This is a genomic window from Legionella drancourtii LLAP12 (assembly GCF_000162755.2).
GTDB lineage: Bacteria > Pseudomonadota > Gammaproteobacteria > Legionellales > Legionellaceae > Legionella > Legionella drancourtii.
Genome location: NZ_JH413829.1, coordinates 1,536 through 59,206 on the forward strand (window position 1 = coordinate 1,536; position 57,671 = coordinate 59,206).

The window sequence follows — 57,671 nt, forward strand, 5'->3', positions numbered from 1 at the left end:
TTGGATTTCTCGTAAATACTTTACGACACTTGCTGGAGACAATTGGCGGTTTCATTGCACCATAAAAGACAAAGAAGGAAATAAGAAAACTCTTTATCTCAAACGTGCAACGGACACACACATAAGACGTCATATAAAAGTGAAAGCAGAGGCAAATCCATTTGACCCCGTTTCAAAGAGTACTTCAAGGAGCGGGAGAAGAAAATCAGAAAAGCAAATCTGCCAACACACGCTGCAACTGCTGGGCTGAACTCAATCAGCCTTATGAGGGCTTGAGCGATGTGCTGGGAAACTAGCCCGCATCGTTCTTAGAGGGCTGCTCCTCAGTAATGGGGAGTGGCTACTCGACAATTTCTAGAGTTAATGGTATAAAATAAACAAGTAGGGGGTCTCGCCTGGAATGCTGCTAAATTTTTAGGCCATACCCTCTATTTTAGTGAAAAAAAAAGCCCCAAAAGGGGCTTGATTAAGAGAACAATTAGCTTTTATTAGCAGATTTCCGTATAAAATCTCGTTTTATCATAGGACCAATACAGTTCCCGCATAGAACATGCATAACTAATTTATTTGATTCTTGATCCACCACCTTATCTTTAAAAAGAGGAAATCTTATCCCACAAGGGTTAATTAAATTGACTAACAAGATAACAGGGTATTCTCAGCAATCGTCCAAAGGTCACGGTTAATTTTAACGTTTTGATCGATTGATGTGATTTTTCGGCTTCTTGCTCTGCGCCACCGTCCGTGCTCATTCAGTCTGTAGCCTAGAACACCTCCTTTTATTAGGTTCTCCTGGACTACATTAAACACAGAAAACAAGTCGCGTTTCATGTCTTCACGTCTTCTGGGAACCAAAAGATTTTTTGGCTCAATCACAAGATTGGCATCCTCACTGAAGCGAAGTGCATGTGCTTGTGCTGAAAACTCTAAAAGCTTTTCATCTGGCAGTGCACAATCCCCCATCTGCTCCACAACCTGAAGCATTTTTTGTGATGATTCAATCACCCGATAGGTTCCTTCAATGACATTGCCAATTACGTCACCTTGGTGCTTGACTCGAACTTCATCATAGCTTTTCCCAGCCACCAGGCCATTGGTGCACACCTGACGATAAAGTCCTGCCATTAAGCGATATGATGACAGCCCGTCATGTGAATTAATCAATACCAGCTCAGGAAAGAGTCCATTGCCAGGATTGTGATAGTCTCGATGTCGAAAGCGAACCAGGTGTTTTGAAAATACTTTTTTTTCCTCTGATCTGCTAGCCGATTGCGTGGCTTTAGTCGGATAAAATCCTTCCTGAAGCAATCTATCGATGACATCCGATGTGGCTATGGGCTGATAACGCTCACTGGTGTGTACGGCAGCTCCTCTGGTAAATAAAGAAGGTGCTGCTTTATAAAGTTGTTCTATAGTTAGTACATTCATTGCTGGTTCTCCTGATTCAATAAGAAAAAGGAGCAAGTCCCCTATGGGAGTCTTGCTCCCATAGGGGTTATTAATGGTTACTTTTTTATATGAAACGTTTTGATTAATCGGTGATGCAATGTATCAATGCATTCCGCGATGAATCCACCGGAGTAGTATTCAAAGGGCTGCCAAAAATCTATTGCATCGTCATCAGTCCCTAATTCATCATTATTTAACCGATTGATAAGTGTTGAATACTCAATATCGTCGGGAAAATAACTGAGGAAAGTAGAAGCTGCTGTCAGTTCAAATGGATTCATTTTAAGTGGTCCTCCTTAAGTTTAAAAAAGGAGTTGTTCCCAAAGGGATAACTCCATTCGGGATTAATGAAACAATTAAAAAGGAACTTCTTCACATGCCAACATCGAGTGCATTTGATCTAAATACTCCTCTGCTGTTGGTTTATCAGTCTGTTCAGGTAGCTCTTTGGGTTTGGCGTTATCAAGCAACTGTATGGTTTGCACCACAATATTGATTGATTGCCGTTTAACACCTTCAGTATCAATCCAGTTATTTGAGCGCAGTTTGCCCTCAATATAAATCTGACTTCCTTTTTGCAAGCGTTCAACAGCTAAAGCCGCTAATTTCCCAAAAAATACCAGATGATGCCACTCAGTAATGGTTTCCCATTCACCATTACGGCGATAGGATTCATTTGTGGCAAGGGAGACTGATGCAACGGGATGATTTTCCTTTGTTTGGGTACTTCTGGGTGAATGACCAACATGTCCTATTAATTGGATCTTATTTAATACTGCCATTTTTGTTCTCCTTCAAGTGTCATTAATAATAAAATCGCACAATCGGAGAATTCCCGCACAAGGCAGAAGTTCTCCGATTGTGCGGATTAAAACGGGTAAAATAGCAACAGGTGTAATCCTACTGCCTAGACCAACTGGATAGAATGGGTCGTTGCTGCGTTTCTTGCGATTATTCCATTCAACGTTCGAGCGCCAATTTGAAGTTGCGCTATATCTTCTACTGATAACTCATGCTGATAGGCATGAAGTTCGGCAATAGAGCGCAATAAATCAAAAAAGGCTAAATCGGTTCGAGTGCATTGATTGGTCAATTCGGCAAATGATGGGTGTTGCATGGGTTCTCTCCTTGAATAAAGGGAAATACCCTTGCCCCATGAGGAAGTGTGATTTCCCCGATGGGTTACAAACCTTTAAATAGGCTTAGTGATTGAAATGAATTAATGCTGAAAGATAAGCGGCTAATGAAAGACCAACAGTGATGATTGTACCAATCATCCAGCGTCTTGATGCCAACAACTCACTCCTGTTTTCACGTAGTTGTTCATTGTAGACTTTCATTCGCTCATCGAACTCGCGACGTTGTTCAACAAGTTTTTTATCCTGTTCAACAAACACTTGTCTAACGGCTTCACTTAACATGTTATCCACCTCTTCGACACTATAAATGTTGTGGATTTCTATCTGAGTCAGTGTGGAAAAAAATCCCTCAGATAACTCTTTAGTAAACCCACTCTCTTTAAGAATCTTAGCATATTTTAAAGTATCTGTCTGAATACGCACAACCATTTCTCCTGTAAAAAACTGGAGAAATAGTCAGCACACGCTGAGTTATTCTCCAGCGTGTGCACCAACATTATTCACCCTAAAATAAAAGGCTCCTGACAGCACATGTCTGTCAGGGTAAGTTGGTAAATTAGGCCATTTCTGGCCTACATTAATTTAATAAACCAAGCAATTAGTACAGCGTGTTTTGCCTGACATATTGAGACTCATAGCCATTTGTAACGCACCAACATCAACACCACATTCATCACATGAATCCTTAAAAAACTCCATGTCTTCTGAATAGTCGCATCGATCTTTAATAAGAATCACTTCATCTTCGGAAAAACTCAGGCATTCAAAGAGGTCACGGAGTGTTTCTTGTTTCCTCTCTTCGTATAGTTCATATACCTGACCCGATCCGTATGAGTGTTGACCTATTTTATTGATGATTAACTCGATAAAATTAGTTCTTATTTCTTGATCCGTCACATCAGGAGATGAATGACATTTTTTGTTACTATACTCGTGTAATTCATGGGCGTTGACTTCTATCCAAGCCCCAATCCAGTAACTTTCATTTAACTGGGGATGAAGAAAGAATGTCGCTAGACAATCAGCATAGCGAGATATCCCATGATTACTAGAGGGTGATTTATTTATAGAGTACATATTATTTCTCCTTTTAAAAACAGGAAATAATATTGCCCCAAAGGGTATACTTTCCCTGTGGGCTCTATCACCTTCTTTTAAACAATGGTTGAATAACCCAAATTGTTAAAGAATACATTCTTAAAATGGGTTTGTCTGATAGGTATCAGGCAATGAATTCAAACGAGTTTAAAACAAGGTTAATTGCTTTAATGAAATAAAAACAAAGGCATAAACCTCTATTCTTTATAAAGGATTCAATACTTGTATATTGAATTAAGGTACATCAGGTTCCCGACTATACGTTCCGCTGCAGTGATTGGGGAATTAGGGTAGCAAATCACAAGACCATTTATTTCGGTTTCACCAGGCTTTCACTGGTTCATCAGTTGTGTTTTCTTATTTATCATTCTACTAAAAAAAGCTAAAAATTTCTACAAAAAATGGAGAATTAACCACAATAGGTTTTATGCAAAGCTTTCCATAAGATTTATTGTGGAAAGTAAGTGATTATGTAAAGTAACTCGAAAAAGAACAGTACTATCAATATATAGATGCCTAAATACTTTGCATAATATCTCCGATAATCCTTCTATGCGGCCATAAAAGACCGCCGCACTTAAAGGAGGATTATCTATGAATAAGGTTAAATCAAAAAAGTTATCACTAGATGAATTAGTTTTTGGTGCTTTAAGTCAATTACAAGTACTTAAATATAACGCTCGCTCAATTCGTCGTTATCAGTCCACTTGGACAAGGCTAATAACGTTTGCCAAAAAGTATGGCTTCAAAAATCAGCTTTGTGAAAAGCTTATTCTTGAATTTTTAGCACTTTATGATATTCGCTCTGATTTGCCAACTGCTGCATACAATGATTGGCGAAGACATGCAGAATTTAGCCTTAAAATACTGTGGAATTATGCCCGTTTTGGCTATTTCGAGCGTTGCAAAATTGTATTAGACAAACTCGAAATCCCATTTGCAATGCAGAAAAGTCTATATGAATATAAAAAATATTGCATAGAGAAACGTTACTTGAGTCCCAACACTGCAAGTGTATCTATTAGCCAAATAAGTTTATTTCTTGATTTCATGGGAAAACGAGATATTAAAACATTTCGCCAGATACAACCCAAAGACATATCCGATTTTATCTGTTCATTATCGCGTTACAGTAAAAAAACTATTTCAGGAATTGCTTCCTATCTACGTATGTACTTCAAATTCCTGATTTATCGAGGTGACTTGAAAAATGATTTGAGCCAGTCAGTACCTAGTGTTTCTGTTCCTTATCAGGCAAAAATACCATCCGTTTGGGACCGCGAATTGATAACTAAATTACTTGATACAGTCGATAGAAGCTCACCCAGAGGAAAACGTGATTACGCTATGTTGCTACTGGCCTGCCGATTAGGGTTAAGGTTAGGGGATATTCGTGAGCTTACATTAGATAATATTGACTGGGAAGCAGAAATGATCTCAATCACTCAAGGCAAAACTAAAGCTCCTTTATGTCTCCCTTTAACCAATGAAGTGGGTAATGCTCTGATCGATTATATTAAATTCGCTCGTCCCGAAACAAATTATAGGCAAGTATTTCTGAAGTTAACACAGCCTTTCACTCCCTATAGCAAAAATACTCATTTTTATAACATAGTTAGATACTGGCGCGATTTATCTGGTATTAAATTTAGAAGCCAACAACACCAAGGTCTGCATTCACTTCGACATAGTTTAGCCACTTATTTGCTAGAGGATAATATTCCATTTTCGCTGATTGCTGATATTTTAGGTCATGCCTCCATGAATACAACGATGATCTACGCTAAAGCGAGCGTTGAAACATTACGTCAAGTGGCATTGAGTATCAATGAGGTGAATCATGTCAACTAACAGCAAAGCTATTCAGTTTGAAAGCCCACTTGCACCAATGATGAATCAACTGATTCTGGAAAAACGAGCCAGTGGATATAAATATGAAAAACTAGACCGTATTTTAAAGTGCTTTGATCACTTCCTGTGCCATACGACAATAAAGCAAAATGAGTTACCTAAAGAACTTGTATTGCAATGGCTGGAGAAACAACCTGATGAGCAAGCTTCAACACAACAACGTCGAATTATTCTCGTTCGGCAACTTGCGCGATTAATGATACGATTGGGTTACCCAGCCTATGTACCTCCTTATCGCTTTGGCGCTCAACGGTCATATGCTTTCTCACCCTATATTTTTACACAAATTGAGATTCAAAAAATTCTTCATGCTGTAGATCAACTTAAGCCAGCAGCAAGTTCGCCCCTGCGACATCTTATTATTCCAGAGATATTTCGCTTATTGTATGGATGTGGATTTCGATTAAGTGAGGTATTGAATTTACGTGTTCGTGATGTTGATTTGAAACAAGGTGTTATCACTATTCGAGAAGGTAAGCATGGTAAAGACCGGCTGGTTCCACCTGCGTTGGACATGGTAGAACGCTTGCGAGTATATGCTGAAAGCATAGATACTAACTCTCTGGAAAAACGAACTGAAGACACTTTCTTTTTCCCCTCACCGTCAGGAAGTTGTTGGGGCAAAGGAACCATTTATACCTTATTCCGAAAGATGTTACTCCAATGTGGTATTCCTCATGGAGGCAGAGGGAAAGGACCAAGAGTCCATGATCTTCGCCACACTTTTGCGGTACACAGACTGGTTCAGTGGTATGAGGAAGGTTGTGATCTGAATGCGAAGCTACCTTTTCTTGTAGCCTATCTTGGCCATAAAAATTTTACAGGTACACAGAAATATCTTCATCTGACTGCTGAGTTATTTCCTAACCTGACTGAACGCATGAATGAACAGTTTGGCGGTGTAATACCAAAAGGGAGACAATCATGAAACCAACAGATTTTTCAATTTATTTAAGCCGCTTCTTGAGCAACTATCTGGCTGGCCAAAGGAACTTAAGCCCGAATACTATAAAAGCATACCGTGATGTCTTTATTCTACTATTGCGATTTTGTCGTGATGTAAAAAATATTCCGATTGAAAAACTACAACTTGAACAGGTTGATGTGGTTTTAATAGAGGCATTTCTCGATCATATTGAAAAAGATCGACACTGTACGCCACGCACATTAAATCATCGTCTAACCACACTGCATGCATTTTTTCGGTATATTCAAGTAGAAGATCCACTATATTTGCTGCAATGCCAGCGGATACTGGCCATTCCGTTGCGCCGGTTTGTCCGTCCTGAAGTGAGCTATCTCTCTAAAGATCATCTTGCTGCTCTTTTAGCACAACCAAATCTTGGAAAACCTGAGGGTAGGAGAGATGTTGTGCTATTAAGTACTCTTTACGATACTGGTGCGCGAGTTCAGGAATTAATTGACCTTACCGTGGGGGATGTACGATTAAAGACGCCAGCCCAAGTTCGTATTTTAGGCAAAGGAAGAAAAATACGTGTAGTTCCTCTTATGGATAATACAGCTAACCTTTTGCAGAGCTATTTGCATGAAAATAATTTATTGCTTCCTGAGACGTTTGATTATCCATTGTTCCGGAACAATCAAGGTAACAAATTAACACGTGTAGGGGTTAATTATATTCTACAAAAATATGAACGGTTAGTACGTGAAGCTTCTCCCCAGTATAAACAAAGAATCAGTCCGCATACGCTTCGACATACAAAAGGTATGCATTTGCTACAAGGTGGCGTCTCTTTAGATATTATTCGCGACTTCTTAGGCCACGTAGACATAAAAACCACAGAGATTTATGCCAGAGCTAATCTTGAAATGAAACGAGCAGCAATTGAAAAAGTCAGTACGGCACCAATACCAAAAATACCTTCATGGAAAGAAAATAAATCATTATTGCAGTGGCTGCAATCTTTATAGAGGACACATACATGCGCTATTTTAATCGAGAACCACCTGTAATTTTTTAGATATTATGTAATGTAATTTGGTGGATGAGCCATGAAATTATTAGATTTTATTGAACTACTTTACATAATCACTTACTTTCCACAATAAATTTTAGTAATATTTAACCTCGCATGGCCCAACTCCATAACAAGAATGTGCCTTGCTCGTCTGTCCCAGTCTTGCTCTTTTAAAGACAGTTCTTTAAAAGGTTTCCCACCACAAATTGGGGGTATAAGCCCCTGTTTGTTTTCATCGAACCAGCTCGTTAACTCCTGATAACGACGTTGTGCGTAGGCGTGACGAAGTCCATGTAAATTAGATAGACCCAACTTGGCCGTGAGTGTTTTATAATGGCCTAATTGCTCTTTGTATGACTTCTCAGGCGGTATCAACGATTGTCCAGGGCGCACTAGCTGGCTGACTCGATTAAGCCATTGTCGCTGCTCTTCGGTCCTTATTTTTATAATTCGACCTATACCACCCTTGGTCCAGCTGGGTTGGATATCAAGATACTTTTCTTTATACGCTTCGCTTAAGGTAAATTTAAGTGACTCTTCACGTCGAAATCCAAACAAGGCCTGACCTTCAAGGGATAGGCGTATATGCATGTCCTGGCATTTTGAAAAATCAATGTCAGTAATGGCTTTATTGATTGTAGATGCATAGGAGCGTCCTTCAATTTGATAGGCTGTATTATCTGGTTTGATCATCTCAGGATTGCCCAGTTGTATTGCCATTTTGCGTAGTTTGGCCATGTAGTTTTTAATGGTGGCTGGATTTTTACCCTGCTTTTTCCAATGCTCTATTAACGCATGGACATGCCTTTCTTTAATGCCTTTGATATGCCCTACCTTAAAGCCCAATTCATGTAAGTCTTTAATACAACGCACTAGCATGACACGCATATCAGCGCGAGTATTGAAGGAGGGGATTGTCATCTGTTTCACCAGATTATGAATGGAATAGGTAGCACTTCTTAGTTTTGTTTTACTCATGACAATAGTTCCAAATGGTGCTGGCAGCGGTAATGCTCATTTCTTCTTTAATCCTAAGAACCTTTTCTTTTGGAATTAAATGAGTCAATTCATTGAGTCGTCCCTGAGCATAGAGATAACGGTATTGAACTCTCGTTGAAAGACCAATTGCGGTGAGGCCGTATTGATAGGCCAATCTGATGTAGGATTCATCCATTTGTTTTAGCCAGGACTCAGAGGGTTTTAATAGTTGCATGATTAATAGGATGAGTTCTCTTTGAATTTGAGATTGAATTGGAACTATCCTGTCTTTACTATTGCTACTAATATCTCGGGTAACCCAAAGTTCATTCTCTGTAATATGAACATCTGGAGTAAGCTTTATGGCTTCACTGATGGTGAGCCCAAAATAGCTTTGTAGGCCAAATAAAATTTTGGCGATTGGATTTTGTAATTCGTTCAATATCTTGTCGCGATCTACTCGTGGTTTTGAGGTATTGTGTGATTTTGTTAAACCAAGTGATTTATTGTCTATGTGTTCGATGGGGTGATTTAACATATTAAAAAAAGAGCGTAGGCAAATGAGATAGTTCATTATGGTCGGACTTTTAAGCCCATTATCTTGCCAATGAATAACCAGTTGTCTCACATGATTGGCCGTAACGGCATACCAAGTTGGTGGTACACAGCGCAGACAATAAAAATCTTCAATGGTTTTTATCAAGACAAAACGCCGTAATTGACGTTGCTTGTAAGAGCCTTGATTGTTGTAATCCAAATACTGGTTAATGGATTTGATTAAGGTGTTTTTTCTGCTCATAGTCTTCAGTTGGTTAATTATCGTTACTACGTTTACCCTGGATTTTAGTTTAGTGTTATTCGAGCGGCTCATATAAATGATGCCTGGACAGACCACAAGGCTCGATTCGGGGGTAAACCCGTAGTTGTTTCTAAGGTCGGTACATCAGTTTTTTTAGTTAAGTCTCCTTTTGATTATCTATAATTGCAGTTCAATTTTTAAAATCACGACATTTGTTTGATCAATTGTTTCGTTAACGCATCCAACGATTCATCATTTACTAAGTTATTAATCAATTTTTTAAAAGTCGGTCTCATTTCGGTCGCCTGTTCTATAGTTCTTTGGACATTCATTAAGCGTTCGAAGTTCTCCTGACTTAATAAATAGTCTTTCTTATCCTGTACTTCATCAATGACATTCATCGATATCGGTTCATTTTTTTTGTAGATGGTATTACTCATTAATTGCTCCAGTTAAAAATTAAAAATAGAAAAATGAAGTGATTACAGTCCTCATTTCATGGCTCAAATCTTTAAAAAAATTAATTGCATTAAATAGATGTGCATAGTTCATTATTAAAAGATCACAAGTTACAGTTCAAAATCAAGAATAAAGGGTTCGAATGATCAATAAACGATTATTGACGGTTCAAGAGGTTTAACGTATTGCAGGGCAAAGCGTTAATTAAGAAAGGTCAACATGCAGGGCATGTTGTTATTGTTCAGTCACTAAAAGTGGCTGATTTATTGGTCCTGAAAATTCAGGTTAGTTTAAGGTTCCCGACTAAGCGTTCAGCTACAGTGATTGGGGAATTAGGGTAGCAATTCACAAGACCGAATGTTCTGGTTTCACCAGGATTGCACTGGTTCGTCAGTTGTGTTCAAAATCATACTAGCAAATTAAATGGCTATTCTCAATAATTCACGCATTAATTTTGATGATTTCATGATTTTGTTTAGGATTAATTTTGTTCAAATTAGTGCGCTTAAATTACCGTTTTTCTTTCGGGCAAATGGAGAGTGACCGAATTTACAATGTTTCCCATTGTAAATTCGGGCTTTAGATGCAGCGATTCGCTGCGTCACTGGCAGTAAAAGGCCAGTGACGCAGCGGGAAAATCCCGGGAACAGCGCCTCTTTCCAGAGGCTAAAAACTCACATCATTTTAGAATAATGATGTGAGGATTCAGGTTTATTTCATGCAAAATAAACCCTGTTCACTACCCTCTAAAGGAGTTCTTAGTCTTGTGACGGATAACTTTAGACGACCTGAATTGGCCGCACAGTCCTCCTACAAGCCATGAAAAAGTATTTTCTTGTTGCCCACATATCCACACTAGAGCTTCATTTAGGCCGGGGGCTATTGCGCTTCGTATGGATATGTGGACAAAAGAAAGTGATTTTTATAATTTTATATGGATAAACATTGAAAACATAAGTAATGCTGAGTAATATTCGATTTTTTATTAATGCTACTTCTTTGACGTGTCATTTCTGATTTTACGCGAGCTTTAATGAATTATGAGTTTTAATAAATATCACCAACTAATCGAAAGTTCCTATTCTAAAGATCATGCTATGAAATTTATGGATAACATTCTTAACAATGAACAAGCTGATATAATACAACAATCTTGTAAAGATATTCAGAAAATGTTACCTCCCCAACCATTTGCCTGTGCTCTATTAAGTGCGACTTTGGTTGAATTTTGTAGAATTAAAGGTATACACGCTTATTTGGTTGCTGGAACATTGCATTTTAACGGCAAGCTCTTATTTAACTATGATCCAATTATTGAAACAGATAATATGGTTGACAATTGGAATGGCCATTGTTGGGTTATATTCAACAACACTATCGCTGAAATATCATTATTCCGAACAGCTTATTCAGATCAATCTCCAGTATGGCTGGGAGAGATGATAACGGATACTTTTGGTTCCAATCGTGGTGCCTTACTTGAAAGCATGAATGAAATGGAGCAATTTGGCTTACTTTATACTCCTCAGTATGTTTTTAGTGACCAACACATTAGCGGTTTATTAAATACGGTGGAAATGATGGTTTCTAAAATTCACAATATACCGTTAGATCCAACTACAAGCCGTGTTGCTAGTCCTATCCCAGGATTTCCCTATGCGATTTTTTGACATACTCACAGTACGTGCGGAAATGAGTCACTTCACTTTTAAGACAGGCAATCTCAAATTACCTCAATAAGCAGTTAGATAAGTTCACTGTTATGTAACCGCTCTATTAATTCCATGCTGCCAAAAAGAATGGTTACTAAGTTAAGAAAATTTATAAGAAAACCCTAATAGAAATGCTTGTTGCTGAGGTGCATTCTGCAAAAATCCGTGTTCATTTTCTGGATTTATAGTTAACAGAGGGTTTTTACCAAAAATTATCTGATAACCGAGATTTAGGGTTGCTTGTTTTGTAATGTGATAGCCAAGCCCCACCTGAAGCTCTGGGGAAATTTTCGAAATATCATTAACTTCATCGCGATCCGCCTGCATCATTCGATAGGCTATCCCTCCTTTTAGCCAAAGTTCTGTTGGCAGATTATTCCACGGCGTCACTTTTAATCCCCCCAATACATCAAGAAATGGCTTAATCGTCGCTTCAATGGGAACCCCACCCAACGAATCAATAGACTCTTTGGGAAATGAAAGGCGAAAAGTATTCCCACTTTGAACGCCGATCTCGGCATCAGCACGCCAAGTTGTGAGCGAAAATAAGGTAGTTCCTACACTTAAGCGCCCAATTGCCGTTTGATTCGTTTTGTTGGTTGTATTATTGGTATAAGACATGCCTAAAGCACTATCGACAAACCATCGAGTACTGGAAGAGGCATCCAAAGCATGAAGAAAGTTGCTCATTCCTAACAAAGTCAACGCAAATACAGTTCTTAGTTTCATCATTAATTCCTTATCATTCTATTTTCAATTAAAATCGACTTACCGCACGAACACGGCCCACGGTATTGGATTTACTACTGGCAGTAATCTCGCCCGATGAAAAATTAATTAACCATGCATTGGATACATTCTTCTCAGTAGAGCTCCAATAAAATTCCGGAGCAAAAGAGGACAAATTATTGTGATGAAGGTTCATATGCAAAAGTTGCAGTTCATACGCAGACGGTAAATACCAACCACCATAACAAACATTTTCAGCAGCAATTGGCGTTTTACACGGGGTTATTCCATCCTCCATGACTTGATAGTTATCCGCCAATAATGCAGCAAATGTTCCTCTTTGGTCATCGACGGTTTGCTGGGAAATAATAAGTCGTGTGTTGGTCTCTCCTGCACCAATACCATCGCCACGCGCATTGGTGACTTTAGTACCGGCAGCACCATTTCTCCATTGTACGCCTTCCTCGGTCACATCAATTTTACTGGCGATTAATCCATGTTGGCCACGTTCATCAACATAAAAGACAAGACCACCACGATAGGACTCACCAATGTAATGGGGCGCTATTTGATTCGATTTTAACGTATCAATTTCAGATCCACACTGTTGTAACTGTGTGGTATTTCCCTCTGTTATGGAGCGCAACTGATGTAACTGCCCAGCATTTTCTTCAGTTAGAGAGTACAACTGTGCAATTTCTGCTGAATGTTTGCTTATATCCGCCTTTGCGAGGCTAGCCCAATCCTTAAGCATTCGAATATGATCCCAAATATCATCTCCGGGGTTAGCAAAAGCAGATGCAGTAAAACAAAATAATAACGGTACGATGTATTTAATTTTCATGGTAAATCCTCATCTTAAAAGTGACGAATAGCTCGAATTTGAGCTTGTGTTGATTTGTCCTGGACTTTGGATTCACCAGTATAAAAATCCAATAACCAAGCTTGTGTTGTATCGCCCTCCGTAGAGCTCCAATACAATTCATCTTTTAAACCCGCCAAGCCCATCTGTTTTAAAGAGCTATGTAGGAGAACCAGTTCATAATCAGAAGGTAAATACCACCCTCCATAACAGGTCAATGTGGCACTCATCGTGGTAGGACAGGGTGATTTACCATCCGCGCCAATTTGATAGTTGTTTGCCACTAACGCGGCGAAATTGCCACCTTGCTCATCTATTGTTTGTTCTGAAATAATAAGACGGGTATTGGCTTCACCGGCCCCTAATCCATGCGATTTGGCATTCGTAATGCGATCTCCGCCTTCGCCATTACGCCATTCAATGGGATCACCCAAATCCGCAAGTGACGCAATTAATCCATGCTGTTGTGTGGAATCCACGTAAAATATCATCCCTCCCTGATAGATTTCTCCAATTTGATGGGTAACTAGCGGGAGTTCATTGATTTGTTTTTGAACTATTTCAATTTTGTTCGTTGTATTGGAATCAGAATCTGAAACCTTTGTTGTTAGTGAATTAAGCCGCATAATCAGCTCGTTCAGTGTCGTATTTAACTCGTTTGTTTTGACACGCAATTGATTCATATTGCCCGTAATATCTGCTATTTGATTTTGAGTCGCCAAAATGTTGGTATTAATGGAATTAATCTGTGAAGAAAAATCAGTTCGAACTGCATCAATCGAGGCTTTAACATACTCCGTTGATGCAGGACTTGCGAATGCATAGGGACTGCTCAACATTGATCCCAGCATGCCAATGGCAACGTATTTTTGGTACATAGTTTACTCTCCTTGTTACAATTAAATTATTCATTAGATCTCCTGAAGTGTTTTCATCCTGATAAAGTCTTTTAGTTCCAAAAATTTTGGAACATTCACTGCAAATTTACGGTGCTTCTTATTAGCGGCATTCCGTGTTTGTCCGAAAAGCGCGTTTTACATTGCGGGTACCCGCTACAACCCCACCACGCCCCTTTTGACCCTTGTCGTTTCATCAATGTTTTCTGACAATCAGGGCAAGAATAAGTTGAGTTAGATCCCAAGATGTGTGAAGCAGGTTTTTGCTTCTCTAACTGCACCAACATTCCTGAAAGGGTATCGCTTTGTTCCTCGAGAAAATCATCCAGTGCGTGTTTCCCCAGGGCAATATCTTCAAGCATCTGCTCCCATAAGGCGGTTGTTGCCGGATTGGTAATACTTTGAGGCAACCTTTGAATTAATTCGCGCCCTTTAGGTGTTGAAATAAGTTGTTTCCCTTGACGTTTTAGATACGCTCTACTTAATAAAGTTTCTAAAATATTGGCGCGTGTTGCTTCGGTGCCGATTCCGGAGGTTTCTTTTAAAATTTTCTTCAACTGAGGATTTTCTATGTAGTTTGCAATTGATTTCATTGCCGCAATAAGAGAACCTTCCGTAAATCGAGATTTTGGCTTTGTTTTTCGGCTGTCTGGTTTCAATTTTTGAATTGAAACCGGTTCCTGATCATGGAGCTTAGGAATACTTTCTGAGGCGTCGGTATCCAATTCCTCTTCCTCGAGGTCGCGTATGGGTTTAATCGCGCTTTTCCAGCCTAAAACTCCAGGAAGATGAGCGCTGGCTTTAAAGGTATACGCTTCAATGTCTAACGTAACCTGACGTTGCACAAATTCATACTCACCAAGAAATTGGGCTAGGTAATATGCGCGAATTAACTGATACACATTGCGCTCAGACTCGGTCATCGTTTTTAGATTAACTTTAGGATTTAATGTAGGAATAATCCCATGGTGCGCGGTAATCTTGTCTGAGTTCCAAGCTTTTGATTTCAGCTGCAAAGAGCAGCGCTCAATAAGAGGAAGAACCTCGGGATCAATTTGTTTTAATGCGTCAAACACCGCCCCTGCCTCCGCAAATTGGCTGTCAGGAAGATAACCGCAATCGGTACGTGGATAAGAGGTTGCTTTATGCTGTTCATACAACGCTTGAGCAATATCCAAGGTATGCTTTGCACTCAAACCCAGCTGTGATGAAGCAAGTTGTTGCAAAGAAGACAACGACAAACACAAAGGGGGGGCTTCGCGTTTGTCGAGCTCTTTAAACGAAGTCACACGACCTGCTTTGCCGTTTATTTTCCTTGCCACCTCATCGATACTGGCTTTTTGAATACATTTTCCATCATCATCACTCAATTCTTCCGGGATCTCCCAGGTAACCCAAAATGGCTCTTGATTTATATTCTCGCAGAGGGCTTTTAAAACGTAATAATCCTGTGCTTTAAATTGCTCAATCCCTAAATCTCTATCCACCACCAATTTTAATGTAGGCGTTTGCACCCGCCCTACAGACAATACCCCTTGCCCAGGAAGCGCATAGAGGCTGCTCACGGCCATTGTTAAATTCATACCCATGAGCCAATCCGCACGTTGTCTGCCAAGACCAGCTTGATATAAACATTCTGTAGCTGCTCCTGGCTTGATTGAATGGAGCGCTTTTTTAATTGATTCTTCATCCAATGCCGATAACCACAATCGCTCAACTGGCCCTTGGTAGTTGAAATAATCCAAGACTTCCCGACCAATAACATCCCCTTCCCTATCGGCATCTGTGGCAATAACAACGGAACGCGCTTGTTTTAACAATTTACCAATGGCATTTAATTGTTTTTTTGTTTTTTCTTGAGGCATTAATACCCATTGTTTAGGAACAACCGGCAACACCTCCATACGCCAAGGCTTAATTGAGTCACAATAATGATCGGGTGGGGCTAATTCCAACAGGTGCCCAACACACCATGTCACCGCAATTTCGTTGCCTTCAAAACACGCGTCGGTTCGCGTAGTCGCGCCAAGCACGGTGGCTATGTCTTTGGCTTGTGAGGGTTTTTCGCAAATAAACAGTCTCATGCTGCCCCCTGTTCTTCGCGTAATGGCGCAGTAGAATTTTGAGGTTCATCACGTTGATGGTTCAGGTAAGTCAATAAAGGCAGTCTTATTTTTTCTTCCAAACGCGGTACAACGTGCGAATGAATGGCCTTTAATAACAAGGCAGAATCAAGTGGACCATGAATGGCCACATGGTCTTCATACCCTTTTGATTGGTTTAACAAATCCTCAAAGGTAATAGGGAACAATTTATTCACGGAGGTCAGTAGAAGTAGGCTTAACAGACGATTTATTTTTTTAAAATAACGTCTTAAATTATTGAAATAATCATCATCATTTGAAAAACAACCAGCCACCCGTAACAGTTTCAGCAATGAGATTAAATGGTCATACACCTCAAATAATTCGACTAAGGAACACGCGATGCCGCTGTCAAATCGAACTTCAGGGAAGTACGCAGGATTAAAGGTAAATTTTTTTCCAGCAAGATGTTTTTTCTTCTCTAAAATTCCTTCAAACTTATCCAGTTCGTCATACATATATTCGGTGGTACGACTAATTTCCTGACTCAGCTGATGGACGCGTAAAAAAGCCTCTACGCGTTTTTCCTTACAGCATCTTAATAATCCAGAGAGTTTATTCATCACTTGCTCGTAGAAATTTTCCCTTTCTTTTAGTTCACGAGTAAACAAACGATAAACCTCTACATTGCTTAGTTTAAGTGTTACGGTTGTTGTCATAGTACACATCCTTCTTTTATTTCCGTTGATTGTGAGGTAGTAATCAGTTGGGTGATGCAACATGGGACCACTTCCTGTAATTGCCCATCTTCTTCTATAAAAAATTGTTTCGATTCTTGGTAGGCCACTTTCAGTGCGCGCTCTAAATCCTGGGCCTCAATACCCGAACGACTTTCGTATTTACCAAGAACATCCATCTTTAAAAACACTAAGTTCGGCGAATAAAGTGAGGTATTGGAACGCACCAATTCTTGTTCTTCTAATGAAAATTGTTTATTTCCTGAATTCATCCGATGTTCCAACCAGCGTATAAAGTCAGGAAGTACATCAGTGTTCACGTCTGCCTCTTGAGGTTCCATCTCACGATTTGAAGCAATAGGTTCTGCAGCAGAGGGAATTTCTAAATCCTGCGCGAATGGGATAGGGGGTAAATCGTCCAAAATCGGTGTAGATAGAATTGGCTTTTCTTCAACCTCATCTGCTTCATCCAGCTTATTAATTTCACGCATGACGCAGGTAATGTCGTTGGGTGCCAAACCGTCATTAAGAGGAAGCGGTATGCGCACTTTATGAAGCTCACCACCATTAACAAACACAAAGGCCTGACCTTTGGGCAAGGAGACAATATCATTTACTTCCAGCATTTTGACGGAGGTTTTTTGTGCCCTATCCTCATTACTCGTATTAAAAAAAGTGCCCTCTTCGCCATGCGGAGAATCGTTGACCATGGAAACCTGGGTGTGAGAAACCACATCCACACTGGGTAATACATTAATTAAGACATTGGCCGTCTCTTCATTTTCTACACGCAACATAATCGTGGTATTAAGATTTCCCTTGGTCATTTCAGCCAAAGCCTTTGAGCCAAGAGCTACTTCTAAATCTTGTTTGGTTTGCGCATAGGCGGTAACCTGAAATCCAGCACCACCTGCTTTATTTAAAATTTTTACAAAGGAGTCCTGAATAATTTCAGATAACTCATCACAATGAAGATTTAATCGGTATTTGGCACTACTGTCTTTATAAATTTTCCCAGCGGTTGAGACTAAATCCGACAAAAATGCTTTGCCTACTGCTTGGGCAATATTGGGATTGGTCAAACTATCCAGACCAATATAAATGACTTGCTTTTCTTTAATCGCCTTCATCAATTCAATTTCTGAAACAGCATTTTTAAATGAAAAAATGCCCGAAGCGTTACTTTTATTAATTTCAGACAATACAGGACCAACACTTGCTGTGATTTTGTCGTAATAGGTCTTATCCATAATCGTTGCATCATATAAGTCAATGATGACTTGATCGTGTAAGGATTCGACATTCCCTTGGGCAATGGTTTTTGAGATGTACTGTTTAAAATATTTAGCAACCGCTTTTGCTCTATCCATTGGGGGATAGGCATTACCATATTTATCAACGCGTGCATCATTCTCCTCTATAATGGCCTCCACATCTGCCAAATAATTGGGATGACGTGAGGGCATAATGGCATCGGCATAAGCCATCAGTAATTGATCGAGGCGAGAAATATAAAATGAAATGGTTTTGTAATTGATTTGTTGCTGCATTTCCTCAAGACAAATCGCCACAATGTTGACGTACTTCCAAGCAAATGCGGCAAATTGCTTTCCTTCACCTTCGGCATCAATTGCCGCAGTGACACGTGTAGCAACTTCACTGACCTGATCAAAGCGTTTTAAGGGGTTATAACAGGCGGAGAGATCTGGAAAACCAAGATGGACAATCCGAAAATCATTTAACCGATTCGCCGCGTTACACGCAGAATACATATCGCGTACTAACTCTAAATCCCCTTTGGGATCGACTAAAATCACCGCATCCCCATTGCGTATGTCTTGATTCACCAAAATACTGGAAAGCCTTGTTTTTCCAACACGAGTAGTACCCAATACAATCGTATGGCCAACGCGCATACTTTGAGGAATATAAACAGGCTTATCCTCATCACCCAATCCATGTAAATACGGTTTTCCCCCCACATCCGGCAGGGGACGAAAAGGATTTAATCGTGAAGGACTACCAAGTACCTTAGCCAAGCGCGCCGTATCATTATTTTGACAATAAGAGCTTACCATTTGATGCAGTTTACTGGGTTGTAAGAACCGCTCATTTTCTACTTGCTTAATTTGATGTAGCCGCTGTGTATGCCGAGGATGCCACTGAAAACCACGGCCCAAATACAACCATTGCTTAGAGATTGGAACCTGTTTGGTGGTCATGGCAAAATAAGGCATGGCCTTTAATCGCATTTGATAACGAATCACACGAAATGCTTGATAAGCACGAAAACCACCGAGTCCACTTAAACTCAGAGCGGTGTAATTCCCCATCGTTTGTGTAAGCAGCAATAGGTGTGGCGTGCTCACCGCTAAGAGTGCTAAAGACATTAACGTCACTGCAGAATACGCCTCTGTAGGCTCTCGTAATAAATTCTCTACTGGGTAGCGACTCATCGTTTCTTACCTTAATAAATTTAATAGTTCTAATAGGACAAGAATCCCTACTAAATAAATACGCCCCTTCAGTGCCTGAGCTAATTGTGCTTCAGTTGGCAAGACTACTTGTTTGCGAAGGATTGTTTGAACTAAATAAGGCCATAAGAAATAAAGAGACGCATAAAAAAGCCCATGCATGAATAAGAAATACCCTTTAAACGAGCGGATTAATTGTCCTAACTGATTCAATGAATTCGCATTTTTTAAAAGTAATGGACTGATAACTGCGATTAAAATCAGTAGCAAAATCAATTGAACTACTACTATAATTGTAGGCTTAAGGAACTTTTTTAACATAAGGATAGCTCCCAATGATTTCTAAAGTGGACTGGACTAAGATCGCTTGGACAATGCTCCGATTTAGTTTTAAATTGGTGCTGATAACCCTTCAAATAGTGATTGAGATTGGTTTTGACTCCAATCAAAAAAGGACCCATCCTTTTGGAAAAATAGAAGCGCGCTCTCGTGAAGAAAACGGCCATATCTCTCCAGGAGCATTTTCCAGAATAATGAATGACTAAGGACGATGTGTTCCTCACATAGCCCCCTTGGTAGCAATCTTTGCTCCGGCTTTGAACGCGGCAGTTCCTGATTGAGAAACTTTCTCAGAATGAGTATTTGATTCATCAAGTAAACTCATGAGCCCTGCACCCGCATCGCCGCCAAAATGACCTGACAATTTGAGAAAGATAATCGGCCCAACATAGTAAAAGAGAACAACCATGTTGCGCATCGCAGCGACCGAATCACTATCACCGAGTGGGTCAATCACGCCTCGTTCAAGAAAGGACACATAATGCCAAATACATTGCACAAAAATACCCATAGTATACAAACCTATTAAGGTTCCTAGAGCACGAGGGCTCATGCCACTTAATGCCAACACAATGGGTGTAAATACAATTAAAAAGAAATAAAACAACGCTTGCATTACGGGCAACGTCTGCATGGTTGCTTCACGCTTTAAAGGTGTCGAAGTATAGGATTTTACCGATTGTCCTAGATTAACCAGGTTTCGCGAAAGAAACGTGCCTACCGTACCATTGGAAGGATCCATAAGTGCTTCCGTACTTTTTTCTTGCAGATCCCGATTATCCTGAATTAACACTTTAGCAATGTAATCTTGCGCCGTTAAATCCGATCTCCAAGCGTTTTTGTGTTTGATTTTGTAATCCATCATGCGTGACTCAACATTGAGTTTGCCAAGGTGCTTGTCAAAATAACTTGCCTTTTCAGACACCTGCACTAACTCAGTTTGAATCTTATCCCACCATTGCGCGCAAGTTGGATACCCATTAGTCGGCTTATGCGCTGAAACCTCCGTATCCTCGGTAGCAGCGGATTCAAATTTTGGATTTGGATAGCGCGCATAACTAAATCCTTCCACGGGCTCTCGTGCCTTTAATTTTTTATAATACAGTTCCCTAAAGGTTTTAGACCCCATCCAATTTAAATCATCCTCACCACCATGGGCTTTTATCTGTGCTTTTAGTGCTGCTTTTTCTGCATCCGTATGCTGCTCTTTCATGTAGCTACTGCGGGCTTCTAAAAAACACTGACGATGAAATTGTACTGCGTGTTGCCTTAAATCATGAGGAATGTACGTTGAGATTAAATCCCCTTGGATCGCATGTAAACTATCCGAACACCCTGTTACTTTCATTAAACCGTAGGTAAACCCAGAAGCCATGTCTTGCACGAAACTAAAACCGATGGGGATTTTTACGCGATCGGTTAAAACATCGGCGAACGCCTCATCATAAGTGGTTCCTGAATCCTTAATGCTCGACTTAACCGCCCCATCACTCCCTCCTTTATTGGTCGTACACATTGGCTTAAAGGAAATTCCTTTTTGCACTAAGGGCACACATGGATAAACAAATACCGCACATATAAAAAATAAAACGGCAAGCTCATACAAGAACAGATGAAGCGCCTGTTCACTTGCATGAGCACTAGGACCTGAAGGAACGAGCATGTTTTTTAGATAACGATAAGCAATCATCAAAAAACCTAGAAAGATTATCCCTGTTTGCCACAACGCATCAAAAATCACATCATACTGCTGCCAACCAAGGTAAGTGGTATAGAGCGATAACGGGCTAAATACAATCATCCGATCACTCCTGTTTACCGGAGCGGTACACCGCACCATTTTTAATTAATCCCTCATCACGCGTGCTACTGGGCATGGCATTCGCTAACCCATTTTTACGAACACCCATCACCAAATTAAGGGTATCGGTCATCATCTTCTTACGCACCTCGCCTTCAAACGCTAAATTTTGAATTTCCTTGTCTAATTTATTCACGGCCTCACGAACCATACGATGGGCTTGCTTTAGATTTTGTACCTCTTGAATTTGCATTCCGGCTTGGAGTAAATGACGAAGCATAATGGCTTCATCCAAAAGATTTTGGATGGCTATTTCCTCACCTATTTTGGACACAGTCATTATTTGTTGTTCACGGGGCATGCGCTGAATTGCGGTGATAATCTCATCGGTAATTAACACATTCGACGCACTTAATTGACGTAAATTGGTTTCAGTGAGCTCTGATTCTTTATCTACTAATTTCCATAAGGAGGTACTCACCTTACTGACACAGGTCGAATGACTCGTAATCTTAGGACAACTTTGCAACAACGGAGCTAAACCAATCCCTGCATGCGCTTCGCGATCCGATACGGATTTTTTATGACTGATTTTAATATCACCTAACACCAAAACAGCCCATTGTGCTGCCTTCTTTGGATCTGACCATATTTGAACAAACCGATGATGCTTTTTATCAGCGTCTGAGGCTGGGTCTTTATTATCTAAATCGCGTGAGCCACTTAACAACACGTTATAGCCTGCAACCACAACATCACTAATGACTTTTATAGGAGGCTGATTGCTGCCACCCGAATTTCCATTCTTGCGATGAACCCAAGGCAAGCCATACTCATCGCCTTTATTGGCAATGTCTTTTGCCGTTTTGGTGACATCCACCGAGACGCCACTTCGAGCACGCTGGGCTGCTTCAATCCACCCTTGCGAATCAGACACCGCGAGCATGCTGGAAATCGGGGAGTTTCCTTCCTCAAGCGCGCGTTTGGTGGCAAGACAATCTGCCATTTTGAGTGCAAATTCATTTTGCGCCCCTGCAGACGTATTTTGTAAAATGTTGTACAACCCAGGCATGGATTGTTGCAGTTTATATCCTGGATAGGCGGCTACAGAGCCCTTTAAATTATCGATAATTGCTGAAGGAATACCGCTCATCGAGCTCTTTAAATCCTGCAGGCTGTTGGTGATGGAAACCACCGGATTGAACATATTACAATTCAGTCCCCCACCATTAATGTAGCCACCAATGGTCACTGTTTGGTCGCGATTCACAGGTGGTACGAATAAATCCGACGCGCTTCCTAATTGATAGTAATACTCTGATTGTTCGGGAAAGAGTGATGCGAATGAACTGCCACTTATTAAAATACTGAGCATGATTACGTTTAATTTCATCTTCAAATTCCTATCGTTTTTTAGGCTTACCTACTTTGGGCATTCCCGCTATGAGTTTTCCTTTTTGTTTGACGCAGCCCTTGTACTGGCGCCAAACAACAAAGACGTAATTTCCATTTCCTTTTTCATCATCGATTTGTTCTTGATTTTCGTCCTTCCCAGGCGTGATGTTGCGATTATTGGGGTACACTTCTTGCCAAATTAGGTGTTCTTGTTTGGGATCAAAAACCACATTGGACACCACACAATTGGGACCACAGCTGTTTTTCGTGGACTGTTTCACATGAAGTCCTTCATTGGTGACAATGTCTGCTGCATGCATGGCCGCAACCACAGAAGCTCGAAAACGTGAAGATTGAGTCACACGCATTAATCGTGGAAATTCATGTCCCCAATGATTTTTTGGGGTGCCAATGTGATGCCCAATAAGTAACGTCGGATGGGTTGCCAGATATAGAAGTTCACTATTCGCTCTATCGGCCACCGCATCGGCAAGACTTGAGTAATACAGATTCATAAACACTGTTTCTGAATGGTGTGTTACCCCTTTAATTTGATAAAAATTTCCCGGGCTGCCAATAACGCTCACAACCCGAGTTCGGTCTTCATTAATGTGTTGTGTCGCTAACTGCCCGGTTCCATCGCCAAACCCTAAGGGCATACCCGTAATGGTTTGAAAAGCAGATTGATAACCACGCACAGCCAGTTTATTCTCAAATAAGTTATTTGCCTCAACCCATGGATTTTCCCCTGGATTATTCGACACCGTGACAATTAAATCCGGAATAAATTGCGAAATCGCAGGACCTGCTGTAATTTTTGGAGGAAGCGATGGTTCCTGCCAAATACAGGCACCAATGACATGAATCCTGCTGTTTTGCCCAAGCTTCATGAGTACCTTCACGGCCATTTGCGGTGTTGAAATCGGAGCCACAGGTTTCGTACTTTCAAAAGCGAACGAACTCGCTGTACAGGCCATCAAAAGATACCCCAACACGGTTTTAGACATGATGAACCTCTTGATAACGACGAAACAAAAATAAGGCTTTATCAAGCGAGTGCACGCCATAAATCACATAAGCTTTATTAATCACAATGGCCGGCAAGGAGGTAAGTTCATACGCTTGGGCTTGACCCTGACAACGATAAAAGGAGATCAAGTGCTCCCTTTCCTCATGCGCGCTCTGTTTTACTCGAGCGAGTGAGTCCTGATGTTGATTGAGCTTTTGTGTGATTTGGCTTAGTTCATCCAAATGACACACCTGAGCCTTAATCCCATTCAAAACGACCAATTGAGTAGCGGTGGTAAATACCTCAACCGCGACCTTGTTCGCGCTCGCACTGAAACTCAATAGACTAATCATCATAAAAACAATGCTCTTCATCGAGGGTCCTTGTTTTATTTTCCATGCGATCGGCAACAATTTGCGCGGCAGTAAGTACGTCATATTGTTCCTCCAAAAGATGACGCGCAGCTTTTTCGGACTGTTCATTGATGAGTAAGGCCAATAAATAACGAAAAGGAATAACCCGAAATAACCCTTGATAGCGTGAACCTAAAAGCACCGCTTCGGCATAGAGTCCTTTTTGTGAATCTATATCGCGCATGAGTGCTTCTTGTTCTGGGGTTATTTGTTTGAATTTTTTTAAATCAGACAATTCTTTCTCATCAAGCCCCATCACAATCCAGGTCTCAATCAAGGAGAGAATTTTCATGGCTTTTTCTGAATTCATATCGGCGATATTTTGAGTAATGGGCACCAGCCACAACCCAAGTTTTCGCGCAACTTTAGCCACCAACAAACAAATGGCGACAATGACCTCAATTTCAAATTGCAAATGCGATTCATCAATGCACAAAAACGTAGGCCTGTTCTGATTTTGGGTTGCCTCAGCCATAGCCAAAATACGTGGCAATAAGGAAACCATCACCAGGGCCAATTTTCCCTTATCTTCTTTAATGGCTGAGATATCAATGTGAAATAAATCAAAGTCACCTAATGGCTCGGTGGGCACATTAAAAAACCGTGCTTTATTGCTGTTAATGACGTAACTCTTAAGACGATCGTGCATATCTAAAATGCGATCTTTTTTGCGCGTCACCGTTTCCGTAAGCAGTCGCCTGGCAAAAGCAGCGAGTACATGCTCGGTAAGCATCTGTGGGACTTCCTCACCAAAGGAGGTAATAATGGCGTCACTTAAAATTTCAATGAGTAACGTCTCATCACTGAGCGTGAATTTTTTTTCTTCTAAAACATTAGCTTCAGTAATCATGGTACGTAAAGCTAAAGAAAGCTCGGTTAAGTAACTGCGTGACTCCTCATGACACTGAAGCTCTTCGTCCTGTGCCTTTTCAGAAAGGTGCGCTTTCAGATCCATGATTTTTTGCGCTAAAGCCGTGGCTTTTTCTTCCGTTAAATGGTCACGGATTTCAGGCAATGCTTTATAGGCATCGCAAAACGGATTGAGCGGAACGGCCTTATCTTTACGATTGCTAAATAAGAGCTGCTTGGTTTTTTTCCCCATCGCTTGCGCATGAATCAACATCCGATCAAATGAATTCCCCATTTCAAATAAAATAATGCGGGCATTTTTAGTGGCCATTAAGGAATTAATCATCCACCCCGTGGTGACTGACTTACCTCCACCCGAAGTTGCAAAAAGGGCCATGTGCGAGTTTTGACTGATAAAATCATGATGCAAAATATCAAATGAAACAGGCTCTCCTAAGCGATTAAAGAACGTAAAACAAGGAAGATGTTTTGCCCCTTGATTACGGCCATACACCGGAAGAAGTGCGGCTAATTCGGACGCATAAACTAGACGGTCATAACATAAATGTTTGCGTGCAAAATTGGGGACAAAGGTAAAGGGAAGACCATTGAGGTAGCTATTTAATGGGTGTAAATCAAACGCCGAACCAATAAGCGGCATCTTCGCATCAATAAATAATGAATGAAGCGCTTTTTCAATTTGGTCTAAAGCGCCCTCATCAGGCCCACGAAAATACACGGCTTGATTAACCCAAAACAGGCGATTGCCACAGGCAAGCTCATCACGTGCTGCTTTGATGTCTTGACGCACCTCAGACGGTTTAAGGCCGGTTCCTATAATTCCTTTTTCAATACGCATTAAATGCGCATCCAAAGATTCATCACTGCTAAAAACCACCGAAATTGTATAAACAGAGCCCTCAGGAAGTTTATCCAGTAACGCATAACGGTGTTTGGGATTCGCCTGAGGTTTTTCGCGTGAAATTAATCCTATTTCAGGACTTTCTTTTAACCCATCCACATACAAAACCCGATGTTTCAACCCATCAAAAATAAAGCCTTTCTCATCACTTTCCACGGGACTAAAAAATATATTTTGCGCAAAGCTAAAACTTGCGGGCTTATTCTTTTTTGGATAAGGAAATTTCTTTAATAAACGCGCACTGTCCCCATCCGTTAAGGAAGGATTTGGATTAAACCATTTAACCAACCAATTATAATACGAGGCCCCAGCTAACCGTTTTAAAGTAAGCCCTGGTGAAATTAATTTGGCTCTAACTTGGGCAATCACCTCTTCATGCTCACGCACGGCTTCTTCACGCGTGATGCTCAACTCCGCATAACGTCTGTAAAATAACACGCGAATTCGTCGTCGACGACCACGATACGCATCCCCTGTTTTGGGATCTAAAAACAGACCTTGGGGACGAACCATTTTTTCAAATAAATCACCTAAACGGTTTAAGTAATCTTGCGTAAATTGCGTTTTTAAAATGTCTGGATGGATTGATTTTTTAATGTGTTCTAAAACCGGCTCAAGTGCGTAGTCATCAGAAACGTACATTTGCATCACCCATGGGTCTTTTTGATGTAAAGGCACCACGCGAGTAAAGGTCTCACAGACTTTATCAAACACCGCTTTTAAGTGCTCTGGGGAGGTTGCTTCAGCAGGAATATCGCCTAATTCAAAACCGCTCCCCACACTAACCCCATCGTTGAGTAGAAACAGATTCTTTTCATCACAAAAATCGACAAAAGCAAGCCTGTCCGACAAGGAAGGACCATTGGGTAAATAGCCCTTTTTTATCTCCGTTATTTTTTGGGGATTAGGACTTCCAGAACCAATTAGCCAACTCACCCATTTTCTTACGTGCGTCATCACATATCCCTCGGTTAATAGCGCTCACTGGCCAAAGCAAATTGGTTTTGTTTGTAAAGAAAGAACTCCGTGGTAAACCCCGGTTTTAACAATTGCTCATCCCCGATTAATGCCACATGAGGATAGATGTAAATAGGAACCGCAGGATTTTCTAAGGTTTTAAATAACACCTTATTTTCATTCGCCGCCGTTCGTGTTTCTCCGTGATAACGAACCGTAGAAGATACGGCTGCTCGTCGATACCGAGGAACGGTGTAACTGTCCGCAGAGTGCGTCACACTTTGATTGTAAATTTGACTCACCGTCAGCCCCTTTTCAGGGATGTTCCCTGACGCCACGGAGGATGAACACGAGCTGATGAGCCAAAGACTACTTAAGACTAAAATCGTGCGTATAGTTTTGTAAGTGACCATAATCCAATACTCTCCCTTGAAGTTGTTTGTCTAATTTGATGGTTTGGGTCATGTGAAGCGACATGCGATTTGGACGGTACTGTTCCCCATTTCCGATTCGATAAGGCACGCTGGCCGGAACAAAGACCATGTCAAAACTTCCTTGGATGCGCTTTTCAAGCCAATCCGCACCTTTTGCAGAGCCCTCAGCAAGTGCACCTCCTGCAGCATATTGTCCTAAAGAACCTGTCGGTGCTGCTGCAGCTCCATTAGGTCCTGCAAAATAAGTCATTTGCCATTGGGACAGGGCATTGCCCGCACCCGATAAGCCGGATGTAGCCATCATGGCTGCCAATACTCGTGGCGCATTGGTGTAATAAGTTCCATGAATGCACGGATTTCCATAAGGAGTCGTTAAATAACCCAAACTTTCGTTATTCACTAAATCCACCGAGTTGGTCATCTGCTCTTTTCCTACGACAACGAAATGACCGTCCTGAAAGGTAAATAAAATGGAGGTGACATAGGCTCTGGCACAGGAAATATTATCCAAAAACGACCCCACCCCGATGGCATAACCATTGACCTTCATTCCAGTGATGTCTGGAGGAAGCGGCACACCATTGGACGCAATTAAATCCCCACGACTAATCAACGCACTAAATGGAAATAAAGGCTGCATGAGCTTGCCATCGATGGGCACTTCGCCAATTAACGCCGATAAAAGTGTGGTGTTGCCTAAATCACTTCCAGCAGGAATGGTGTAGTAAGGGATGCTTTTAGGCTTAGGTTGAGGAGCAGGTCTTGCATTTTTTAATGAATGAGCAGTGCGTTGTTGCAATGCTTTTCGCCGTTCATTGAGTTTGTTCCAATACGAAGTTTCCTGCTCCGATAAAGGATGTTTGATGATTTGTGCATCAATATCATATACATTCTTGGTGGACTTTTTCTGCGTAGGATTTACATGTCCCCCAATAGGAAAGCCCTCACCCATAAGTGCATGTTCAAACGATTTTTTTTGCTGGGCCAATTCCTTTTTTAATGACTCAATCGTATGCATCACCTCTTGAGGCAACTCCTGTCGCACCACAACACCACCTTGTTCTTTGCTCGCGGTGAGTTGTGCGTTTTGTTCGGTTAACAATTTATTTTGATGCGCAAGCGTTTGCACCTTGCGTTCATTTTCGCTCAGACGTGCTGAGACATCGCGAATGTTGTCATTAAATTGGCTAGCAATGGCTGCGTTAATATTATTCGGATCCATTTTGCGTGAGGGCGCTTTCTCTTCTGGCTTTCGAGACAGTGCGAGAACAAGAACGACCACAAAGAAGACAACCCCTGCCAATACTTTAAGACTAAGATTATTCTTCATCGCACAAACCCCTGTGTTTGAGACAAAGACTCACCAAAGGGGCGGTCGGAAACAACAAAAACCGTGGTGGTGTCTTCTCGACCGCGGGGTTGCAAAACATTGCTCGGATAAAAAGAAGCCGTTTGCCAATGCCCTATTAAGTCTTGGGGTTTTATTTCAACCGCCTTCATCAGTGCATTCTTTAACTCCACTGCGGTCACGTACAAATCGCCTCCTTGCCATGAAATTAAAGGTCGAGCAAGCACGCTGGCTTTGTTCACCAAAACAATACTTTTATGCGTGCGCATCGGGGTTCGAATAAGCCCCGGAGGCGTTACTAATAAGCGCTCTGGTGAGTACAAGGATTGAATGGCGTATCGGGTTAATAAAACAGGATTGAACTCAGATACCTTAGGTGCTTCTTGACTGCTTACCTCCGACTCAGAATGTGGTGCCCTCTCATCCTCTCGTGCCGCCACAAGAACCTCTATAGGGGTCACATCGGTTGCCTCTTTGGATGCTGAAACGGTAAGGACAATGACCTCACCCTCAGGCATCAACTGAACAATTAAGCGCTTATTAGTAAATTCCTGATGGGCATTAAAATAAAGAACATCCAGGTTTTTCATAATGCCCGTGTCTTTTTTCTCAAGCTCTGAATCCACAATGGTGATTGCCAAGGGAAAGTGAATCACTCGTTCTTGATTTAAAGGTAACGTGATATGTATTGGTATTTTATCCCAAAGTGCATGCTGTGCATTGGGAATATCCGCATGGGCCACTACCCCAAGACACCACATCAATAAAAAAACGAATCGTTTACCCATTAAGAGGTTCTCCTTTTACGTCATGACTTAATAAGTCGGTTACTAATTGTTCGGGCTGGGTGTAGCCATCCAATGCCAATTGAAAGGGGTTTTGCAATTTAGACAGGGTTACTTTGACCACACGCAAATGGTAATCAACCACCTTATCGGCAATGACCATCGGGCTTTTGTCATTCAAACGTTGCGTAATGCGCAGAACTAAATGCACCTCCCATGAATCCTTACTAAGACGCCTCACATCACCAGCCTCCATAAAACGATATAAGCTGGCCACTTGTGCTCGTTGAAATAATTGAGCGTTTTGATACGCTAAAAATGTTTTTTGAATCAGCTCTTGATGACGTGGTGTGAAATAGTAATGAAAGCCATGCAGATTCGCCGAAAACTCCTCTTTTCCTGATTGCGACCAGGTATTAATAGACGGCACTAAGGAGGTTACAAACCCATGCACGTATTCATCGGGAATCTCATAGGCCTTCATTAAGCCACCATTTGCGGTCAATGAAGGTGCTAACCAAAACTCCATTTTTCTGGGTGCCATACTCAGTGCGCCAATAAGTCCTGTGACCATGAAGCACAACAGCACAATCACCCCAAGCAACAAACGGTTTACTTGATTAAGCGCATCGATTTTCTTCCAATAGTTAAACACGTGGCCCTCCGATTCGCTTTGAGGTACTCCAGTGTCCTCGGTGAGTTAAATAAGGCGAGGGACAGAACGTCCATTGCGCTAATTTAATTTTGATTTTTTTGACTAAATAGCCATGGGGTTTCCCCATTTTTAAGCGCGCAACCGGCTTAGGAATAACGCTAACCGCTAAAATAAACCCCAAAATTAAACCCACACACCCAAACGCTATGGGAAACCCAAAAAACAGACCAAGGAACAGCGAGAAAACACAGAGGACGGGCGTTGATACCAGAACGAGAACGAACAACTCACGTAAGGTCAGCCCTCGATAAGCGGGAAAATCATGCGACAAATGCCGACTTGATGATGTGGCCATAAATAGTCCTTAGAGTTTAAATTTGGTAACCATCGTGTACGCGCCATAGGCCGCAGCAATACTTAATGTGAGGCACAAAATACCCATCACCGCGTAATTGGTAAATTCAGCCATAGAGCCACCTTGGCTTTTTTTTGCCTCATCGATTCCGTGCAAGATGGTTTGGATGAATTTGATAAATGACAGGACCGACAAGGCAAACAAAATAAGCATCGCACCTTTCTTAAATACATTAGTAAGTACCGTCATTACGGTATTCCCGTTTCTGCCCATGTCCTCATCCGCCCCGACCTGAATCAGCCATTTATTCTCTTCAGCCAACAGCGCCGGTGCATAACTTAAATGAATCAACAACAACCCAACATTCATTGCATAGTGTTTCATTTTGTTCAAAACCCACATTTCTTTATTCCTTATGTCATTAATAAACTGATGAAAATTGTTACTCCGGAAAACACTTTTACCGCTTTAAACGCGATGATCATGAGGTAATTTTCAGATGCCTTAGCCTGCTCATCGGTAAAATGATAAATTTCCCATAAGATGGCCAATACGACGCATATAATGGCTAAAAAACGAATCAATCCATTGTAGGTCGTGGCATGTTGTCCACCTGCCTCATAAAATGCCGTTGCAAAATCGGCGACTTTTTGTGTGTGCATTTACTACTTCCCTACAAAATCAAACTCAAGGGGCTTAACCGTTTTCGGTTCAATAGCCGGTTTGTTGATGTATTCAATTAATGCATTACGAATCGCCAATAAATCATCTTGTACGCCCGCATGCTGTTTATTATCTGCTCCTTCAAACGAGTCAATGTGCAACTGAATACGTGCATTGGGCTCAATTGCTTCTTTCGCCTCCTCCAATAAAGGCAACGTGGCATTAATTTGAGAGATAATACGCACTAAGGTCTCATTCAGTTCTGCCTGAGAACTAAAGCTCAGCGTACTAAAGACCAAGACCAAAACCCCTACACACACTTTGAACATAAATCCTCCTTATAAATACTTTTTAAAGCGACTCGAGGTCACACTGACAATGAAACTCAAAAACACACTTAATCCCACAAATAACAGAGAGGGAGAAAATGAATGAGGTAGGGCTAGCCACAATCCCAAAATCAAAAACACCACTTTTCGAGCAAGCGGAATTGATTTGTGGAATACGTAGGTTGATTCACGACCCAGCGAGGCGGTACGAATGGCACGTTGATTTAATCCATCGACGAGCCCCGCCATGATGGCCAGGAAAAATAAAGGAATTGCAGCACCGATGATGGCAAGCTTAATCAGCAAAAGTTGCCCTGTTGCCTCCACTAATAGCCCAACCATTTGGGCTTTACGCCACAGATCCTTAACTGCCCAAGTTAACTCAGGGAGCAACTCCTTGTTTTGCTCAGGAAGATAACGCCCTACATTCACCTTAGCGGCTTGGGTAATATGCGCACCCACATGCTGCGCTTTTAGCACCAACTCATTTGTATGAAACGACGTATGGGCGCGCACGTAGTCATTTAGTTTTTTGGTAAGGGTCGATTCACTAAAATCACGAACCGCCAGGGTCTGATTTAACGTTAATTGCTTAAGTTGCTGTAGGGTGCTGCCAAAGCCTACTTTGCCCCACGAGACTAAAGACCAGCCCATTAACACTACCCAGCCAATAAAGGTGATGCACAACCAACTTAAAATATGGCGCATTAACCAAGACGTCTTTTTAGGCGTTCTTTGTTGATTTGCTACTGCCATACAACCCCCTCATCAAGGACAAAAGGATAATGGCGCACGTGCAATAGATGAGCTAATTCATCCACATCAACCGGTTGCAAAGGGGTCTTGGCTAATTGATTAAGCGCTTCAAGCGCTTTACCCGTGGCCACATTAGTCACAAAACCAATGGCATGCATTTGTTGCAAGCGTTGTGCATGTTGTTTTAACCACGCTCTGGATAATGCATCATCCCCGATGACAAAAAATGATTGGGAAAATACATTGTTTTTTATGGCGTGCTTTTCGATTGTTCCAGGACTTAATCGACTTGAAACAGGCAAAGGAAACGCTTCATCTTGGTTCACATCCAATACATTGAGTTCCTGATGATAGGCACTTTCTAAATAAGGACGAGCATCCAGAACGGGCAACTCGTGCGCCACGACTTCTAACCCATAACAAGTGGCAATAAAGGACCAAAATGCGAAAATAAATAGAGTCCGCATATTAAAATACCCCCAAATCAACAAGGCTTGATTTACCCATTCGCCCGAGTAACAACATCGGCGTTGATTTCTGAGCCAACCCTAAGGACTCATAATTTAAATCCCCATGATTGAGGGTAATTTTTCCGCTGCTGACGAGTTCATGGGGGATCTGATTTTGATTAGCCCAAAGTTGAATGCCTGTAGTGTCCGCTTTAAGAATCATCAGATTTAACCGAGTATCCGATGTCGTATTAACCGCCTCAATCAAGGCCAAAAGCACTGTTTTAATGGGATCTTCTGGTTTAACAAATAAAAATAAGGTATCCCCTTGATTCAAGGTGATGGGCTTATACGCTGCTGGAGAATAAGGCGTCGGATCAAAATGACCCACGACCGGCACATTGGCAAAGAGCTGGTTGTATGCCTTATGAAAGGCATTATTCCAAGCAATGTTTTTAGATACTTTTTGTGCTTCCGTTTGCGCCGAAAGAGACGCAAAACGATCACGCTCGAGTTCATTGCGCGCATTAATCCCTAAAATATCAATAGGGGTTAAATTAAGCCCTTTATAATAGACCGCACTGCGATTTTGCATCAGAAATACATAGCGTTTTTCTTCTTCTTCGGTTAATCCCCAAACCTTGGCCTCATGTACTTGCACCGAATTTAGTTTAAGACTATTGATGTCCTGGTCACTGGTTAGGTCCTCTTCATTGAAGGAAAGACCCGTTTTGGCCAACGTCTTATCGGATAAAGCCAATGCGCTGTCATTGCCATGATTTAGGGCAATTCCAGGTATGGTTAAATCAGCATGTACCCCAGTATTTAATGCCAAGAGAAACCAAGTAAGTGCGCGTTTCAGCATAATATTCTCGTCCTTTAACCAATATGCTCTTGGGATACTAAAATTCGTTCATGCTTCGCATTCTCAAATTCCATCCGTTGTTTTCCATAATCCACTCGCATGACCCTCCACCCTGCAATCGAATCTCCTTTCTCCAATGGAATGGTTTTAAAGTCATAGGTCACACTGGCAACGGGTACTTGTTGAATGCTGTCAATGCTGACAATGGAAAAAGGTAAACGCTCTATAGGTAGGTATCTAATTGGGGATTTTTTCTCATCTAAATGAGTGACTACTTCTTTAATTGAATGTAATTCTTGTCCCAATGCATCTTGAGTATGTGTTAGCTTCTCGGTAAATTGTTTACTTCCCGCAGCCAGAATTTCATCAATGCGCTTGGAAAACTGTTCCAACTCATTGGCCATGCCGCTTAAGTTGACCTCCGGCACGCGCTTATTCACCGCCGTATCCATCGTTTTTAATTGCGTTTGTACTTCCTTAAGAATAGAAACAACGGCTGGATCGGTAGTGAGCACGCGCACCTGCTCTTTTGAGTTAGAAACATAGCCATAGATTGTTGAAACACCAATGGACACCACGAGCATGGAGAAAAATACGCCTTTTTTGGCAGGGAAATTCCACACCTGTTTTAAAGGGGGCATTACACTAATTTTCATACTCTTTTTCCTTTTGATTGCGTGTTCATTTGGGCAAATTGAGGCTTTAATTTGAAGTTAATGCGCCGATGAAGTGGGTCTTGCATCAATGAAAACACCTGTTGTCCAGCAAGAACCTCAAGTCCATCATGAACAGTGAGCGGTCCTAGAGTTCGTACCACTTGAGGTAACGGTTGTTGTTGAACTTCCTTAAACGCTAAGGTTTGTGAGGCATCCTCTACTAAGGCATACCCAGAGTACTGCATCCAATAGGTAATGGCCTCGCCCACCGTGTGCACACTTTGAGGAAAATGAATTTGTTGTACCGTCAGAAGCGGATTCACTTGTGAGGTTAATGGCTTATTTTCAACAGTCGCATAGCGATTAACCTGAGTAATGTTCGTCGCATGTACAACGCCCACACCATAGAACAACATAAATACACTTGTGTAAATTTTTATACCATTAACGTTTTTCATGGTCAAAAGTCCCCCTTGGTGCTAAAAAAGCACCATTTATTAATTATTTTGTTTTATTTTTAACCCAAAAGGTTGCTTGAGTTATTCGTTCCTTTGGTGTTTAAAAAAGTCCAGAAAGTGCCCTCACTAACCCTTGTTCTAAAACTGGTTTGGCTTTTTCAAAAGTTAAGTTCACTTTATCCGCTCGCGACACAACACGTGTTTTAAAGTCTTTATAATCCCCACGGCTGCTCATGGTTTGATAGGTTCCAGAAGAAGAACCATTTTCAAGTGAAGCTTTAAACTGCTGTTGAACAGCCCCCTTTCCTACTCGCTCTGATATTTGCACATCCGTAATCATGGTGTAATTCACATCCTTGACCAACGAATCAGCCGCAAGCCCTATAACCCCTCCGGCAATACCCCCTGCAAGGGTTGTGTTGTTATTTCCAAATGCACCGAGTGCTGCACCCGTTCCCGCTCCGGCCAATGTAGAACCAAAAGCGCCTCCTAGCGCCTTCTTAGAAGCTGCCTGACTCATTTTGCTAACTTTTAAAATATTTGCCTGGATATGGTAGTGGGCCTGGGATGGATTATGGACTACTCGGTACCCCCGCTCAGTTAATGCTTGAGTTAACGGCTTTTCGATGGATACTGTTTCTTGTGTTGTATTTCGCACAATAAGAAAAACCGTTTTTTGATTTTGAGCAACCGGACTTAAGAATATCGTTGGCTTTAGATGCGTGTCTGTTTCTAAAGTACGATGCTCTAAGGCTGTTTGTGTGGCCGCACAACTAGTCAATAAAATGACTGTACCCATACAGGCTGTTTTTATAAAACATTGTTTCATATTGATGTCCTTATTAATGATAATGCCCCGTTTAATTACTGTGTTATTGATGACTTTTTTTGTTTATAGACGCAGGTCTCTCAATTAATGAGTAACTGTTTCATTATTTGTCTTTGTAGATTGTTCATCCAAAAGCTCAACAGCAATATCATCTAAAACAAACGCTTTCTCCTCCTGATTTTGTTGCTTCTCTAATTGGAGTCGTAGGTATATTTCGTCTCTATTAATGGGAATGTGTTTCGGAGCATTAAATCCTAATCGGACTTGATTACCTTGAACGCCTAGAATGGTAAAATTAATTTCGTTGTCACCGAGTACTACTCCTTCGCCTATTCTTCTGGTTAAAATTAACATGGTTTTATTCCTTGCTTCTGTTGATTAATTCGTTATTTTTCAACGATTCATTTTTTAATGAAGTACCGGCGATGAAGTCGCTGTATCCTCAGCCTCTATTCTTATGTCGTTAAACCCATCCTCCTTGCTCTCTTCCGCTTGTATTGTCGATAAATGACTTTGTTTGATTGCATCCACACAATTATCCAAAGCCTTTTTTATTTTTGGCTCTTTGAAAAACAAAAATTGAGACAGAAGGCCTGCTCCTATTCCTTGGGCGATACTGGATGACGCCACAATAAGAGGCGCTGTTTCTGCTGCAAATAAAGCGGTCATAAACATTAATGGGGTTTGCCACATACTCAGCATCATCCCAATACCAATTCCTAGAGCCGCGCCAGTCATGACCACAGCGATAGAAATAGCAATGACGCCAAGCGCTAACCCTATTTTTTTTAAGCTGTCGTGTTTGTCATCGACGATTGAATTACATCGAAGAACAAAAACTTCCAATGGATTGATCGAATCATTTGAATCGTGTATCAAGCTCTCAAGAAATTGCGTGGTCGCTGAATACAAGTTCAGTTGCGTCAGGTAGTCCATTTTTTTTATTTCCATCTCTAGCGCTTCAAATGCTTCATAAATGGCTTTATTTTTATGAATCGTTGTTAATGCTTTTTTAAATTTGTTGTCACAGTACATCAGTGCAGCATTCATTTTTTTTCCTTTTGTTATTTGTTATTAATGAAAAGACAGCGGTAATTGCTGTTGGTAAGTCAGCGATTCGCAAACTTCTGCTGTGATTTCAAACGCAGTCCATAATTCGGTTGACAAGGTTTGGTCATAAGCCAGTAACAAATTGTGGGCGCAACAGCGAAGCATCTCTAAGAGCTCCTCAATTTGACTTAGGGTATTCACTTGATGATTGCTCATGCTAGCTCCTTTATTAATTGCGCCAAACGCGGGATTTTTGTTGTGTTTTTTCTTCTAATGATTAGCTCATCGTCAGCTACGAATGGCACATCTTTACCTAAGCTAATTTCTGCACACACTTTTAAATACATCGGTTTAAATTGCGCAAAAGCAAGGTCAGCACGCGCCGCATTGACCTTGTCGACGCCTACAATTTTTACGGTGATTTTGATTGCAGGATGACTCCATTGAGCTTTAGAGAAACTAAGATTTCGTCTTGCCTCGTAAAATGCTGCATGTACCGTGGGTAATCCATTCGCTTCCGGTTCCTGTTTCGACAAACATAAGTGCCTGAATTGAAGGCATGAAGGCGGCCAGTCTTTATGTTCTTTTGCCCGAAACAGAGCCGATAGGCCAAATTTTATGTCGTTTTCCGTTAAATCACACAGCGCCTCATACCATACCCCTGAATCTTTGACGCCATGTCGGTTAACGAACAATGGGCCGTAGATTTCAGTTAACTTCAACCACAAATGCGCCATAATTCCAGTTATTTTGCTGACTTGATTCGAAGTGTTCGGTGTCTTCACCACACAATGTAAAGTCGCTTGCGTGGGCTTTAAGGACTCGCTCACGAAGACTTGGCTGATGTGTTTGGGTGCGAAGGCTGTATTGTTTTGCATGATGGATACTCCCTGTAGTTCCTAATTGTTTTTTTTGTTGTTGGCGTTCCACGCTTTTAGCGAGCCAACGTAAATAAATTGGATTAAAATCAACAAACTGAGAACCCGTTGCTTTGTTGTAGTCAATAAAGGCCTGGATTTCAGAAAAATCAGATGCATTGCTGTATCCCAGTGCCTCAGCTCGTGCAAGGGTCTCAGTGTTTGGGGTAAAATTTTCGCTGATGCTTTGTTTGTTGTTATTGTTGTTATTTATATTATTAAAAATAATATTCTTTACAGGCTCACTTGCTGTGTTAAGTTCTATGTTAACTTCTGTGTCATTTTGTTTGTCTAAAAGGTTGTTTTGTTCAGTATGGACAACGGTTTCTGATGAATTAACCTCTGTGTTAACCTCTTGAGTCCCCAATACCTCATTATAAATTTTAGGTAATTCTGGGAATAAGAATTGAAGTTTTTGGCCTTCGGAAATTACTTTGAAATATTCACCACACTCTCTCTCAATTGATTTGATGTAGTTACGAATAGTTTGTTTGGATGGTGTGCCCCCGTCTTTTCTGCCTGGTGCTAAGTTAACCGAGGCAATCTTGGCGAGGTCGTTATACGTAATATCACTAACAATACCAGTGACTGGATTAGCTAAAGTGATCAATGATTTGATTAAAGTCGTGTGAACGTGAGGAAGCCCCGAGAATACAGACTCTATTTCTATCCTTGCTTTGTTGTATTTGATGATTAGGCTCACAATTACCATCTTAATTCCATGTATTAGTAGCAACCAAAATATTACTTTAAGTTTACTTGAAATGCAACTACAAGTTGCAAAACAACTTATAGTTTAATTATTGCTACTTTTGGTTTGCTTTCTTCATTAAAACTTGAGCTGATTTAACTTTAAATGTATATTATGATTTCTATCTAAACGAGGATTTCAATTGAATAGAGAACAGATTGTGCTCGGTTTTTCGGAAAGACTTACCTCTATTATGCAATTTAAGGGATATAATTCCGAAAGATCTAAGGCTGGTGTTAGAATTGATAAACTTACGGAAGTTTGCGGATGCTCTCATCAAATGGCTAGGCGATATGTTCTTGGTGAAGCGCTCCCTGATATTGATATAACTTTAAAAATTGCTAAGTGGCTTGATATCTCGCCTGGTTGGCTTCTTTTTGGAGATGAAAGTAAAATTCCAAATAATATTAATGAAAATAATCTTATTCATATTGACCATGATTTATTGGAGTATATTCTTCTGAAATCAGCGCAATTATTTTTAGTAACTGATGATTTAAAAGAATTAGTTTCTTTCATAATGGATATTGTAGATGATACCACTCATATTGAAGCAGATAAAAAATCTATCTTAAAAATTGTTGATATATCAGTTAACTCAGTAACCCGCTTTAATGGACTTTCAAATGAAAAAAAATCTGCAATTGGTTAAGAATTTACAGAAGACTAAGTTAGTTCTAGGCGATCTTCATCCTGATGTACTTGACATTCTATTTGAAAATAGAAAATTCATGAAGAATGTTTTTGAAAATATTAAAGGTATTCATGAGGTTGATCATTTTGGATTAACAATAATTGACCCATTAAATAAATTAATTACTTTCTCTACTACGCCAAACATAGAATATAATCTTATTAATCAAAATTTATGGCAATTTGACCCTGTATTTTCAAAGAATACAGTAGATCCTAGTAGTATAATTTGGTGGGATGAGTTACCGATTTCCATTGAGAATGATAAAGTTAAAACAATAAAGTTATCTAATAATAAATATGCATTAGGAGTCTCTCTCAATCGTCAGGTTAATGATTTTTCAGTTATTTATTCTTTTGCAACAAAATCTACCGATGAAGGTTTAAAAAACTATTATGTTGATAATTTAAGTGGTTTGATCGATATAGGGGATTATTGTTATAAATTAATTCATGAGGTTTATTTACAGTATTGTGATCGTTACATGCCACCGAAAGTTCAGTCTTTGACTTCTAAAATCTATCATGAAAAATCAACGCCGTATTTGAAACTAATAGTAACTAACTAAAATTGAATAGGTATATATGAAAAGAGATTTTTGTGATGTTGTTTTACTTGGAAATCCTACTCTTAGAATGGTTTCAAAACCAATTGATGATGAAGAATTTGGAACATTGGATTTAAATCAGCTATCGGAACGTCTTTTTCATATGATGAAAATTAAAAATGGTCTCGGTCTTGCTGCCCCTCAAATAGGTATCAATAAAAGAGCAATTGTTTTTGGTATGGATAACCACCCTGTTAAAAAACATCTTCCGCCAATTCCTTATACAATCCTATTTAATCCAATTTTTGAATCTACATCGGACTTTATTGAAGAAGAATATGAAGGTTGTTTAAGTGTTGGTGATCTGAGAGGAAAGGTTCCTCGCCACAAAAATATTATATATCGTGGATACGATGTTGATGGAAATTTAATCGAGAGGGAAGCATCAGATCTTCATGCACGAGTAGTCCAGCATGAAACAGATCATCTCAATGGAATAATTTTTCTTGATAAAGTAACAAACCATCAGTCACTAGGGTTTCACAATGAGTTAATTAAAAGTGGTGGATTATAACAAATGGTTTTAAGTTGGACTAATGTTTAAAATATCTAAAAAAATAATGATTAGTGGGGCAATTGGTAATACTCTGGAAATGTACGATTTTGCTATTTGGGGATTATTTTCAGTATTTCTTGCTAAAGCTTTTTTACCTAGTCACTCTAATTTGTCAGACATTTTCTTGATTTTCTTAATCACCTACGTTTTTAGACCTATTGGTGGTTTGTTGTTTGGTATTTTAGCCGATCAAATCGGAAGAAAACAAGTTTTAACTTTATCTATTATAGTAATGGGATTATGCACGTCTATTGTTGGTATTCTACCTTCTTATGGAAGTATAGGTCTTACTGCAACACTACTCCTCGTTTTTATTCGTTTTTTCCAGGTTTTTTCAGTCGGTGGTGAGTATATTAGCTCTATAGCACTATTAATCGAGAGCTGTGATAAAAACAAAAAGGGCTATTATGGCTCTTGGGCTGCTTTTGGTGTTAACGTAGGAATGATGCTTGCCTCTGGAGTTGGCGCAATCATAACATATCTAATAAACAACTCTTTAATCCCCTCTTGGGGATGGCGGTTTGCGTTTCTAATTTCTTTAATAACATCTTTGCTTGGATTTTGGATAAGAAACTCTATTCCGGAAAGCTATGAATTTATACTTGAAAATGCAAGGAAAAATAAAAGAACAATATCAGAAATATTTAGTGAGAGCATTCAATTAGTAAAAAATTCATATATGGAAAGTATAGTTGTTTTTTTATTGGTTTTATTTGGTGTGTCAACAACAGTATTCATTTATATTTTCTCACCCATCTATATGACATCAGCTAGCTCATTATCGAATAATATCTCTTTTATATTTAATACCATTAGCTTAGCAATAGTAGCGATATTTATTCCTTTTTTTGGTAGTATTTCAGATAAATATGGACGAATTAAAACAATGTCTTTGGGAATAATTACCTTACTATTAATTATTGTCCCATATTTTATCGCTATATCATCGAATGGTTTTTACCGAATATTAATTTCACATATTTTAATAGCGATTCCGTGTGCTTGCATATTTAGTGTTACACCCGTATTAATTACAGAAATATTTCCATTAAATGTTAGGTGCTCAATTACTGGCTTTATATATTCAGTAGCAGCTTGCCTGGGTGGTGGTATAGTTCCTATCTTAGCTTTCAAATTGTCAAATATGCAGTATGGAAAATATTTATTGAGTCTAGTGATCGTTACCATTGGTTGGGCTTGCTTGCTAGGGCTAATCGCCTTGCATTCAAAGAGAAGAAAGTGTGTTTATGAACTTACATTGGTTAATTGATCACTCCTTTGGACTGATCTTCCTGTTTTTCGGTTACTTTAAATATGCGATTGAAAGAGTCGCCAAATGTATTCGTGAGCTGGTGTATAGTGGATAGTAATCCGAACATTATCCATCTAGGCTGCATGGCACGCGCGCGTCGTCCTTTTGTTGAGCTGACAAAGCTGGCGAAAACACCGGGAAAATCGCATCAAGCAGTAGAGTTTTTTCAAAAACTTTATGCTATTGAAAAGAGTGCTCGTGAGGCCAACTATACACCCGAACAACGCTTCAACCTTCGCCTTGAAAAAGCCAAACCCATTCTCGATAAAATGAAACAATGGCTCGACCAATCACTTCGACATGCGGTACCTCAATCGAAATTAAATGATGCATTAACTTATATGCATGAGCGCTGGAACGAGTTAACTAACTATTTAAGCGATGGTTCGCTCGAAATCGATAATAATGGCGCTGAAAATCAAATCAGACCTTTTGCTCTGGGACGAAAAAACTGGCTATTCTCAGGAAGCCCGCGGGGCGCTCACGCCAGCGCATTATTTTATAGCCTCATTGCTACAGCTATTGCAAATGGTTGGAATCCCTTCAACTATCTTCGATATCTCTTTGAAAACATCCGCACTTGCAAATCACAAGCTGACTATACCTCTCTTTTGCCTTTCAATATCAGCTCAAATGAACGCTAGATGATACAACCCGTAGTTCGCCGACTTTCAATTACCCACAATTTTGGTAATTCGCCGACTTTCAATTACCCACAATTTTGGTAAGCTGCATTATTTGTTGAGTCTATGGATAGAAAGTGGATAATTTTGAGTTAAAGTATAAAGAGGAACAAGGATTAAATAGTGATTTAGATAATGACTGGATAGAGGAAGAGCTGAGCAATACCTGCCTTAAGGATGAGCGTCTTAGAAAGCGTTTTAGAGTTTTATTAGAACAACTATGGAATGGCATAGGCCAGACAATACCCTTTGTCTGCCAAGATTGGGCCAATACAAAAGCTGCTTATCGATTTTTATCGAATGATCGGATAAAAGAAGAGCAACTATTGGCAGGGCATTTCCAGTTAACTAAAAGACGGGTAGAGGCGCATCAAGGTGAATGGATTCTTGTTATACAAGATACGACAGAATTTTCTTTTCAACGAGAGAACAAGGAAGCCATCGGCATAACGCGCATCGTTCCAACAGGAGTAGATTTATTTGGCAAACCAATCCAATACAAAAAATGCGGGATCTTAATGCATTCCAGCCTGGCAATCAGTGATACAGGACTTCCTTTAGGACTAACTGCTATTAAATTCTGGACAAGAGAACAATTTAAAGGAACCAACGCCCTAAAAAGGCATATTAACCCTACCCGAATACCCATAGAGCAAAAAGAAAGTTATCGTTGGCTAGAGAATCTTAAGCAGTCAACAGCCTTATTACAAGAACCTAAAAGGTGTGTTCATATTGGAGATCGCGAAAGTGATATTTATGAGTTATTTTGTATTGCTCAAGAATTGGGCACACACTTTCTAGTTAGAACGTGTGTGAACCGATTAATTGAAAATGGCTCAAGTACCATTGCTGATAAAATGAGTTCTGTAGAAGTTAAAGGATTGCACCGCATTGAATTACAAGATGCCGATGGAAATAAAACAGAAATCCCTTTAGCAATAAAATATCAACAAATTAACGTTTTTCCACCCATTGGGAAGCAAAAGAAATACCCAAGCTTATCGCTAACAATTATCCATGCTGAGGAAGAACAAGATCCTACTAATCGGGATAAGATCGTTTGGAAATTGGCAACCAATTTACCGATTACATCCCTGGAACAGGCCATTGAAAAGCTGGATTGGTATGCATTACGCTGGAGAATAGAAACCTTTCATAAAATATTAAAATCCGGCTGTAAAGCAGAAGCTTCAAAACTAAGGACAGCACAGCGAATATCTAACTTGATTGCCATTTTTTGTATTTTAAGTTGGCGAATTTTTTGGATGACAATGATTAACCGTTGTTCACCCAATGCTTCGCCACAATTAGTATTCACTTCAGAAGAGATTCATTTACTTGATAAGCTTGTAAAAGGGAACATACAAAATGAGCGTCGAATTAAAAATTTGTCTTACTATTTAACTAAAGTAGCTCAATTAGGGGGATACTTAGCAAGAAAATCAGACCCTCCTCCTGGTAACATTGTTATGTGGAGAGGATTGTCTCGACTTACAGATATCGCTATTGGCTTTAAATTGGCTGAAAAAATAAGTTATGGGTAATTGAAAGGTTCGCCGAACGCTTACAAAACAACTCAATTACCGCTTCATTCCAAATTTTTTTCACTTTCATACTTCTGCCGCTGTATCACTGAAAAATTGGTATGCCTTCCAACAGCCAGGGCGATTTCATCAAAGTTCAAAAATCAAACACATAAATAAAAAGGATTCTGTATATTTTTTTTATAAGATATAGAAAATATGAGTTAAAAATAATTAGAATCAGGCACCTATGTTTCGAGGCGTAGATGTAAGGGCTCGCTTTCATAAATACATGGGCTCGCACTTATCGCAAAAAATGGGCTCACATTAATTGACTCTATCCGAAAATCTCGGCTCACATTAAATGACTTTATAAATTTCCTGGCTCACATTATTTGCACTTGGGCTCACAATAATGATTTTATCGCCATGCCCCTCTCACCAGAAAAACGTTCGTTTTTCTGGTGATTACTAAACATGCCGAAACAACATCAAAACAAAACCAATTAACCCGTTGAGAAAATCTAAACGAAATGATACCATTTTCTTATTCTTTTCTGGTGAGCATTTTTTATGTTTATAGGGTACATCCGTGTTTCTAAGTCTGATGGCAGCCAATTATTGGATTTACAGAAAGATGCGCTCATTAAAGCCGGTGTTGAGCCTAAATATATTTATGAAGATCTTGCCTCTGGTCGAAAAGATGATCGACCAGGGTTGAAAGCGTGTGTAAAAGCGCTACAACCAGGAAATACACTGATTGTATGGAAGCTGGATCGCCTTGGTCGAGATATGAAGCACTTAGTTAGCTTAATTGATGAGCTGAATCAAAAGAAAATTGGTTTTAAAGTTTTAGCCAGTAATGGTGCTGAAATTGATACGACGACAGCCAATGGTCGATTGGTATTTGGCATATTTGCAGCGCTTGCAGAGTTTGAACGAGAACTCATTCGTGAACGCACTCAAGCTGGGCTCGCTGCGGCCAGAGCCAGGGGACGTAAAGGTGGAAGGCCAAGAAAGATGGATATTCATACGTTAAAAATGGCGATGGCGGCGATGTCAGATAGAAATTCTGTGGCTAATGAAGTAGCGAAACGATTAGGTATCACAACTACGACACTTTATTCTTACGTCAATGGTGATGGTACACCAAAAGAATTGGGTTCTAAGTTATTAAAAACGGCTGCTCAAACAGAAGAGCAAGATGGCTAAGACAATTCCTACAGAGCAATTAATCTTGCTGCATAATAAAATGCTTGCTTTTTCACCTCGTCATCCAGAGCGGAAAAATCTTATTTGCTCTGTCGCTGAAGGTTTCGGCGTCTCTGAAAGCACCATACGCCGGCAACTGCGGGAACATATTCATTTTTCGGGAGGAACTCGCATTGATAAAAACATTCCGCGCGCTATTTCAAAAACCGATATGTTACTGTATTGCCAACTCATTGCGGCCTTAAAAATAAGGACATCTAACAAAAAAAACAAACATTTATCAACCCAAGCCTGTATCCACATTCTAGAAGAACATGGGGTAGAAACAGAAAATAATTTAATTAAAGTTTGTCCTGGAACATTAAAAAAAGCCACCATCAATCGCTATTTAAAAAAATGGGGATACGACTTTGCCTCAATGAAAATAGAACCAACGGTTGTTCACTTTGAGGCCGAGAATAGCAATGATTGCTGGCAATTTGATTTTACACCATCTGATTTCAAACAATTTTCAGCACCGGATGGCAAGAAACTTTTTATTGTGAATGTGACTGACGACAAAAGCGGTACGGTTTACTTCGAGTATGTGTTAGCACACGGCGAAGATGCACTGACAGCCTTACGTTTTTTATTTAATGCCATGGCGCTTAAAAAAATATCTGGCATGCCATTCCAAGGCATTCCTAAAATGATTTATACCGACAATGGGCCTTTTGCCAAAAGTGCCTTATTTAAAAGAGTTCTTGCAGCACTAGGCATTGAATTAAAAACGCACGTACCACGAGGTAAAGACGGTAGACGAACAACAGCAAGGGCTAAAGGTAAAACAGAGCGAACTAATCGTTCCGCGAAAGAAATGTTCGAACCCCTTTTTCATTTGCATGAGCCGACGAGTTTAGATCAGCTCAATGAATGGGCTGCAAACTATTTGAAGCAAAGCAATGAAATGTCACATCGTTCTGAAGACTGTGGACGTTTAGAAGCCTGGAAACGCTTTTTGCCACAAGAAGGTTATCGAAAAATGTGTTCTTGGGAAAAATTTTGTCAAATCGTTCGTGAACCTGAATCTCGACAAGTCGGCTCCGATGCTTGTGTGAGCGTGGATGGTATCTTATATCAATTATCCAGTGACATGGCAGGTTTAGAAGTTATCTTATTGCATGGTGTTTTCGACAATGAATTGCATGTTGAATTTGATGGCGATATATCTGGCCCCTTTTATCCTTTCAAAGGCCCCATTCCTTTACATACGTATCGCACACCACCCAAGAGCCATCGAGAAAAACAAGCGGATGAAATTGCCGATCTTGCCAAAAATATCTCGGTACCTTTATCGGTTATGACAGGAAACTCAGCAGATGGCGTGGTAAAACAATTAAAAAATGCTCATGCCATTGAACATGAAGTGAAGTCCATACCGTTCGAAGAAAAATTGATCGTTCAATTTCAAAATCGGTTTGAAGCTAAGCAGGCCATTTCTCACTATCTGAATAGACCTCTCGCCACATTGAGTCCGGCGCAGCTTGATTATGTTGATCAGATTGTAGGCGAATCATTAGAAAAAGAGACTGTCATGACCAAGGTGAGGCAATATTTTACCTTGGCGCTATGCCAATTAGGTGAAAAATAAAAAAAGGGTTATCTATGTATATTGAAGCTAATGAGTTTTATGGTCTAACAAAGTTTTTTAGTGAAGTCGGTTACTATGAAACCCCCATGCATCAAAAGCTCTATAACGATCTTAAAGCACACATTCAATTCGGCGGAATACTGGCGTTTACCGGATCAGTTGGCTCAGGAAAAACCACGCTACTCAACAGAATTCAGAATGAATTAGTGGAAAAACAACAGGTTATTGTTTCTCAATCTCTCTCAACAGAAAAAAGAGCCTTGACCATTCAAACGCTCTTTTTAGCTCTTTTTTACGATCTTTCCCCTAAGGAGAAATCCATCAAAGTTCCTACCCAAAATGAAAAGCGGGAACGTGAATTAATTGAGCTCATGAAAAAAAATAAAAAACCTGTTGTGTTGTTTATTGATGAAGCCCATGACATCCATGGATTGACACTCATTGGTTTAAAACGCCTTGTTGAAACGGTGGGATCCAAAGGCTGCAAATTATCCATTGTGCTAGCCGGACACCCTAAACTGGGTAATGCGCTTTCTCGAGCTACTATGGAAGAAATTGGTTCGCGCACAAAAACATTCAGCATTGATAACGCGATTGGAAGCAAAGAAAAATACATTATATGGCTTATCAATCAATGTCTTCAAGATAAGAAAAAATATCAAGAAATCATTACTGATGAAGCGATTCAAAAATTGGCAACAGCCTTGCAAACACCCCTGCAAATTCAAGACTACCTTACCAGGCTAGTACAACAAGGCCATCAATTAGGTGAAAAAATAATCACGCCAGAATTAATTGAACAAGTTCTCAGGGCTGATTTAAACTCTCTTGAAGCACAACTCGTTCGCAATGGTTATCAATTTAAATCAATCTGTGAATTATTGAATGCGACACCTAAAGAAACGAATGAGTTTCTGCAAGGAAAATTAAATTCTCAGCGAAAAAGTGAGTTTATACAAAAACTTCGTGATATTGCTATTGTGATATAGGATTGGCTTTATGAATGATCTAATGACGAAAGATTTACCCGCATACCAAGGCTTTTTAGCACAGGCTACGACACAAATTCGACAAGCTCGTACACGCGCTGCTCAATCAGTTAATAAGGAAGCTGTTTCGCTATATTGGTGGTTTGGTGAAAATATTGTTCAATATCAAGAGCAACATGGTTGGGGGAAATCCGTCGTAGAGCACTTATCTCACGATTTAAAAAAAGACTTTCCCGATGCGAAATTTGGATTTTCGGCAAGAAATTTGTGGGATATGCGACGCTTTTATCTGGAATATAAAGATTATCCAAAACTGCGACAACTCGTCGCAGAAATTCCTTGGGGACAAAATCTGGTGATTTTAAACAAGGTGAAACAGGAAGATGAGCGATTTTATTATCTGTCGGCAACCAAAGAACAAGCGTGGACACGTGATATACTTGCAGCACAAATTAACTCAAATGCCTATGGACGTCATTGTTTGTCAAACAAGCAACATAATTTCAATACAACTTTACCACAGCAATTAGCCGAACAGGCTGACCAGTCCATGAAAGATGTTTACATGTTTGATATGCTGGGTATTGCCGAACCTGTTATTGAAACAGAAATCGAACGTAGGATGGTAGAAAAAATTAAAGACGTCATCTTGGAGCTTGGTTGTGGCTTCAGTTTTATAGCTAATCAATACCGCATTGTAACACCTGACTCGGAATATTTTATTGATCTCTTGTTTTATAATCGAAAATTGCAGTCACTCGTGGCGTTAGAGTTGAAACGAACCCGCTTCAAACCAGAACATGCCGGAAAAATGAATTTTTATTTGAATTTACTGGATGAATTTGTGAAAGAACCCCACGAGAATCCCTCTATTGGCATTATTTTATGCGGCGATCATAGTCGATTTGATGTGGAGTACGCATTGAGGGGAATGGATAAACCCATTGGCATTGCCGGATACCAGTTAACAAAAGATGTGCCGGAGAAGCTAAAAAATGCTTTACCTGATGTCGCTCAATTAGAAGAAAAAATTCAATTTGAATTAGGTGTAACTGAAACAAACATAGATAACAATGAGCAAAAATGATGGGCAACAACGAAGCAGATGCATAAAAAATAATCGAGTCGCTTTGATTAAGCAAAGCAGCGTAAGGTTCATGACATTAAAACATCATAAAGAAACATGGATTTTAATATGAGTTATTGGGCATCAATGCTATTGGATCTAGCGATAAGATTTCTACCACGTAAACGAACGTTTTCTGGTGAGAGGGGCATGGCGATAAAATCATTATTGTGAGCCCAAGTGCAAATAATGTGAGCCAGGAAATTTATAAAGTCATTTAATGTGAGCCGAGATTTTCGGATAGAGTCAATTAATGTGAGCCCATTTTTTGCGATAAGTGCGAGCCCATGTATTTATGAAAGCGAGCCCTTACACGTAGATTATAGAAATCTTAATAAGGAGCCTGATTCTCATGCAAAGTACGTGTAAATTTGGAAAAAATCAATATTTATTTGATTGTTTTCTCACAATAAGAGATCCACGAGTGGGTGGTCGTTGTACCTATTCGTTATTAAGTATTTTAGTGATTGTGTTATGTGGCCTCATTTGCGGTTGCGATAACTGGAAGTCTATGGAGTTATTAGCCAAGACACGTAAACGCTGGTTAAGCCAATGGATAGATTTAAGTGAGGGAGTACCCAGCCATCAAACCTTGGCTCGCGTTTTTTCTTTGATTGAACCCAACGAGTTTGAACGGTGTTTACGCGAGTGGATACACGGCCTATGTTCTTTATTTAACGAGGATGTGATTGCTATTGATGGCAAGACTACACGCGGCTCTTTTCATAAACGCAGTAATAAGAAAGCCACGCACCTGATAAATGCTTATAGCTCGCGCTTGGCTACTGTCATGGGAAGTACAGTGACCCCTGATAAGTCCAATGAAATAAAGGGGATTCCTCTATTATTAAAGACCCTCAATATTAAGGATAAAATAATAACGATAGATGCCATGGGTACCCCAAAGGGCATTGCGAAGCTCATTCGTTTGAACGAAGCCCATTACCTGCTCGCTCTATAAAAAAATCATGGGCGTTTATATAAGAAAGTGAACACCCTTTTTAATATGAGAAAAATTGTACTGAAACTCTTAACTGATGAAAAAACAAATACCGATGGGATTGCTTTAAAAAGATTGAAAGCCGCTCTTTCTGTCCAATATACAAAAAAAGTGATAGGGTTTTAAACTTTGATGAAATCGCCCTGTCCAACAGCAACGGCAAAAAGCTTTCTAATTTTCAGCTCAATTATTTAGTCCTTTATGACATCAATGTTCGGTATTTTTACACATCGCTTTGATGGGCTTGGTGTAGCTACGAAGGTTATCTGTAATAATGACATGAGATTTAGAGTAAAAGTCTAAATTCCGAAATAAAAAGCGAATAGCTGCTCGTTTATTACGTCGTTTCTGCAAAAAAACATCCAATTCATAGCCTTCTGCATCTACAGAACTCCATAAATAATAGGTTACTCCATTGATTTTATGCTACTACTGCTCATCCAAATGCCACTTATCGGAAAGCCTAGGTTTCCGCTTTTTAATCACATCCTTAAAATAGGATCCAAACTTAAGGCACCACGTTCAGGCTGTTTCATGACTTACCAAAATGCCACGGTACAACAACCGCTCTGCAACATCGGAATAACGTTCATTAAATCGGTGATAGCTCCATACTAGATAATAATATTTTTTCGGTTTCTGATCCAAAATCTTCCTCAGGGCAAACGCATGAGTGCTCAAAAAATACCATTTAGCACTTTCTGTGCATAATCAGGTTGCAAAGTTGCTTTGTATCGCTTGGCCTTTATTCCTTTTTTACATGATTTTTCATTACGTAGTGCATTAATGGCGACATGTCTAAATACACCAAAATTTTCAGAGGCATTATCTCGCCGGACTCTTGAGTCATCTTCTCTAAATGAGACATCCAGCACCCAGTGCAGCTGATTCTCAATAGCCCAATGCTTTCTAACTGCATTAGCAAATATTTTAGCATCAGGTGCTATTGATGTAATGAAATATCGTGTTTCAGCGGTTGTTTTACCATCAATATATCGTTCTGACTCAACCATTCCAATGCTTTGCAAAGAAGCCCATCGTTCAGGATTGCCAAGAGTACTCAACATATCGCTGATCCAATATCGACGGAGCTCGACGCGCCCATGACCTTTATGAGATTCCTCAAAATAATCATGTCTAACACGCTTAAATTTAAATCGGCGAGATGTTTCAAAAAAATCGATTATCTCTTCGTGAAGTTGTTTTTGATTATCTTTAACGGCCAGCACATAATCGCCTTCTTTAGTGACAATTTTTTCCGCGATTTTCTCTTGGCAACCCATAGCATCAATGGTCACGATACAACCTTTAATATCCAATAAATCAAGTAAAGCTGGGATCGCTATGATCTCATTTGATTTATCATCTGTCTTTTTTTGACCAAGAACAACACCATTTTCGGCCGCATAAGCGCTCACCATATGGATCGCCGATTTACGTTTTTTCTTGTCGTATGAATGACGTATGCTTTTACCATCAACAGCTATAATTTTTCCGTCTGTTGCTTCCTCAACAGCGGCCATCCATTTGATGAAACAACGTTGTAACTCTTCTGGATTAAGACTGGATATTATTCTAGCGATCGTGTCATCAACTGGGATTCCCTTTTTAAAAAATCCACGCTCTTGTAACCAATTTAAACGAGCATGCCCCACTTCTTCTATATCCTGCCAGCCTTCAGCTCCGCAAATTACTGCTAAAACACACAACTCAAGGATATCAATCAGTTCGTGATCAATTTTGCTTTCTTGACGGGGATCTCGAATTATCGAGAAACATTCTACTAATGATGTTCGGGCTATCATTTTGGCTCCTTTACAAGTAAAGGAGCTATGAGATCACATAATCAGATTAATTTAAAGCCACTCATGATCTTGCCCTGAAATCTTCCTGCTCAATAAATAAATTTAATTCTAGCTCTGTTATTAACTTAACGATGTCCTTCTAAGAGATCAATCCACATCCTTAATTAATATCTTGCCCAATACTCATAACTGATTCAAAAAATTCTTTTCCACCTAGACTTAATCGTATAGATACTGCTTTTCGGATTAGACCCGTTCTAACATCCTTCATTAATGGAGCTGTTAATTTTATTTTCTTTTCAAGTTCTAATAGCCTTATTTTTGTTTCATGAGATATGAAAACTTGTGTTGCATTACCTAAATCACGTTGATTTAATCCTTCGTTAATATCATCAATTAACTCAGCATAATCAAGATCCTTTTGGTAATCAGCCCACTTTATTTCAGAACAAGTATATAAATAATATTTAATCGCCTCTTCAATCAAGATACTCTGTTTACCTCTACCTTCATAATCCTTCTCTGATTGCTCCTTAAGCTGACTACGAATATCAGATGGAAATCGAATGCATATCATCCATTTGTCTTTTTTTTCTGGAACTTTAAATATAATTCGTCTAATTTTTCTTTTTTGTCCATCTTCCATTTTTATCTCACATTTTAAATAATCAAAAAAATCAAATTTATAAAATTTTATATTATTATTCAATAAGTTACAGTTAATCCGATCGCGATCGGATTAACTTGATTTAGCTAAGTCTAATAGCTTATTTAATAAATTTTCCAAGCTATGAAATGGCGTTAAATTATCCTCGACATGGATTAAATCAGGTATCATTTTTAATAAATAATCTTTCAATATAATGGAATCTTGTTCTAATTTAACTTTAAAGGTAGCTGACCGCTTTTTAGTCCCACCATTTTTTCCTCGAGCTAAAGGTTTGCTTTTTTCTACATGAATAATAAGACTTCTATCATTTCCAGTTGACATTCTTTCAAGTTCAGCTTCAATTTGGCTATATGATTTTGAAATCCACTTTCGAATCCAACGAAATGATACCTGACTCATTTCTATCAAATTAATCATTTCAGAAGGATATTTATTGGGATCTAGCGATAATCGTTTAAGGGCACCAGCAATATCTTCATTTAAGCCTATGATAGAACTTAATTCTTTATTTGAAATATTTTTACAGTCTTCTGATTTTAGAAGCTCTCTTACAATTGAAAAATTTTGTCCTACAGTTAATTCCTTTCTGAGATTATTTTCTGATAATTGTCGTCGTAGTTTTCTATGATTTACTTTTAACCGGGCAAGAAGGGTCTCGTCAGTAATCTCTATACATGTAAGCGTTTGAACTCCGGATAACATTCCAGCAAGTCTTCTTTGATGTCCCTCAAGGATTACATAACCATAATCTAAATCAGAGTCAATAAAATATTCCGGATCGGTAGTTGAATCTGCTAAGAAAATTTCAATTGGTTCAATAAGTCCATCATTCCTTATCGAGTAAGCCAAACTTCTTAAAAATTCATAATGCTCTTCAAGATCTAAGCTTAATGTTCCTGATAATTCTGAAAAGGAAGGAATAATATAATTACCGTTCAAATCTAACTTACACAGTGAACTTTCTGTATTAAGAGCTAAATTTGTTTTTAACCACTCTTCATCTATTTGGTCACCTGGTCTAGGATTAAAGGGATCAGGAATTAAAGTATAGGGACTATGTTCAACTAATTGTTTGCCTCTAGTAAATCTTAAATCAGCTGTTATACCTGCGCGAGTTATTGTACTGGATTTTGAATTAGACCCATTTTCTAAATTTAATGATTTAGCATTTAGTTTTATTTTTTTCATGCAATTACGATCCTAATTCCAGTGAATTATAAATAAATTCCCCTAAACATGCAGCTTCGATGGCGAATCTATCATCATATTTCAATTCTGTGTAAGGAGCAGTTATAGGAGCCTGATCTTCATCTATATCTACAGCTCTAGGAGAATCATGAATTTCAACTGCTTCGAGCAATAAAGAACTCAATATAGGATTTCCTCTAATCGTATCCAATATTTTATTTTGTGGACCACGTTTATTGTAATCAACTTTATTTCTCAATAAGCCTACTACTTTAGCTTGATTAGTAGCAGGTCTATAAACATTTTGTCGATTGACAAGATCCACCATACCAGCTAATCCCTGCAAAGATTTATTACTTAATTCTAAAGGTATTAAAACATGGGTAGCCGCACGTATAGCTCCTTGAGTTAATGGACCTTTGGCTGGAGGAGTATCTATCAATACTAAGTCATATCCACAATCAATAAAATCATCCATATTAAAAAAATCATAAGGCCTTTTAATAATTTCATCTAAAGAATTAGAATATTCGAACGCTTCAATATCTCGAATTAAAGGTGCATTACTAGGAAGTATATCTAGATTCTCTAAATCAGTAGGATATGGAATTACTGGATTTTCTGTCCACATATCCAACGCAGATGATTTCCCATCCCAACCATCATCTTCTGGGTTAGAAGGGTCATAATCGGGATGAATGGGAGGTCGGTAATTTGACATGTCACGTATCCTAGTGTCATTTAAAAATCTAAATGACATATTACCCTGAGGATCAAAATCACAAACAAGCACCCTCTTATTTTTTTTAAAAGCAATATAAGTTGATACTAATTGGCTAATAAGGCTTTTTCCAACTCCGCCTTTGTTATTTGCCACAACAAGAATCTTAGGTTTTATTTTGGCCATTATTTGTCCCTTTATGTTACTAGCTATCTGCTTTAAATAGATATTACTTTAACTAAAAAACAATTAACAATCAATACATACTCAATACTGTATTGAGTATTATTTTTGAATACCGATGAGAAATTTAAAAAACAACTTCTAGAAGCAAAGGTCACATGAAATTATTAACCATAACTTCCATTAGTGGTTATTTTATCAATGATCTGAGTGATTTTAGAAAAATAAAATAAATTTCACTTTTCGATTGATCTAAGAAATAAAAACGGGGACAATAGCTTTTTGAGTAACTTGTATTGGGTATTAGTCATCAAATTTTAGATAGTTTGGAAATACCGAAAATAACTAATTTAGCAGAACAAAGAATTAAAGAATTAAAGAATTAAAATTACGTAAATGAAATTAAAGGAAAATTAAATGTGCTAATAAAGAAAATATAAAGTGGTAGTTATGAAGAGTTTGCCGACTCTCCATAACCAAATAAAATTAGCTTGGAACAAAGCTAATACTAAAAGAATCAATAAAAAGATTTTTATAGATTCTCTTACGTTTTTACACTACATATATTAGCTTTGTTCCCTCGGAACATCAATAGAAATATTGATGTCTAGGGATATTTTTAATGGAATTTTTTAATAATAAGAAAGACTTGTCTCAACAAGTCAAAACACAATCCTTCGATCAATGGGTTGTGGATAATCGTTCAATGATTGAGTCCCATTTGATTCATGCAGGTATTGCTTTTATTAATGAGCAAGCCGAATCACTAAAACAATCTGTAACCAATCTAATGCTCGATGATCGCTGGCATTACATTGATAAACCTACAAAAAAGCAAAGCTATCGTGGATCTCTGGAAATCAACAGCCAAGGAATACCTTATCTTTTCTTAAGGTATTTTACCTTTCGCCATGGTGGGTATTCCGCACGCTTCAATAGCAAAGAAGTACTGAAAGAACTTTGGAAAGATGCACGCCGAGGTATCATATCAAAACCACGGCCTGTGACACCTAAAAACCAACCATTAAAAAGTACTCCAGAGAAAGAAAACGTTTTTTTTGATTGGGTTGGCCATCATTTAAAGCTTTGGAACTCATTAAGTACTGCCGGAACAAGCCCTTATTTAAAACAAAAAGGACTGGGAAATACCTTCATTCCAGGTATTCGTTTCGCAAAAAATTACATTGCAGTAGCTCTTATCAATACGGAGAATGCATTTCAAGGAATGCAATGCATTTATAACGACGGTGAAAAACGTTATACCAAAGGAATGACCAAGAAAGGACATTTTGGAATCGTCGGTGACACCACCTTACCCCAAAAACCAAGAGCATTACATGTCTGCGAAGGACTTGCTACTGCTGCAAGTATCTATCTTGCCACTGGAGAGTCCGTCTTTTGTGCCTTCGATGCAGGTAACTTACTTCCTGTCAGCCGTAATCTAAAACGCCATTACCCCAAAACCCCTATTATTCTTTGGGCAGATAACGACTGGCAAAAAGCCACTAAAAAAACGAAACATGGACGCATCCTGGGTAATACAGGGCTTATTCATGCCAACCGAACCGCCTTTAAACTTCGTAATGCCTTAGTATGTACCCCTGATTTTTCTAGTCTCCCTCCAGAACAAATTAAAGAGGCTACAGACTTTAATGATTTACATCAGCTCTTAGGAATTGAGGCGATTACGCAAACCATAGCACAAAAACCAAATATTAGCCTGGCTTTATGGCATGAATCATCTCGCTATACCCGATATGCTCATGGCGTACTTGCGCCACAGAAATTTGCTAAAGGGATAAAACGAACCTATAAAAAAAGATACCTTCCCAAAGATGTATTTCAGCACGAAGGCGTTCACTTGGTACGCTCCGCCATTGGAACAGGTAAAACCGCCATTGTGGAACATTTAGTCAAAAACAATCCCCACCATTCCATCTTATTTACCACCCATTTAATTTCCTTGGTGGAAAGTGCAGCACAGCGCCTTGGATTGGTAAGCTACAATGAATGTGACGCGTTCGATTTGCAAATAGAAAATCGCGTGGCCATTTGCCTCAATTCTTTAGGCAAGCTTACTGCGGAAGGGGCGCTGAAAACCTATGATGTCGTCATCATCGATGAAATTGAACAGGTACTTGCACGACTCACCACTCATATTGAACAAAAACCTCTGGTTTTTAGTGTCCTAAAACACTTAATGATGCATACCAAAACTTTAATTTGCCTTGATGCACATCTGTCACAAACCACAGTACAAATTATCCAACGTTTTTGTCCCAATCATCCGGTAACTGTACATTTTAATGAATACACACCCGGGCATGGTCGCAAGATTTTATTTCATGACAATCCAGAAAGCGTGCAAATGAACGCCTTACATGCACTGGAACAAAACCAAAAAGTCTATTTAGCCTTTAATTCAAAAAAAGAAGCCTACAAGACCTTCTCTGCTTGTTCTATAGCGTTCCCTGAAAAAAAAGGGCTCTACATCTCCAGTGATAATGCCGGGGATGCTGAAAATCAGGCCTTTTTTAATAATGTAAATCAAATAAGTCAGCGTTATGATTACCTCATCTGCACCCCATCGGTAAGTACGGGTGTATCCATTGATAATGGCCATTTTGATTTTGTAGGCGGGGTATTTAATGCCCAAATCAATACAGCCAATGATTGCATGCAAGCCTTAGGACGCATTCGTAACCATCAAACACTCCATGTATTTTGTGAGAAACGTTTAGGAAATAAAACACTAAATCCTGAAGTAATTTCCGCGAAATGGGCAAACACTCATCTGCATGACTTAAATCTAATGAATATTGATGCCTTATCGGGCGCGCGTATCCTCTTAAACCCTGACTACGAACAATTAGCTCTGTTAGTCACCCAAGCACGTAATGCAAGCAACAATAATTTTTATGAACAATTTGCTTTATTAGCACTTCATGACGGCATGCATTTAGCCTATTTTGAAGAGGACATGGATTTAGGCATCCAAAAACAACTAAAAAACTTTAAAAAAGCGTGCATTGAACACGATGCCAATCAAATCTGCCGAGAGCAATTACCATTAACTGCTTCAGAGCTCTTAGCGCTTGCGAAAAAACCACGAAAAACAATGGCCGATACACGCGCCTATAAGAAACAACAACTTATTGAGTTTTATAACTTATCCGAAAAAGACAATCAAAGTATTCAGGCCTTAGCCACAATTGATAACGACGGTCGATTTAAAAAACAAATAGTTAACCTGGAACTCGCCTTAGGCGATGTTGAATTAGCAAAAAAACACTTCTTAGCGCAATTGCAGGAAAGCAATCAATTTGCTGCGGATTTAAATTATTTTGCAAGCTTACAAAGTATCTATCAGAAACTTTTGCGAACTCTCCGTGTAACCACATCCAATGGCACATTGGATACATCAAATTATCAATACAGCAAAGAACTACTGCAACACAGTGATTTTTTACACTGGATTGAA

The 57,671-nt window shown here is 39.5% G+C and carries 62 protein-coding genes and 1 pseudogene (1 of these 63 only partly in view); 18 read left to right on the top strand and 45 right to left on the bottom strand.

The window, feature by feature from the left end:
- A pseudogene (locus LDG_RS20280) lies at positions 1 to 250 on the top strand (hypothetical protein); the annotation flags it as partial.
- Between the two features lie 386 nt (positions 251 to 636).
- Here the strand turns inward: LDG_RS20280 and LDG_RS10575 are convergent.
- The 6 genes from LDG_RS10575 to LDG_RS10600 all read right to left on the bottom strand — a co-directional run bounded on the left by LDG_RS10575 (position 637) and on the right by LDG_RS10600 (position 3,665).
- Positions 637 to 1,428 carry a DUF932 domain-containing protein gene (locus LDG_RS10575; protein ID WP_006871342.1) on the bottom strand — a complete coding sequence of 264 codons (792 nt, stop codon included), beginning with the start codon at positions 1,426 to 1,428 and terminating at the stop codon, positions 637 to 639.
- 77 nt (positions 1,429 to 1,505) lie between these two features.
- Positions 1,506 to 1,730: a hypothetical protein gene (locus tag LDG_RS10580; RefSeq protein WP_006871343.1), complete on the bottom strand. Its 225-nt coding sequence runs from the start codon at positions 1,728 to 1,730 to the stop codon at positions 1,506 to 1,508.
- 75 nt (positions 1,731 to 1,805) lie between these two features.
- Entirely contained in the window at positions 1,806 to 2,231 is a 426-nt protein-coding gene (locus tag LDG_RS10585) for a single-stranded DNA-binding protein (RefSeq protein ID WP_006871344.1), read from the bottom strand.
- A 125-nt stretch (positions 2,232 to 2,356) separates the two neighbouring features.
- Positions 2,357 to 2,566: a hypothetical protein gene (locus LDG_RS10590; protein ID WP_006871345.1), complete on the bottom strand. Its 210-nt coding sequence runs from the start codon at positions 2,564 to 2,566 to the stop codon at positions 2,357 to 2,359.
- Positions 2,567 to 2,651: 85 nt separating this feature from the next.
- Positions 2,652 to 3,011 carry a hypothetical protein gene (locus LDG_RS10595; RefSeq protein ID WP_006871346.1) on the bottom strand — a complete coding sequence of 120 codons (360 nt, stop codon included), beginning with the start codon at positions 3,009 to 3,011 and terminating at the stop codon, positions 2,652 to 2,654.
- Positions 3,012 to 3,170: 159 nt separating this feature from the next.
- On the bottom strand, positions 3,171 to 3,665 hold the full coding sequence (locus tag LDG_RS10600) for a hypothetical protein (RefSeq protein WP_006871347.1): 495 nt from the start codon (positions 3,663 to 3,665) through the stop codon (positions 3,171 to 3,173).
- Between the two features lie 615 nt (positions 3,666 to 4,280).
- On the opposite strand from LDG_RS10600, the gene LDG_RS18540 reads away from it, so the two are divergent.
- From LDG_RS18540 to LDG_RS10615, 3 genes are read left to right on the top strand one after another with little or no spacing between them, the layout of a single operon-like run.
- On the top strand, positions 4,281 to 5,537 hold the full coding sequence (locus tag LDG_RS18540) for a site-specific integrase (protein ID WP_006871348.1): 1,257 nt from the start codon (positions 4,281 to 4,283) through the stop codon (positions 5,535 to 5,537).
- Positions 5,527 to 6,525 (top strand): tyrosine-type recombinase/integrase, encoded by a 999-nt coding sequence (locus LDG_RS10610; RefSeq protein WP_006871349.1) that lies wholly within the window; start codon positions 5,527 to 5,529, stop codon positions 6,523 to 6,525. The genes LDG_RS18540 and LDG_RS10610 overlap by 11 nt, the downstream gene beginning before the upstream one ends.
- Positions 6,522 to 7,529 carry a site-specific integrase gene (locus LDG_RS10615; protein WP_006871350.1) on the top strand — a complete coding sequence of 336 codons (1,008 nt, stop codon included), beginning with the start codon at positions 6,522 to 6,524 and terminating at the stop codon, positions 7,527 to 7,529. Before LDG_RS10610 ends, LDG_RS10615 begins: the two co-directional genes overlap by 4 nt.
- 122 nt (positions 7,530 to 7,651) lie before the next feature.
- Here LDG_RS10615 and LDG_RS10620 read toward each other — a convergent pair whose 3' ends face one another.
- The 3 genes from LDG_RS10620 to LDG_RS10630 form a co-directional block, all read right to left on the bottom strand.
- The gene (locus tag LDG_RS10620) at positions 7,652 to 8,554 is read right to left on the bottom strand and encodes a phage integrase N-terminal domain-containing protein (protein ID WP_006871351.1); all 903 of its coding nucleotides are present in this window, start codon (positions 8,552 to 8,554) and stop codon (positions 7,652 to 7,654) included.
- Positions 8,547 to 9,353, bottom strand: coding sequence for a site-specific integrase (locus LDG_RS10625; protein WP_040535429.1), 807 nt, complete (start codon positions 9,351 to 9,353; stop codon positions 8,547 to 8,549). The genes LDG_RS10620 and LDG_RS10625 overlap by 8 nt, the downstream gene beginning before the upstream one ends.
- A 203-nt stretch (positions 9,354 to 9,556) precedes the next feature.
- Positions 9,557 to 9,793, bottom strand: coding sequence for a hypothetical protein (locus LDG_RS10630; protein ID WP_006871353.1), 237 nt, complete (start codon positions 9,791 to 9,793; stop codon positions 9,557 to 9,559).
- Positions 9,794 to 10,852: 1,059 nt separating this feature from the next.
- On the opposite strand from LDG_RS10630, the gene LDG_RS18545 reads away from it, so the two are divergent.
- A complete protein-coding gene (locus tag LDG_RS18545; protein WP_006871356.1) occupies positions 10,853 to 11,482 on the top strand; it encodes a hypothetical protein in 630 nt (209 codons plus the stop codon).
- Positions 11,483 to 11,623: 141 nt separating this feature from the next.
- Here LDG_RS18545 and LDG_RS10640 read toward each other — a convergent pair whose 3' ends face one another.
- The 7 genes from LDG_RS10640 to LDG_RS10670 form a co-directional block, all read right to left on the bottom strand.
- Positions 11,624 to 12,253: an outer membrane beta-barrel protein gene (locus LDG_RS10640; protein ID WP_006871357.1), complete on the bottom strand. Its 630-nt coding sequence runs from the start codon at positions 12,251 to 12,253 to the stop codon at positions 11,624 to 11,626.
- A gap of 28 nt (positions 12,254 to 12,281) precedes the next feature.
- A complete protein-coding gene (locus LDG_RS10645; RefSeq protein WP_006871358.1) occupies positions 12,282 to 13,097 on the bottom strand; it encodes an Lcl domain-containing protein in 816 nt (271 codons plus the stop codon).
- Between the two features lie 14 nt (positions 13,098 to 13,111).
- Entirely contained in the window at positions 13,112 to 13,993 is an 882-nt protein-coding gene (locus tag LDG_RS18550) for a coiled-coil domain-containing protein (protein WP_006871359.1), read from the bottom strand.
- 95 nt (positions 13,994 to 14,088) lie between these two features.
- Positions 14,089 to 16,095 carry a DNA topoisomerase III gene (locus LDG_RS10655; RefSeq protein ID WP_006871360.1) on the bottom strand — a complete coding sequence of 669 codons (2,007 nt, stop codon included), beginning with the start codon at positions 16,093 to 16,095 and terminating at the stop codon, positions 14,089 to 14,091.
- Positions 16,092 to 16,814, bottom strand: a complete 723-nt coding sequence (locus LDG_RS10660) for an AcaB family transcriptional regulator (protein ID WP_006871361.1) — start codon at positions 16,812 to 16,814, stop codon at positions 16,092 to 16,094. Before LDG_RS10660 ends, LDG_RS10655 begins: the two co-directional genes overlap by 4 nt.
- Positions 16,811 to 19,288: a type IV conjugative transfer system coupling protein TraD gene (traD, locus tag LDG_RS10665; protein WP_006871362.1), complete on the bottom strand. Its 2,478-nt coding sequence runs from the start codon at positions 19,286 to 19,288 to the stop codon at positions 16,811 to 16,813. Before traD ends, LDG_RS10660 begins: the two co-directional genes overlap by 4 nt.
- Before the next feature lie 6 nt (positions 19,289 to 19,294).
- Positions 19,295 to 19,627 (bottom strand): hypothetical protein, encoded by a 333-nt coding sequence (locus LDG_RS10670; RefSeq protein ID WP_006871363.1) that lies wholly within the window; start codon positions 19,625 to 19,627, stop codon positions 19,295 to 19,297.
- A gap of 14 nt (positions 19,628 to 19,641) precedes the next feature.
- Here LDG_RS10670 and LDG_RS10675 point away from each other — a divergent pair, with 14 nt between their 5' ends.
- Positions 19,642 to 19,851 (top strand): hypothetical protein, encoded by a 210-nt coding sequence (locus LDG_RS10675; RefSeq protein ID WP_006871364.1) that lies wholly within the window; start codon positions 19,642 to 19,644, stop codon positions 19,849 to 19,851.
- A 14-nt stretch (positions 19,852 to 19,865) separates the two neighbouring features.
- Here LDG_RS10675 and LDG_RS10680 read toward each other — a convergent pair whose 3' ends face one another.
- From LDG_RS10680 to LDG_RS10795, 24 genes are all read right to left on the bottom strand, one after another.
- Positions 19,866 to 21,446, bottom strand: coding sequence for a conjugal transfer protein TraG N-terminal domain-containing protein (locus LDG_RS10680; protein WP_006871365.1), 1,581 nt, complete (start codon positions 21,444 to 21,446; stop codon positions 19,866 to 19,868).
- A 4-nt stretch (positions 21,447 to 21,450) separates the two neighbouring features.
- A complete protein-coding gene (locus tag LDG_RS10685) occupies positions 21,451 to 22,839 on the bottom strand; it encodes an integrating conjugative element protein (RefSeq protein WP_006871366.1) in 1,389 nt (462 codons plus the stop codon).
- Positions 22,840 to 22,849: 10 nt separating this feature from the next.
- Positions 22,850 to 23,848: a TIGR03756 family integrating conjugative element protein gene (locus LDG_RS10690; protein ID WP_148263558.1), complete on the bottom strand. Its 999-nt coding sequence runs from the start codon at positions 23,846 to 23,848 to the stop codon at positions 22,850 to 22,852.
- Complete coding sequence (locus tag LDG_RS10695) at positions 23,841 to 24,224, bottom strand: DUF1525 domain-containing protein (protein ID WP_040535431.1); 384 nt, start codon at positions 24,222 to 24,224, stop codon at positions 23,841 to 23,843. The genes LDG_RS10690 and LDG_RS10695 overlap by 8 nt, the downstream gene beginning before the upstream one ends.
- The gene (locus LDG_RS10700; RefSeq protein ID WP_006871369.1) at positions 24,196 to 26,991 is read right to left on the bottom strand and encodes a conjugative transfer ATPase; all 2,796 of its coding nucleotides are present in this window, start codon (positions 26,989 to 26,991) and stop codon (positions 24,196 to 24,198) included. The genes LDG_RS10695 and LDG_RS10700 overlap by 29 nt, the downstream gene beginning before the upstream one ends.
- A gap of 14 nt (positions 26,992 to 27,005) precedes the next feature.
- Complete coding sequence (locus LDG_RS10705) at positions 27,006 to 27,404, bottom strand: TIGR03751 family conjugal transfer lipoprotein (protein ID WP_040535434.1); 399 nt, start codon at positions 27,402 to 27,404, stop codon at positions 27,006 to 27,008.
- Complete coding sequence (locus LDG_RS10710; RefSeq protein WP_006871371.1) at positions 27,361 to 28,755, bottom strand: TIGR03752 family integrating conjugative element protein; 1,395 nt, start codon at positions 28,753 to 28,755, stop codon at positions 27,361 to 27,363. The genes LDG_RS10705 and LDG_RS10710 overlap by 44 nt, the downstream gene beginning before the upstream one ends.
- Positions 28,752 to 29,561, bottom strand: coding sequence for a TIGR03749 family integrating conjugative element protein (locus tag LDG_RS10715; RefSeq protein ID WP_006871372.1), 810 nt, complete (start codon positions 29,559 to 29,561; stop codon positions 28,752 to 28,754). The genes LDG_RS10710 and LDG_RS10715 overlap by 4 nt, the downstream gene beginning before the upstream one ends.
- Positions 29,554 to 30,213 carry a DUF2895 family protein gene (locus LDG_RS10720; protein ID WP_006871373.1) on the bottom strand — a complete coding sequence of 220 codons (660 nt, stop codon included), beginning with the start codon at positions 30,211 to 30,213 and terminating at the stop codon, positions 29,554 to 29,556. The genes LDG_RS10715 and LDG_RS10720 overlap by 8 nt, the downstream gene beginning before the upstream one ends.
- A complete protein-coding gene (locus LDG_RS10725; RefSeq protein ID WP_040535436.1) occupies positions 30,206 to 30,568 on the bottom strand; it encodes a TIGR03750 family conjugal transfer protein in 363 nt (120 codons plus the stop codon). Before LDG_RS10725 ends, LDG_RS10720 begins: the two co-directional genes overlap by 8 nt.
- A 9-nt stretch (positions 30,569 to 30,577) precedes the next feature.
- A complete protein-coding gene (locus LDG_RS10730) occupies positions 30,578 to 30,970 on the bottom strand; it encodes a hypothetical protein (RefSeq protein WP_006871375.1) in 393 nt (130 codons plus the stop codon).
- Positions 30,971 to 30,981: 11 nt separating this feature from the next.
- Positions 30,982 to 31,230, bottom strand: a complete 249-nt coding sequence (locus tag LDG_RS10735) for a hypothetical protein (protein ID WP_006871376.1) — start codon at positions 31,228 to 31,230, stop codon at positions 30,982 to 30,984.
- A gap of 3 nt (positions 31,231 to 31,233) precedes the next feature.
- The gene (locus tag LDG_RS10740; RefSeq protein WP_006871377.1) at positions 31,234 to 31,560 is read right to left on the bottom strand and encodes a hypothetical protein; all 327 of its coding nucleotides are present in this window, start codon (positions 31,558 to 31,560) and stop codon (positions 31,234 to 31,236) included.
- 9 nt (positions 31,561 to 31,569) lie between these two features.
- Positions 31,570 to 32,316 (bottom strand): DUF4400 domain-containing protein, encoded by a 747-nt coding sequence (locus LDG_RS10745; RefSeq protein ID WP_006871378.1) that lies wholly within the window; start codon positions 32,314 to 32,316, stop codon positions 31,570 to 31,572.
- On the bottom strand, positions 32,307 to 32,783 hold the full coding sequence (locus LDG_RS10750) for an integrating conjugative element protein (protein ID WP_050805549.1): 477 nt from the start codon (positions 32,781 to 32,783) through the stop codon (positions 32,307 to 32,309). The genes LDG_RS10745 and LDG_RS10750 overlap by 10 nt, the downstream gene beginning before the upstream one ends.
- Before the next feature lies 1 nt (position 32,784).
- A complete protein-coding gene (locus LDG_RS10755) occupies positions 32,785 to 33,630 on the bottom strand; it encodes a TIGR03759 family integrating conjugative element protein (RefSeq protein ID WP_006871380.1) in 846 nt (281 codons plus the stop codon).
- Positions 33,631 to 33,644: 14 nt separating this feature from the next.
- Entirely contained in the window at positions 33,645 to 34,286 is a 642-nt protein-coding gene (locus tag LDG_RS18555) for a hypothetical protein (RefSeq protein ID WP_006871381.1), read from the bottom strand.
- Positions 34,283 to 34,702 (bottom strand): PFGI-1 class ICE element type IV pilus protein PilL2, encoded by a 420-nt coding sequence (gene pilL2 / locus LDG_RS10765; protein WP_040535474.1) that lies wholly within the window; start codon positions 34,700 to 34,702, stop codon positions 34,283 to 34,285. Before pilL2 ends, LDG_RS18555 begins: the two co-directional genes overlap by 4 nt.
- 142 nt (positions 34,703 to 34,844) lie before the next feature.
- Entirely contained in the window at positions 34,845 to 35,573 is a 729-nt protein-coding gene (locus LDG_RS10770) for a complement resistance protein TraT (protein ID WP_006871383.1), read from the bottom strand.
- Positions 35,574 to 35,657: 84 nt separating this feature from the next.
- A complete protein-coding gene (csrA, locus tag LDG_RS20285; RefSeq protein ID WP_006871384.1) occupies positions 35,658 to 35,927 on the bottom strand; it encodes a carbon storage regulator CsrA in 270 nt (89 codons plus the stop codon).
- Between the two features lie 54 nt (positions 35,928 to 35,981).
- Positions 35,982 to 36,623 (bottom strand): hypothetical protein, encoded by a 642-nt coding sequence (locus tag LDG_RS10780; RefSeq protein WP_006871385.1) that lies wholly within the window; start codon positions 36,621 to 36,623, stop codon positions 35,982 to 35,984.
- Positions 36,624 to 36,647: 24 nt separating this feature from the next.
- Positions 36,648 to 36,839, bottom strand: coding sequence for a hypothetical protein (locus LDG_RS10785; RefSeq protein WP_006871386.1), 192 nt, complete (start codon positions 36,837 to 36,839; stop codon positions 36,648 to 36,650).
- Entirely contained in the window at positions 36,836 to 37,360 is a 525-nt protein-coding gene (locus tag LDG_RS18560) for a hypothetical protein (protein ID WP_148263559.1), read from the bottom strand. Before LDG_RS18560 ends, LDG_RS10785 begins: the two co-directional genes overlap by 4 nt.
- Complete coding sequence (locus LDG_RS10795) at positions 37,332 to 38,252, bottom strand: hypothetical protein (RefSeq protein ID WP_006871388.1); 921 nt, start codon at positions 38,250 to 38,252, stop codon at positions 37,332 to 37,334. Before LDG_RS10795 ends, LDG_RS18560 begins: the two co-directional genes overlap by 29 nt.
- A 181-nt stretch (positions 38,253 to 38,433) precedes the next feature.
- Here LDG_RS10795 and LDG_RS10800 point away from each other — a divergent pair, with 181 nt between their 5' ends.
- The 11 genes from LDG_RS10800 (at position 38,434) to LDG_RS10850 (ending at position 49,584) form a co-directional block, all read left to right on the top strand.
- Complete coding sequence (locus LDG_RS10800; protein WP_148263560.1) at positions 38,434 to 38,943, top strand: helix-turn-helix domain-containing protein; 510 nt, start codon at positions 38,434 to 38,436, stop codon at positions 38,941 to 38,943.
- A complete protein-coding gene (locus LDG_RS10805; protein WP_006871390.1) occupies positions 38,918 to 39,553 on the top strand; it encodes a hypothetical protein in 636 nt (211 codons plus the stop codon). Before LDG_RS10800 ends, LDG_RS10805 begins: the two co-directional genes overlap by 26 nt.
- Positions 39,554 to 39,569: 16 nt before the next feature.
- The gene (def, locus tag LDG_RS10810) at positions 39,570 to 40,106 is read left to right on the top strand and encodes a peptide deformylase (protein ID WP_006871391.1); all 537 of its coding nucleotides are present in this window, start codon (positions 39,570 to 39,572) and stop codon (positions 40,104 to 40,106) included.
- A 22-nt stretch (positions 40,107 to 40,128) separates the two neighbouring features.
- Complete coding sequence (locus LDG_RS10815; protein WP_006871392.1) at positions 40,129 to 41,418, top strand: MFS transporter; 1,290 nt, start codon at positions 40,129 to 40,131, stop codon at positions 41,416 to 41,418.
- 89 nt (positions 41,419 to 41,507) lie between these two features.
- Complete coding sequence (gene tnpC / locus LDG_RS10820) at positions 41,508 to 42,104, top strand: IS66 family transposase (RefSeq protein WP_158307880.1); 597 nt, start codon at positions 41,508 to 41,510, stop codon at positions 42,102 to 42,104.
- 116 nt (positions 42,105 to 42,220) lie between these two features.
- Complete coding sequence (locus tag LDG_RS10825) at positions 42,221 to 43,687, top strand: IS4 family transposase (RefSeq protein WP_006871394.1); 1,467 nt, start codon at positions 42,221 to 42,223, stop codon at positions 43,685 to 43,687.
- Between the two features lie 552 nt (positions 43,688 to 44,239).
- The gene (locus LDG_RS10830; RefSeq protein ID WP_006871395.1) at positions 44,240 to 44,878 is read left to right on the top strand and encodes a recombinase family protein; all 639 of its coding nucleotides are present in this window, start codon (positions 44,240 to 44,242) and stop codon (positions 44,876 to 44,878) included.
- A complete protein-coding gene (locus tag LDG_RS10835; RefSeq protein ID WP_006871396.1) occupies positions 44,871 to 46,508 on the top strand; it encodes a DDE-type integrase/transposase/recombinase in 1,638 nt (545 codons plus the stop codon). The genes LDG_RS10830 and LDG_RS10835 overlap by 8 nt, the downstream gene beginning before the upstream one ends.
- A gap of 14 nt (positions 46,509 to 46,522) precedes the next feature.
- Positions 46,523 to 47,497 (top strand): AAA family ATPase, encoded by a 975-nt coding sequence (locus LDG_RS10840; RefSeq protein ID WP_006871397.1) that lies wholly within the window; start codon positions 46,523 to 46,525, stop codon positions 47,495 to 47,497.
- Positions 47,498 to 47,507: 10 nt separating this feature from the next.
- A complete protein-coding gene (locus LDG_RS10845; protein ID WP_006871398.1) occupies positions 47,508 to 48,584 on the top strand; it encodes a PDDEXK nuclease domain-containing protein in 1,077 nt (358 codons plus the stop codon).
- 391 nt (positions 48,585 to 48,975) lie between these two features.
- Positions 48,976 to 49,584 (top strand): ISAs1 family transposase, encoded by a 609-nt coding sequence (locus tag LDG_RS10850; protein WP_006871399.1) that lies wholly within the window; start codon positions 48,976 to 48,978, stop codon positions 49,582 to 49,584.
- A gap of 246 nt (positions 49,585 to 49,830) precedes the next feature.
- Here LDG_RS10850 and LDG_RS20725 read toward each other — a convergent pair whose 3' ends face one another.
- From LDG_RS20725 to LDG_RS10870, 5 genes are all read right to left on the bottom strand, one after another.
- A complete protein-coding gene (locus LDG_RS20725; RefSeq protein WP_083821434.1) occupies positions 49,831 to 50,043 on the bottom strand; it encodes a DDE-type integrase/transposase/recombinase in 213 nt (70 codons plus the stop codon).
- Positions 50,044 to 50,300: 257 nt separating this feature from the next.
- Positions 50,301 to 51,428, bottom strand: coding sequence for an ISAs1 family transposase (locus LDG_RS10855; RefSeq protein WP_006871403.1), 1,128 nt, complete (start codon positions 51,426 to 51,428; stop codon positions 50,301 to 50,303).
- Positions 51,429 to 51,588: 160 nt separating this feature from the next.
- A complete protein-coding gene (locus tag LDG_RS10860; protein WP_040535439.1) occupies positions 51,589 to 52,074 on the bottom strand; it encodes a hypothetical protein in 486 nt (161 codons plus the stop codon).
- A gap of 93 nt (positions 52,075 to 52,167) precedes the next feature.
- Complete coding sequence (locus LDG_RS10865; protein ID WP_006871405.1) at positions 52,168 to 53,286, bottom strand: ParB/RepB/Spo0J family partition protein; 1,119 nt, start codon at positions 53,284 to 53,286, stop codon at positions 52,168 to 52,170.
- 4 nt (positions 53,287 to 53,290) lie between these two features.
- The gene (locus LDG_RS10870) at positions 53,291 to 54,193 is read right to left on the bottom strand and encodes a ParA family protein (protein WP_006871406.1); all 903 of its coding nucleotides are present in this window, start codon (positions 54,191 to 54,193) and stop codon (positions 53,291 to 53,293) included.
- A gap of 619 nt (positions 54,194 to 54,812) precedes the next feature.
- Here LDG_RS10870 and LDG_RS18565 point away from each other — a divergent pair.
- A protein-coding gene (locus LDG_RS18565) for a plasmid replication protein, CyRepA1 family (RefSeq protein WP_006871407.1) crosses the window boundary here: on the top strand, positions 54,813 to 57,671 show its 5' portion. 345 nt of this gene lie beyond the right edge of the window; the window shows 2,859 of its 3,204 coding nt (coding positions 1-2,859); it begins with the start codon at positions 54,813 to 54,815; its stop codon lies beyond the right edge, outside the window.

Excerpts from the sequence above, each read along its gene's own strand:
- LDG_RS10835 (WP_006871396.1), top strand. The coding sequence starts at position 44,871 with ATGGCTAAGACAATTCCTACAGAGCAATTAATCTTGCTGCATAATAAA.
- LDG_RS10780 (WP_006871385.1), bottom strand. The coding sequence starts at position 36,623 with ATGAATGCTGCACTGATGTACTGTGACAACAAATTTAAAAAAGCATTA.
- LDG_RS10600 (WP_006871347.1), bottom strand. The coding sequence starts at position 3,665 with ATGTACTCTATAAATAAATCACCCTCTAGTAATCATGGGATATCTCGC.
- LDG_RS10670 (WP_006871363.1), bottom strand. The coding sequence starts at position 19,627 with ATGTTAAAAAAGTTCCTTAAGCCTACAATTATAGTAGTAGTTCAATTG.
- def (WP_006871391.1), top strand. The coding sequence starts at position 39,570 with ATGAAAAGAGATTTTTGTGATGTTGTTTTACTTGGAAATCCTACTCTT.
- LDG_RS10655 (WP_006871360.1), bottom strand. The coding sequence starts at position 16,095 with ATGAGACTGTTTATTTGCGAAAAACCCTCACAAGCCAAAGACATAGCC.
- LDG_RS10715 (WP_006871372.1), bottom strand. The coding sequence starts at position 29,561 with ATGGGTAAACGATTCGTTTTTTTATTGATGTGGTGTCTTGGGGTAGTG.
- LDG_RS10620 (WP_006871351.1), bottom strand. The coding sequence starts at position 8,554 with ATGAGTAAAACAAAACTAAGAAGTGCTACCTATTCCATTCATAATCTG.
- LDG_RS10755 (WP_006871380.1), bottom strand. The coding sequence starts at position 33,630 with ATGCTGAAACGCGCACTTACTTGGTTTCTCTTGGCATTAAATACTGGG.
- LDG_RS10845 (WP_006871398.1), top strand. The coding sequence starts at position 47,508 with ATGAATGATCTAATGACGAAAGATTTACCCGCATACCAAGGCTTTTTA.
- LDG_RS10855 (WP_006871403.1), bottom strand. The coding sequence starts at position 51,428 with ATGATAGCCCGAACATCATTAGTAGAATGTTTCTCGATAATTCGAGAT.
- pilL2 (WP_040535474.1), bottom strand. The coding sequence starts at position 34,702 with ATGTTGTTCTATGGTGTGGGCGTTGTACATGCGACGAACATTACTCAG.
- LDG_RS10630 (WP_006871353.1), bottom strand. The coding sequence starts at position 9,793 with ATGAGTAATACCATCTACAAAAAAAATGAACCGATATCGATGAATGTC.
- LDG_RS10690 (WP_148263558.1), bottom strand. The coding sequence starts at position 23,848 with ATGTCTAAAACCGTGTTGGGGTATCTTTTGATGGCCTGTACAGCGAGT.
- LDG_RS10700 (WP_006871369.1), bottom strand. The coding sequence starts at position 26,991 with ATGACGCACGTAAGAAAATGGGTGAGTTGGCTAATTGGTTCTGGAAGT.
- LDG_RS10795 (WP_006871388.1), bottom strand. The coding sequence starts at position 38,252 with ATGGTAATTGTGAGCCTAATCATCAAATACAACAAAGCAAGGATAGAA.
- LDG_RS10730 (WP_006871375.1), bottom strand. The coding sequence starts at position 30,970 with ATGTGGGTTTTGAACAAAATGAAACACTATGCAATGAATGTTGGGTTG.
- LDG_RS10770 (WP_006871383.1), bottom strand. The coding sequence starts at position 35,573 with ATGAAACAATGTTTTATAAAAACAGCCTGTATGGGTACAGTCATTTTA.
- LDG_RS10830 (WP_006871395.1), top strand. The coding sequence starts at position 44,240 with ATGTTTATAGGGTACATCCGTGTTTCTAAGTCTGATGGCAGCCAATTA.
- LDG_RS10705 (WP_040535434.1), bottom strand. The coding sequence starts at position 27,404 with ATGGTCACTTACAAAACTATACGCACGATTTTAGTCTTAAGTAGTCTT.
- LDG_RS10580 (WP_006871343.1), bottom strand. The coding sequence starts at position 1,730 with ATGAATCCATTTGAACTGACAGCAGCTTCTACTTTCCTCAGTTATTTT.
- csrA (WP_006871384.1), bottom strand. The coding sequence starts at position 35,927 with ATGTTAATTTTAACCAGAAGAATAGGCGAAGGAGTAGTACTCGGTGAC.
- LDG_RS10640 (WP_006871357.1), bottom strand. The coding sequence starts at position 12,253 with ATGAAACTAAGAACTGTATTTGCGTTGACTTTGTTAGGAATGAGCAAC.
- LDG_RS18560 (WP_148263559.1), bottom strand. The coding sequence starts at position 37,360 with ATGGCGCATTTGTGGTTGAAGTTAACTGAAATCTACGGCCCATTGTTC.
- LDG_RS18555 (WP_006871381.1), bottom strand. The coding sequence starts at position 34,286 with ATGAAAATTAGTGTAATGCCCCCTTTAAAACAGGTGTGGAATTTCCCT.
- LDG_RS10625 (WP_040535429.1), bottom strand. The coding sequence starts at position 9,353 with ATGAGCAGAAAAAACACCTTAATCAAATCCATTAACCAGTATTTGGAT.
- LDG_RS10840 (WP_006871397.1), top strand. The coding sequence starts at position 46,523 with ATGTATATTGAAGCTAATGAGTTTTATGGTCTAACAAAGTTTTTTAGT.
- LDG_RS10710 (WP_006871371.1), bottom strand. The coding sequence starts at position 28,755 with ATGAAGAATAATCTTAGTCTTAAAGTATTGGCAGGGGTTGTCTTCTTT.
- LDG_RS10675 (WP_006871364.1), top strand. The coding sequence starts at position 19,642 with ATGATTTCTAAAGTGGACTGGACTAAGATCGCTTGGACAATGCTCCGA.
- LDG_RS10745 (WP_006871378.1), bottom strand. The coding sequence starts at position 32,316 with ATGGCAGTAGCAAATCAACAAAGAACGCCTAAAAAGACGTCTTGGTTA.
- LDG_RS10695 (WP_040535431.1), bottom strand. The coding sequence starts at position 24,224 with ATGAAGAGCATTGTTTTTATGATGATTAGTCTATTGAGTTTCAGTGCG.
- LDG_RS10660 (WP_006871361.1), bottom strand. The coding sequence starts at position 16,814 with ATGACAACAACCGTAACACTTAAACTAAGCAATGTAGAGGTTTATCGT.
- LDG_RS10585 (WP_006871344.1), bottom strand. The coding sequence starts at position 2,231 with ATGGCAGTATTAAATAAGATCCAATTAATAGGACATGTTGGTCATTCA.
- LDG_RS10815 (WP_006871392.1), top strand. The coding sequence starts at position 40,129 with ATGTTTAAAATATCTAAAAAAATAATGATTAGTGGGGCAATTGGTAAT.
- LDG_RS18545 (WP_006871356.1), top strand. The coding sequence starts at position 10,853 with ATGAGTTTTAATAAATATCACCAACTAATCGAAAGTTCCTATTCTAAA.
- LDG_RS10785 (WP_006871386.1), bottom strand. The coding sequence starts at position 36,839 with ATGAGCAATCATCAAGTGAATACCCTAAGTCAAATTGAGGAGCTCTTA.
- LDG_RS10685 (WP_006871366.1), bottom strand. The coding sequence starts at position 22,839 with ATGAAATTAAACGTAATCATGCTCAGTATTTTAATAAGTGGCAGTTCA.
- traD (WP_006871362.1), bottom strand. The coding sequence starts at position 19,288 with ATGAGTCGCTACCCAGTAGAGAATTTATTACGAGAGCCTACAGAGGCG.
- LDG_RS10860 (WP_040535439.1), bottom strand. The coding sequence starts at position 52,074 with ATGGAAGATGGACAAAAAAGAAAAATTAGACGAATTATATTTAAAGTT.
- LDG_RS10615 (WP_006871350.1), top strand. The coding sequence starts at position 6,522 with ATGAAACCAACAGATTTTTCAATTTATTTAAGCCGCTTCTTGAGCAAC.
- LDG_RS10725 (WP_040535436.1), bottom strand. The coding sequence starts at position 30,568 with ATGGCCACATCATCAAGTCGGCATTTGTCGCATGATTTTCCCGCTTAT.
- LDG_RS10740 (WP_006871377.1), bottom strand. The coding sequence starts at position 31,560 with ATGTTCAAAGTGTGTGTAGGGGTTTTGGTCTTGGTCTTTAGTACGCTG.
- LDG_RS10750 (WP_050805549.1), bottom strand. The coding sequence starts at position 32,783 with ATGCGGACTCTATTTATTTTCGCATTTTGGTCCTTTATTGCCACTTGT.
- LDG_RS18550 (WP_006871359.1), bottom strand. The coding sequence starts at position 13,993 with ATGTACCAAAAATACGTTGCCATTGGCATGCTGGGATCAATGTTGAGC.
- LDG_RS10735 (WP_006871376.1), bottom strand. The coding sequence starts at position 31,230 with ATGCACACACAAAAAGTCGCCGATTTTGCAACGGCATTTTATGAGGCA.
- LDG_RS10870 (WP_006871406.1), bottom strand. The coding sequence starts at position 54,193 with ATGGCCAAAATAAAACCTAAGATTCTTGTTGTGGCAAATAACAAAGGC.
- LDG_RS10850 (WP_006871399.1), top strand. The coding sequence starts at position 48,976 with ATGCAAAGTACGTGTAAATTTGGAAAAAATCAATATTTATTTGATTGT.
- LDG_RS18540 (WP_006871348.1), top strand. The coding sequence starts at position 4,281 with ATGAATAAGGTTAAATCAAAAAAGTTATCACTAGATGAATTAGTTTTT.
- LDG_RS10680 (WP_006871365.1), bottom strand. The coding sequence starts at position 21,446 with ATGATTGTATTTAGCCCGTTATCGCTCTATACCACTTACCTTGGTTGG.
- LDG_RS10865 (WP_006871405.1), bottom strand. The coding sequence starts at position 53,286 with ATGAAAAAAATAAAACTAAATGCTAAATCATTAAATTTAGAAAATGGG.
- LDG_RS10805 (WP_006871390.1), top strand. The coding sequence starts at position 38,918 with ATGAAAAAAAATCTGCAATTGGTTAAGAATTTACAGAAGACTAAGTTA.
- LDG_RS10645 (WP_006871358.1), bottom strand. The coding sequence starts at position 13,097 with ATGAAAATTAAATACATCGTACCGTTATTATTTTGTTTTACTGCATCT.
- LDG_RS10610 (WP_006871349.1), top strand. The coding sequence starts at position 5,527 with ATGTCAACTAACAGCAAAGCTATTCAGTTTGAAAGCCCACTTGCACCA.
- LDG_RS10590 (WP_006871345.1), bottom strand. The coding sequence starts at position 2,566 with ATGCAACACCCATCATTTGCCGAATTGACCAATCAATGCACTCGAACC.
- LDG_RS10575 (WP_006871342.1), bottom strand. The coding sequence starts at position 1,428 with ATGAATGTACTAACTATAGAACAACTTTATAAAGCAGCACCTTCTTTA.